Annotated in this window: 52 protein-coding genes (1 of these 52 running past the window's edge); 34 read left to right on the top strand and 18 right to left on the bottom strand. The window is 68.8% G+C overall.

All coding sequences use genetic code 11. From position 1 onward, the window contains the following. Both gatA and gatC read right to left on the bottom strand, forming a co-directional pair. Positions 1-1,029, bottom strand: partial view of an Asp-tRNA(Asn)/Glu-tRNA(Gln) amidotransferase subunit GatA gene (gene gatA / locus N5D62_RS13455; RefSeq protein WP_279758331.1) — the 5' portion only. 462 nt of this gene lie to the left of the window's left edge; 1,029 of the gene's 1,491 nt are visible here — the first part of the coding sequence; the start codon lies at positions 1,027-1,029; the stop codon falls past the left edge of the window. Beyond that, entirely contained in the window at positions 1,026-1,325 is a 300-nt protein-coding gene (gene gatC / locus N5D62_RS13450; protein WP_279758330.1) for an Asp-tRNA(Asn)/Glu-tRNA(Gln) amidotransferase subunit GatC, read from the bottom strand. Before gatC ends, gatA begins: the two co-directional genes overlap by 4 nt. Before the next feature lie 308 nt (positions 1,326-1,633). Between gatC and N5D62_RS13445 the strand changes: the two genes are divergently transcribed. The 5 genes from N5D62_RS13445 to rodA are packed head-to-tail and all read left to right on the top strand — an operon-like array spanning position 1,634 to position 7,530. Beyond that, positions 1,634-2,677, top strand: a complete 1,044-nt coding sequence (locus tag N5D62_RS13445) for a rod shape-determining protein (RefSeq protein WP_067065883.1) — start codon at positions 1,634-1,636, stop codon at positions 2,675-2,677. 54 nt (positions 2,678-2,731) lie between these two features. Further along, positions 2,732-3,709, top strand: a complete 978-nt coding sequence (gene mreC / locus N5D62_RS13440) for a rod shape-determining protein MreC (protein WP_279758329.1) — start codon at positions 2,732-2,734, stop codon at positions 3,707-3,709. Beyond that, entirely contained in the window at positions 3,706-4,227 is a 522-nt protein-coding gene (mreD, locus tag N5D62_RS13435) for a rod shape-determining protein MreD (protein ID WP_279758328.1), read from the top strand. The genes mreC and mreD overlap by 4 nt, the downstream gene beginning before the upstream one ends. Before the next feature lie 22 nt (positions 4,228-4,249). Beyond that, on the top strand, positions 4,250-6,379 hold the full coding sequence (gene mrdA, locus N5D62_RS13430; protein WP_279758327.1) for a penicillin-binding protein 2: 2,130 nt from the start codon (positions 4,250-4,252) through the stop codon (positions 6,377-6,379). Further along, a complete protein-coding gene (rodA, locus tag N5D62_RS13425; protein WP_279758326.1) occupies positions 6,376-7,530 on the top strand; it encodes a rod shape-determining protein RodA in 1,155 nt (384 codons plus the stop codon). The genes mrdA and rodA overlap by 4 nt, the downstream gene beginning before the upstream one ends. Here the strand turns inward: rodA and N5D62_RS13420 are convergent, their stop codons facing one another. The 3 genes from N5D62_RS13420 to N5D62_RS13410 form a co-directional block, all read right to left on the bottom strand. After that, a complete protein-coding gene (locus N5D62_RS13420; protein ID WP_279758325.1) occupies positions 7,531-8,103 on the bottom strand; it encodes a Uma2 family endonuclease in 573 nt (190 codons plus the stop codon). A 136-nt stretch (positions 8,104-8,239) separates the two neighbouring features. Then, positions 8,240-9,742, bottom strand: a complete 1,503-nt coding sequence (locus tag N5D62_RS13415) for a sensor histidine kinase (RefSeq protein ID WP_279758324.1) — start codon at positions 9,740-9,742, stop codon at positions 8,240-8,242. A 47-nt stretch (positions 9,743-9,789) separates the two neighbouring features. Beyond that, positions 9,790-10,461 carry a response regulator transcription factor gene (locus N5D62_RS13410; RefSeq protein WP_099860675.1) on the bottom strand — a complete coding sequence of 224 codons (672 nt, stop codon included), beginning with the start codon at positions 10,459-10,461 and terminating at the stop codon, positions 9,790-9,792. Between the two features lie 316 nt (positions 10,462-10,777). On the opposite strand from N5D62_RS13410, the gene recA reads away from it, so the two are divergent. The 12 genes from recA (at position 10,778) to N5D62_RS13350 (ending at position 22,722) form a co-directional block, all read left to right on the top strand. After that, positions 10,778-11,821 carry a recombinase RecA gene (gene recA, locus N5D62_RS13405; protein WP_279758322.1) on the top strand — a complete coding sequence of 348 codons (1,044 nt, stop codon included), beginning with the start codon at positions 10,778-10,780 and terminating at the stop codon, positions 11,819-11,821. A 40-nt stretch (positions 11,822-11,861) separates the two neighbouring features. Then, a complete protein-coding gene (locus N5D62_RS13400; protein ID WP_279758321.1) occupies positions 11,862-12,335 on the top strand; it encodes a regulatory protein RecX in 474 nt (157 codons plus the stop codon). Between the two features lie 385 nt (positions 12,336-12,720). Beyond that, positions 12,721-13,881: an ADP-forming succinate--CoA ligase subunit beta gene (gene sucC / locus N5D62_RS13395; RefSeq protein ID WP_279758320.1), complete on the top strand. Its 1,161-nt coding sequence runs from the start codon at positions 12,721-12,723 to the stop codon at positions 13,879-13,881. 27 nt (positions 13,882-13,908) lie between these two features. Continuing rightward, positions 13,909-14,802 carry a succinate--CoA ligase subunit alpha gene (gene sucD / locus N5D62_RS13390; RefSeq protein ID WP_091730292.1) on the top strand — a complete coding sequence of 298 codons (894 nt, stop codon included), beginning with the start codon at positions 13,909-13,911 and terminating at the stop codon, positions 14,800-14,802. 193 nt (positions 14,803-14,995) lie between these two features. Further along, positions 14,996-15,727: a TerC family protein gene (locus N5D62_RS13385; RefSeq protein WP_279758319.1), complete on the top strand. Its 732-nt coding sequence runs from the start codon at positions 14,996-14,998 to the stop codon at positions 15,725-15,727. Between the two features lie 18 nt (positions 15,728-15,745). Next, the gene (locus N5D62_RS13380; RefSeq protein ID WP_279758318.1) at positions 15,746-16,816 is read left to right on the top strand and encodes a serine/threonine-protein kinase; all 1,071 of its coding nucleotides are present in this window, start codon (positions 15,746-15,748) and stop codon (positions 16,814-16,816) included. Then, on the top strand, positions 16,813-17,607 hold the full coding sequence (locus N5D62_RS13375; protein WP_279758317.1) for a Stp1/IreP family PP2C-type Ser/Thr phosphatase: 795 nt from the start codon (positions 16,813-16,815) through the stop codon (positions 17,605-17,607). Before N5D62_RS13380 ends, N5D62_RS13375 begins: the two co-directional genes overlap by 4 nt. Before the next feature lie 39 nt (positions 17,608-17,646). After that, positions 17,647-18,303: an FHA domain-containing protein gene (locus N5D62_RS13370; protein ID WP_279758316.1), complete on the top strand. Its 657-nt coding sequence runs from the start codon at positions 17,647-17,649 to the stop codon at positions 18,301-18,303. A gap of 165 nt (positions 18,304-18,468) precedes the next feature. Then, positions 18,469-19,248, top strand: a complete 780-nt coding sequence (locus N5D62_RS13365) for a 3',5'-cyclic-nucleotide phosphodiesterase (RefSeq protein ID WP_279758315.1) — start codon at positions 18,469-18,471, stop codon at positions 19,246-19,248. Between the two features lie 289 nt (positions 19,249-19,537). Beyond that, positions 19,538-19,963 carry a pilin gene (locus tag N5D62_RS13360; RefSeq protein ID WP_279758314.1) on the top strand — a complete coding sequence of 142 codons (426 nt, stop codon included), beginning with the start codon at positions 19,538-19,540 and terminating at the stop codon, positions 19,961-19,963. Positions 19,964-20,054: 91 nt separating this feature from the next. Continuing rightward, positions 20,055-20,816, top strand: coding sequence for a TfpX/TfpZ family type IV pilin accessory protein (gene tfpZ, locus N5D62_RS13355; RefSeq protein WP_279758313.1), 762 nt, complete (start codon positions 20,055-20,057; stop codon positions 20,814-20,816). An 82-nt stretch (positions 20,817-20,898) separates the two neighbouring features. Beyond that, a complete protein-coding gene (locus tag N5D62_RS13350) occupies positions 20,899-22,722 on the top strand; it encodes an O-antigen ligase family protein (RefSeq protein ID WP_279758312.1) in 1,824 nt (607 codons plus the stop codon). Between the two features lie 10 nt (positions 22,723-22,732). Here the strand turns inward: N5D62_RS13350 and N5D62_RS13345 are convergent, their stop codons facing one another. Continuing rightward, positions 22,733-24,313, bottom strand: coding sequence for a sulfatase-like hydrolase/transferase (locus tag N5D62_RS13345; RefSeq protein ID WP_279758311.1), 1,581 nt, complete (start codon positions 24,311-24,313; stop codon positions 22,733-22,735). Positions 24,314-24,358: 45 nt separating this feature from the next. Next, positions 24,359-24,841: a cyclic pyranopterin monophosphate synthase MoaC gene (moaC, locus tag N5D62_RS13340; protein WP_279758310.1), complete on the bottom strand. Its 483-nt coding sequence runs from the start codon at positions 24,839-24,841 to the stop codon at positions 24,359-24,361. A gap of 62 nt (positions 24,842-24,903) precedes the next feature. On the opposite strand from moaC, the gene N5D62_RS13335 reads away from it, so the two are divergent. Further along, positions 24,904-26,472: a M48 family metalloprotease gene (locus N5D62_RS13335; RefSeq protein ID WP_279758309.1), complete on the top strand. Its 1,569-nt coding sequence runs from the start codon at positions 24,904-24,906 to the stop codon at positions 26,470-26,472. A 45-nt stretch (positions 26,473-26,517) separates the two neighbouring features. Here N5D62_RS13335 and N5D62_RS13330 read toward each other — a convergent pair whose 3' ends face one another. Continuing rightward, entirely contained in the window at positions 26,518-26,874 is a 357-nt protein-coding gene (locus N5D62_RS13330) for a phage holin family protein (protein WP_279758308.1), read from the bottom strand. 301 nt (positions 26,875-27,175) lie between these two features. Between N5D62_RS13330 and N5D62_RS13325 the strand changes: the two genes are divergently transcribed. From N5D62_RS13325 to N5D62_RS13285, 9 genes are all read left to right on the top strand, one after another. Beyond that, complete coding sequence (locus N5D62_RS13325) at positions 27,176-28,165, top strand: TerC family protein (protein ID WP_279758307.1); 990 nt, start codon at positions 27,176-27,178, stop codon at positions 28,163-28,165. A gap of 356 nt (positions 28,166-28,521) precedes the next feature. Further along, positions 28,522-30,795: a catecholate siderophore receptor Fiu gene (locus N5D62_RS13320; protein ID WP_279758306.1), complete on the top strand. Its 2,274-nt coding sequence runs from the start codon at positions 28,522-28,524 to the stop codon at positions 30,793-30,795. Between the two features lie 92 nt (positions 30,796-30,887). Then, a complete protein-coding gene (locus tag N5D62_RS13315) occupies positions 30,888-31,568 on the top strand; it encodes a Fe2+-dependent dioxygenase (RefSeq protein WP_279758305.1) in 681 nt (226 codons plus the stop codon). After that, positions 31,565-32,224 (top strand): PepSY-associated TM helix domain-containing protein, encoded by a 660-nt coding sequence (locus N5D62_RS13310; protein ID WP_279758304.1) that lies wholly within the window; start codon positions 31,565-31,567, stop codon positions 32,222-32,224. Before N5D62_RS13315 ends, N5D62_RS13310 begins: the two co-directional genes overlap by 4 nt. Before the next feature lie 116 nt (positions 32,225-32,340). Further along, complete coding sequence (locus N5D62_RS13305) at positions 32,341-32,886, top strand: DUF2271 domain-containing protein (protein ID WP_279758303.1); 546 nt, start codon at positions 32,341-32,343, stop codon at positions 32,884-32,886. Between the two features lie 38 nt (positions 32,887-32,924). Then, positions 32,925-33,773: a DUF4198 domain-containing protein gene (locus N5D62_RS13300; protein ID WP_279758302.1), complete on the top strand. Its 849-nt coding sequence runs from the start codon at positions 32,925-32,927 to the stop codon at positions 33,771-33,773. Next, positions 33,770-34,858, top strand: coding sequence for an FAD:protein FMN transferase (locus N5D62_RS13295; RefSeq protein ID WP_279758301.1), 1,089 nt, complete (start codon positions 33,770-33,772; stop codon positions 34,856-34,858). The genes N5D62_RS13300 and N5D62_RS13295 overlap by 4 nt, the downstream gene beginning before the upstream one ends. Then, the gene (locus tag N5D62_RS13290) at positions 34,855-36,285 is read left to right on the top strand and encodes a sulfite reductase subunit alpha (protein ID WP_279758300.1); all 1,431 of its coding nucleotides are present in this window, start codon (positions 34,855-34,857) and stop codon (positions 36,283-36,285) included. Before N5D62_RS13295 ends, N5D62_RS13290 begins: the two co-directional genes overlap by 4 nt. Before the next feature lie 283 nt (positions 36,286-36,568). Beyond that, entirely contained in the window at positions 36,569-36,988 is a 420-nt protein-coding gene (locus N5D62_RS13285; RefSeq protein WP_279758299.1) for an SWIB/MDM2 domain-containing protein, read from the top strand. Positions 36,989-37,079: 91 nt separating this feature from the next. On the opposite strand, the gene N5D62_RS13280 is transcribed toward N5D62_RS13285, so the two are convergent. Further along, positions 37,080-37,457 carry a response regulator gene (locus N5D62_RS13280; RefSeq protein WP_279758298.1) on the bottom strand — a complete coding sequence of 126 codons (378 nt, stop codon included), beginning with the start codon at positions 37,455-37,457 and terminating at the stop codon, positions 37,080-37,082. 380 nt (positions 37,458-37,837) lie between these two features. Between N5D62_RS13280 and N5D62_RS13275 the strand changes: the two genes are divergently transcribed. Next, positions 37,838-38,614, top strand: coding sequence for an MHFG family PEP-CTERM protein (locus tag N5D62_RS13275; protein ID WP_279758297.1), 777 nt, complete (start codon positions 37,838-37,840; stop codon positions 38,612-38,614). A 162-nt stretch (positions 38,615-38,776) separates the two neighbouring features. Here N5D62_RS13275 and uvrA read toward each other — a convergent pair whose 3' ends face one another. Further along, positions 38,777-41,653, bottom strand: a complete 2,877-nt coding sequence (uvrA, locus tag N5D62_RS13270) for an excinuclease ABC subunit UvrA (protein WP_279758389.1) — start codon at positions 41,651-41,653, stop codon at positions 38,777-38,779. Between the two features lie 303 nt (positions 41,654-41,956). On the opposite strand from uvrA, the gene N5D62_RS13265 reads away from it, so the two are divergent. The 4 genes from N5D62_RS13265 to N5D62_RS13250 all read left to right on the top strand — a co-directional run bounded on the left by N5D62_RS13265 (position 41,957) and on the right by N5D62_RS13250 (position 45,466). Further along, entirely contained in the window at positions 41,957-43,966 is a 2,010-nt protein-coding gene (locus tag N5D62_RS13265) for an EAL domain-containing protein (protein WP_279758296.1), read from the top strand. A gap of 159 nt (positions 43,967-44,125) precedes the next feature. Then, on the top strand, positions 44,126-44,308 hold the full coding sequence (locus tag N5D62_RS13260) for a hypothetical protein (RefSeq protein WP_279758295.1): 183 nt from the start codon (positions 44,126-44,128) through the stop codon (positions 44,306-44,308). A 298-nt stretch (positions 44,309-44,606) separates the two neighbouring features. Further along, on the top strand, positions 44,607-44,852 hold the full coding sequence (locus N5D62_RS13255) for a hypothetical protein (protein WP_279758294.1): 246 nt from the start codon (positions 44,607-44,609) through the stop codon (positions 44,850-44,852). Between the two features lie 323 nt (positions 44,853-45,175). Beyond that, complete coding sequence (locus N5D62_RS13250) at positions 45,176-45,466, top strand: hypothetical protein (RefSeq protein WP_279758293.1); 291 nt, start codon at positions 45,176-45,178, stop codon at positions 45,464-45,466. Positions 45,467-45,614: 148 nt separating this feature from the next. On the opposite strand, the gene recQ is transcribed toward N5D62_RS13250, so the two are convergent. Then, positions 45,615-47,483: a DNA helicase RecQ gene (gene recQ / locus N5D62_RS13245; protein WP_279758292.1), complete on the bottom strand. Its 1,869-nt coding sequence runs from the start codon at positions 47,481-47,483 to the stop codon at positions 45,615-45,617. 108 nt (positions 47,484-47,591) lie between these two features. Between recQ and N5D62_RS13240 the strand changes: the two genes are divergently transcribed. Further along, positions 47,592-48,560: a sensor domain-containing diguanylate cyclase gene (locus N5D62_RS13240; protein ID WP_279758291.1), complete on the top strand. Its 969-nt coding sequence runs from the start codon at positions 47,592-47,594 to the stop codon at positions 48,558-48,560. A gap of 207 nt (positions 48,561-48,767) precedes the next feature. Beyond that, complete coding sequence (locus N5D62_RS13235; RefSeq protein WP_279758290.1) at positions 48,768-49,319, top strand: single-stranded DNA-binding protein; 552 nt, start codon at positions 48,768-48,770, stop codon at positions 49,317-49,319. 136 nt (positions 49,320-49,455) lie between these two features. Here the strand turns inward: N5D62_RS13235 and N5D62_RS13230 are convergent, their stop codons facing one another. The 7 genes from N5D62_RS13230 to N5D62_RS13200 all read right to left on the bottom strand — a co-directional run. After that, on the bottom strand, positions 49,456-50,268 hold the full coding sequence (locus N5D62_RS13230; protein WP_279758289.1) for a retron system putative HNH endonuclease: 813 nt from the start codon (positions 50,266-50,268) through the stop codon (positions 49,456-49,458). After that, positions 50,265-51,647, bottom strand: coding sequence for an AAA family ATPase (locus N5D62_RS13225; RefSeq protein WP_279758288.1), 1,383 nt, complete (start codon positions 51,645-51,647; stop codon positions 50,265-50,267). Before N5D62_RS13225 ends, N5D62_RS13230 begins: the two co-directional genes overlap by 4 nt. 304 nt (positions 51,648-51,951) lie before the next feature. Next, positions 51,952-52,911: a hypothetical protein gene (locus N5D62_RS13220; protein ID WP_279758287.1), complete on the bottom strand. Its 960-nt coding sequence runs from the start codon at positions 52,909-52,911 to the stop codon at positions 51,952-51,954. Between the two features lie 321 nt (positions 52,912-53,232). Next, entirely contained in the window at positions 53,233-53,730 is a 498-nt protein-coding gene (locus tag N5D62_RS13215) for a RidA family protein (protein WP_279758286.1), read from the bottom strand. Positions 53,731-53,779: 49 nt separating this feature from the next. Next, positions 53,780-54,466 carry a YoaK family protein gene (locus tag N5D62_RS13210; protein ID WP_279758285.1) on the bottom strand — a complete coding sequence of 229 codons (687 nt, stop codon included), beginning with the start codon at positions 54,464-54,466 and terminating at the stop codon, positions 53,780-53,782. After that, positions 54,463-54,915, bottom strand: coding sequence for a DoxX family protein (locus N5D62_RS13205; protein WP_279758284.1), 453 nt, complete (start codon positions 54,913-54,915; stop codon positions 54,463-54,465). Before N5D62_RS13205 ends, N5D62_RS13210 begins: the two co-directional genes overlap by 4 nt. A gap of 52 nt (positions 54,916-54,967) precedes the next feature. Further along, positions 54,968-56,783 (bottom strand): amidohydrolase (locus N5D62_RS13200; RefSeq protein WP_279758283.1); only part of this gene is annotated, 1,816 nt, incomplete at its 5' end.

Genomic DNA, 56,783 nt, shown 5'->3' with positions numbered 1-56,783 from the left:
CTTGGCGCGGTGCCCGAACTTCACGCCGTCGAAGCGCGACAGGTTCGAGCTCGCCTCGGCCGGGGCGATGATGTAGTAGACCGGGATCGCCAGCTCGGTGCGCGGCAGCGACACGTCCACCAGCGTCGCGCCGAGCTTCTCCAGCTCCGCCAGGCCGGCGCGCACGGCGCCGTCGACGTCGGCCGACAGCGCGGCCGGGAAGAACTCCCGCGGCAGCCCGATGCGCAGGCCCTGCAGAGGCCGCGCGGCGGTCGCGCCCTCGCGCGGCGCCAGCATCTGCGCGCTGAAGTCCTGCGGCGGCTGCTGCACGCTGGTGGCGTCGCGCTCGTCGAAGCCGCTCATCGTCGACAGCAGCAGCGCGCAGTCCTCGGCCGAGCGCGCGAACACGCCGGCCTGGTCCAGGCTGGAGGCGAACGCGATCATCCCGTAGCGCGAGCACACGCCGTAGGTCGGCTTGATGCCGGTGATGCCGGAGAAGCTGGCCGGCTGGCGGATCGAGCCGCCGGTGTCGGTGCCGGTCGTCGCGGGCACCAGGCCCGCGGCCACCGCCACCGCCGAGCCGCCCGAGGAGCCGCCCGGCACGCGGGTGCGGTCCCAGGGGTTGAGCGCCTTGAAGTAGGCGCTGTTCTCGTTGGCCGAGCCCATCGCGAACTCGTCGCAGTTCAGCTTGCCCAGCGAGACGGTGCCGGCGGCGTTCAGCCGCTCGACGACGGTGGCGTCGAACGGGCTCAGGTAGCCCTCGAGCATCTTCGAGCCGGCCGTGGTCGGCATGTCGCGGGTGACGAAGATGTCCTTGTGCGCGAGCGGCACGCCGATCAGCGCGCCCTCGTCGCCGCGGGCCAGCCGGGCGTCGGCGTCCTGGGCGCGGGCCAGCGCGTAGGCCTCGTCGATGTGCAGGAAGGCGCCAAGGTCCTTCGCGGCGGCAACACGCGCAAGCAGATGTTGCGTCAGTTCGGTGCTGGAGACGGTCTTGGCGCGCAGCGCGCGGCCGAGCTCGGCCACGCCCAGGAGATGCAGGGGCTGGGTCATTCGATGACTTTCGGGACCAGGAACAGGCCGTCCTCGACGGCGGGGGCGCTGCGCTGGTTCAGCGCGCGCTGGTCGCTCTCGGTGACGCGGTCCTCGCGCAGCCGCAGGGCGACTTCCTGGATCGCCGACAGCGGCGTGTACAGGGGATCGACGCCGCTGGTGTCGACCGCCCCCATCTGTTCGACGATCGAGAAGAAGCCGTTGAGCTGCGGCAGCAGCTCGGCCTGCTCGTCGCCGGAAAGTTCCAGCCGGGCCAGTTTGGCGATCCGGCTGACGTCGTCGTGGGTGAGTGCCATGGGGATTGAAACGCTTACGGATGGCTTGCAGACGGGCCAAACCAGAGGGTGATCAGTTATTATCCCCGCTTATCTCCATGGGCCGGGGCTGCATCTGCAGCCTCGTTGCTTATGGCAAGGAATCTCGCTCGCGCGGACGCCGCCGGTCCGCGCGGTTACCCGACCCGAACCGCCTCGAATCGCAGCCGCCCGGACAGAACGCAGACGAACGCCGCCTGATGCCGTCGAATGCCGCCGATTGCGTGTAGTTCGACGTTGACCGGCGGCTCCAGGTGCCGAAGCGTCCTGTCCAGGCCTTGCCCATACACATGCTCGCCTCCCTGCGCCGCTATTTCTCCACCGATCTCGCCATCGACCTGGGCACCGCCAACACGCTGATCTACGTCCGCGGAAAAGGCGTGGTGCTGGATGAACCCTCGGTCGTCGCCATCCGCCACGAAGGCGGTCCCAACGGCAAGAAGACGATCCAGGCCGTCGGCCACGAGGCCAAGGCCATGCTGGGCAAGGTGCCCGGCAACATCGAGGCGATCCGCCCGATGAAGGACGGCGTGATCGCCGACTTCGTGGTCACCGAGCAGATGATCAAGCAGTTCATCAAGATGGTGCACGACACCAAGCTGCTGCGTCCCTCGCCCCGGATCATCATCTGCGTCCCCTGCGGTTCCACGCAGGTCGAGAAGCGCGCGATCCGCGACGCCGCGCTGGGCGCCGGCGCCTCGGAGGTCTACCTGATCGAGGAACCGATGGCCGCGGCGATCGGCGCCGGGCTGCCGGTGTCGGAGGCGTCGGGCTCGATGGTCATCGACATCGGCGGCGGCACCACCGAGGTCGGCGTGATCTCGCTGGGCGGCATGGTCTACAAGGGCTCGGTCCGCGTCGGCGGCGACAAGTTCGACGAGGCCATCATCAACTACATCCGCCGCAACTACGGCATGTTGATCGGCGAGCCGACGGCGGAGTCCATCAAGAAGAACATCGGCTCGGCCTTCCCCGGCTCCGAGGTCAAGGAGATGGAGGTCAAGGGCCGCAACTTGAGCGAAGGCGTGCCGCGCAGCTTCACGATCTCGAGCAACGAGATCCTGGAAGCGCTGACCGACCCGCTCAACCAGATCGTCTCGGCGGTGAAGAACGCGCTGGAGCAGACGCCGCCGGAACTGGGCGCCGACATCGCCGAGCGCGGCATGATGCTGACCGGCGGCGGCGCGCTGCTGCGCGACCTGGACCGGCTGCTGGCCGAGGAAACCGGCCTGCCGGTGCTCGTCGCCGAAGACCCGCTGACCTGCGTGGTGCGCGGCTGCGGCATGGCGCTCGAGCGCATGGAACGCCTCGGCTCCATCTTCACCAACGAGTAAATCGACGCGGCCCCTCGGGCCGCTTCGCGTTGAATCTCCTCTGCTGAGATCGTCATGCCTCTCGGCACACTGGATCGCAACCCGCCGCCGCTGTTCAGGGAAGGCCCGTCCGCGCTGACGAAACTCGCCTTCTGCGCGGCGCTGGCCATCTTCCTCATGGTCGCGGACTCCCGCTTCCAGATCACCGCCCCGGCTCGCGCCGGGCTCGCCCTCGCGCTGCATCCGCTGCAGCGCGCGCTGCTCGCGCCGGTCGACGCCTGGGAACAGGCCGGCGACTACGCCCGCGGCATGGAGAAGGCCACCGAGGCCGAGAACCAGGCGCGCCAGCAACTGGCCTCGCAGGCCGTCATCCTCAGCCGCGCCGCGCAGCTGCAGGCCGAGAACACCCGGCTGCGCGCGCTGCTCGACCTGCGCGAGGCGATGCCGGTGAAGAGCCTGGCCGCCGAGGTGCTCTACGAGGCGCCCGATCCCTTCTCCCGCCGCATCGTCATCGACCGCGGCAGCCATCGCGGCGTGCGCCTGGGCGCCCCCGTGGTCAACGACGCCGGCGTGCTCGGCCAGGTGACGCGCGTCTATCCGCTGTCCGCCGAGGTCACCCTGCTCACCGACCGCGAGGCCACGATCCCGGTGCTCAACACCCGCACCCAGCAGCGCGGCGTCGCCTACGGCGGCGAGCGCGGCGTGATGGAGCTGCGCTTCATCGCCGCTAACGCCGACATCAAGGCCGGCGACGCGCTCGCGACCTCGGGCCTGGACGGCCTGTATCCGCCGGGCCTGCCGGTGGCCAAGGTGATGGAGGTCGAGCGCCGCGGCGACACCAGCTTCGCCCGCGTCGGCCTGGCGCCGGTGGCGCAACCCGACAGCGCGCGCCACGTGCTGGTGCTGGAACCGCTCGAGGGCCAGGAAGCCGCCCGCACCGAGGCCGCGCAGGAGGCGGCCAGCGCCGCCAATGCCGCCGCGTCCGAGGCCGCCGCCCGGCCGCGCCGCGCCGCGTCGGCCGCCGCGTCCGGCCCCAGAGGAGGCAACCGATGATCATGCCCCGCGGCGCGAGCCAGCTGCTGCTGCCCGCCAACCCCCTGTTCATCGCGTTCAGCCTGGTGCTGGGCCTGCTCATCGACATGGTGCCGGTCGGCCGCCAGCCGTGGATGCCGGACGTGCTCGCGCTGGTGCTGGTGTTCTGGAACGTCCATCAGCCGCGCCGCGTCGGCGTGGGCTGGGCCTTCGTGTTCGGGCTGATGATCGACGTCCACCATGGCGCGCTGCTCGGCCAGCACGCGCTGGCCTACAGCCTGCTGGCCTTCGGTGCGGTCGCGCTGCACCGCCGGCTGCTGTGGTTCTCGCTGGGCGCGCAGGCGCTGCACGTGCTGCCGCTGTTCGTCCTCGCGGCGGCGATCGCGGTGATCGTGCGCCTGCTCGTCGGCGGCATGTGGCCGGGCTGGAGCCTGGTGCTGGCGCCGGTGCTGCAGGCCGCGCTGTGGCCGATCGCCGCGGCGCTGCTGCTGGCGCCGCAGCGCCGCGCGCCGGATCCCGACGCGCACCGCCCGCTGTGACCGCGGCGATCCCGGGCCCGCGATGACCGTCATCAAGAACCTCCAGGCGGAGCTGAGCCGATTCCGGCTGCGGCTCGTGGCGGCGGCGGTGTTCGTGCTGTTCTGCTTCGGCCTGCTGGTCGCGCGCCTGACCTACCTGCAGATCACGCAGCACGACGTGCTGCTCGAGCGCGCCGAGACCAACCGCGTCTCCGTCGTGCCCATCGTGCCCAACCGCGGCCTGATCGTGGATCGCAACGGCGTCGTGCTGGCGAGCAACTACTCGGCCTACACGCTGGAGATCACGCCGTCCAAGGTGCCCGACCTGGAGCGCACGATCGACGGCCTGTCCGCCGTCATCGAGATCCAGCCGCGCGACCGCCGCCGCTTCAAGCGGCTGATGGAGGAGAGCAAGAACTTCGAGTCGCTCCCCATCCGCACCAAGCTGACCGACACCGAGGTCGCGCGCTTCGCCGCGCAGCGCTTCCGCTTCCCCGGCGTGGACATCAAGGCGCGGCTGTTCCGCAGCTATCCGCTGGGCGACGTCGGCGCGCACCTGCTGGGCTACATCGGCCGCATCAACCAGGCCGAGAAGAAGGCGATGGACGACTGGTCCGAGGAGGACGTCGCCAACTACCGCGGCACCGAGTACATCGGCAAGCTCGGGCTGGAGCAGGCCTACGAGCGCGAGCTGCACGGCCAGACCGGCTTCGAGGAAATGGAAACCAGCGCCGGCGGCCGCGCGGTGCGCCGGCTGCGCAACCGCCCGCCGACGCCGGGCAACACGCTGCACCTGTCGATCGACATCAAGCTGCAGGCGCTGGTGGAGCGGCTCTTCGGCGAGCGCCGCGGCGCGCTGGTCGCGATCGATCCGCGCAACGGCGAGGTGCTCGCCTTCGTCTCCAAGCCGACCTTCGATCCCAACCTGTTCGTCGACGGCATCGATGCCGACAGCTGGCGCGACCTCAACGAGGACATCGACAAGCCGCTGCTCAACCGCGCGCTGCGCGGCACCTATCCGCCGGGGTCGACCTTCAAGCCCTACATGGCGATGGCCGCGCTGAACACCGGCAAGCGCGCCGCCAACGTGGTGATCCAGGACAACCTGACCTACAGCTTCGGCGGCCGCGTCTTCGGCAGCGCGACCGGCGACCGCGCCGGCGCCAAGGACATGCGGTTGGCGATCGTCACCTCGTCCAACGTCTACTTCTATTCGCTGGCCAACGAGATGGGCGTGGACCTGATCCACGACCAGCTCGAGCCCTTCGGCTTCGGCCGCAAGACCGAGATCGACCTGCTCGGCGAGGTCACCGGCATCCTGCCCAGCACCGAGTGGAAACGGCGCGCCTACAAGCGCCCCGAGCAGCAGAAGTGGTACGCCGGCGAGACCATCTCGCTGGGCATCGGCCAGGGCTACAACAACTTCACGATGCTGCAGCTGGCCACCGCGATGTCGACGCTGGCCAGCGGCGGCGAGCGTTACCGGCCGCGCCTGGTGCGCGAGATCGAGGACGTGGTCAAGCACGCGCAGCGGCGCACCGCCAGCGACGCGCTGGAGCCGCTGGCGCTGCGACGGACCGATGTCGACGTGATCCGCAACGCGATGCACGACGTGACGCTGGAGGGCACGTCGCGGATGGTGTTCGCCGGCGCGCAGTACCAGAGCGCGGGCAAGACCGGCACGGCGCAGGCGGTGGGCCTGCGCGCCGGCCAGACCTACAGCAGCATCAAGGCCGACGAGCGCAAGCGCGACCACTCGCTGTACATCTCGTTCGCGCCGTACCAGTCGCCGACGATCGCGCTGGCGCTGATCGTCGAGAACGCCGGTTTCGGCTCCGAGTCGGCCGCGCCGATCGCGCGCCGGGTGTTCGACTACGTCCTCACCGGCACCTACCCGAGCGAAGAGGACATCGCCAAGGTGCGGCTCGGCCAGGTCGGCGCGCCGATCGGCACGCCGCGCCGCGTCGACGACGTCCCGCTGCCCGGCGCCACCGCGGCGAGCGCGCCGGACGTCGCCGCGTCGGCCACCTCGGCCGCCTCGGCGCCCGCCGGATCGCCGGGGCCGAAGCCCGCGGCGCCGGCCTCGTCCACGCTGGCCGCGATCGCCGGCGCCGCCGCTGAACGCCGCGTGACGCCCGCCGCGCCGCGCCCCAACCCGGGAGCCTCACGATGAGCGCCGTCTTCAGCAAACCCAGCCTGCTTCAGCGCCTGAAGCCGCTGTTCCAGGGCTTCGACCTGCCGCTGCTGCTGGCGATGTTCTGGCTGATGGGCCTGGGGCTGATGTGCATGTACTCGGCCGGCTACGACCACGGCACGCGTTTCGTCGATCACGCCCGCAACATGGTGCTGGCGATGGGCGTGCTGTTCGTGACGGCGCAGGTGCCGCCGCAGCGGTTGATGCAGCTGGCGCTGCCGCTGTACGCGGTGGGCGTGACGCTGCTGGTCGCGGTGGCGCTGTTCGGCATCACGAAGAAGGGCGCGACGCGCTGGCTGTACGTGGGCACGCAGATCCAGCCGTCGGAGCTGCTGAAGATCGCGGTGCCGCTGATGCTGGCGTGGTGGTTCCAGAAGCGCGAGGGGCAACTGCGGTTGCCCGACTTCATCGCCGCCTTCGTGCTGCTGGCGGTGCCGGTGGGCCTGATCGCCAAGCAGCCGGACCTGGGCACGTCGCTGCTGGTGCTGGGCGCGGGCCTGTACGTGATCTTCTTCGCCGGGCTGTCGTGGAAGCTGATCATCCCGGCGCTGGTGCTGGCGGGCGCGGGCATCACCGCGCTGGTGTTCAGCGAGGACCAGATCTGCCAGCCCGACGTGAAGTGGGTGGTGCTGAAGGACTACCAGAAGGACCGCGTCTGCACGCTGCTGGATCCGACGAAGGACCCGCTGGGCAAGGGGTTCCACATCATCCAGGGCGAGATCGCGATCGGCTCGGGCGGCGTGACCGGCAAGGGCTTCATGAAGGGCACGCAGACGCACCTGGAGTTCATCCCGGAGCGGACCACCGACTTCATCTTCGCCGCCTATGGCGAGGAGTTCGGCCTGATCGGGGCGCTCGCGCTGCTGGTCGGGTTCACCGCGCTGATCCTGCGCGGGCTGGCGATCGCGCACGAGGCGCCGACCTTGTTCTCGCGGCTGCTGGCCGGCGCGATCACGCTGAGCTTCTTCACCTACGTGTTCGTCAACATGGGCATGGTGACCGGCATCCTGCCGGTGGTGGGCGTGCCGCTGCCGTTCATCTCGTACGGCGGCACGGCGATGGTGACGCTGGGGCTGTCGCTGGGGATGCTGATGTCGATCGCCAAGAGCCGCGGGGGCACGCAGCGCTGATCAGGCGGCGCGTTCGAGGTTCGCGAAGACGACCTCGCCCGCCACGGCCAGGTCGATCGACGCGAGGTGCACGACGTCCGCGGCCGTGTAGCGGAACACCTCCCAAGCGCCGTCCTCGCAGCGGCGATGGACTTCGGTCGTGAGCTTCTCGACGTCGACCAGCATGTACTCGCGCAATGCCGTCATGCGCCGATAGCGCGCGAACTTCCCCTTCCGGTCGAACGATTGCGTGCTCGGCGACAGGACCTCGACAACAAGCGGCACGTTCGATTTGCCGCGCGGCTTGGCCTGGTCTTCCTTCCCGCAGGTGACGAAGACATCGGGCACGAGGCAGTTCGACTCGTCGACGTGAACCGCCAGACCGAAGTAGGCCGTGCAGGCAGTGCCCTTCAAATGTTGGCGAAACTCGATCCAGAGGTTGCCCGAGACCGTCTGATGCCGATCGATCCCTGTCTCCATCACGACGACGAAGCCATCGATCAACTCGTATCGCTTGTCGTCTTGGGAATCCCACACAAGGAATTCATCGGTCGTCATTCGCATCGTCGTCGTCGTCGAAAGGGGATAGGCCATCGGGCACCTGCTTCAGTCGGAAGAGAAGCGGTGATTCTTCGAAAGCGTTCAGTGGATGTCGCTGACCCGAAGTGACACGTGATGGATCGCCGGGCCCGGGTTCGGGCTGCTGGGTGACTGATGTGTGTGAACCGGTTCAGGAACTGCCATTCGACAACGGATGCGCCGCGAAGCGCACCGTGAATCGCGCGCCCGGGCCGGCGCCCTCGATCTCCGCCTGGCGGCGCGGCCGCGTGTCGTCGACGGCGATCTCGGCGTCGTGCTGCTGGACGATCTCGCGCACGATCGCCAGGCCCAGGCCCGAGCCGTCGACGTTCGTCCCCAGCGCCCGGTAGAACGGCTGGAAGACCTGCTCGCGCTCCGCCTCCGCGATGCCGGGGCCCGAGTCCTCGACCTGCAGCACGCAGACTTGGCCGAACGGGTCCTCGACCACGCGCACCGTCACCGTGCCGCCGCCTGGCGTGTACAGCAGCGCGTTGTCGACCAGGTTGCGGATCAGCTCCCGGATCAGCAGCGGATGGCCGTGGACCCGCAGCCCCGCCTGGCTTGCCTCCGGTCCTTCGTAGCCGAGGTCCAGCCGCTTCTCCATCGCGCGCGGCACGAAGTCGCGCACCGTCTCGATCGCCAGCACCGCCAGGTTCACCTCGCTGCGGCGCGCGGCGTGCTCCTGGTCCTCGGCGCGCGCCATCGCGAGCAACTGGTTGACCATGTGCGCCGCGCGTTGGCTCGACACCGCGATCTGCTTCAGCGAACGCCGCAGTTCGGCCGGGGAGCTGCGGCCCTCGTCGATCTCGCGCTGCGCCAGCTCGGCCTGCGTGCGCAGCCCCGCCAGCGGCGTCTTGAGCTGGTGCGCGGCATCGGCCAGGAAATGCTTCTGCGCGCGGATCGACTGGTCCAGCCGCTCCAGCAGGTCGTTGATCGCGCGCACCAGCGGGGCGACCTCGTCGGGGATGCGCTGCTCGTCGATCGGGCTGAGGTCGGAGCTGTCGCGCGACCGGATGCGGCGCTGCAGGTCGTTCAGCGGCGCGATGCCGCGTGCCAGCGCCAGCCACACCAGCAGCACCGCCAGCGGCAGGATCACGAACTGCGGCAGGATCACGCCCTTGATGATCTCGTTGGTCAGCCGCGAGCGCTTGCCCAGCGTCTCCGCCACCTGCACCAGCATCATCCGGTCGCCGCCCGCCATCCCCTCGGGCACCACCCACAGGTAGGACACCCGCACCGCCTCGTTGTTCACCTCGTCGAAGCGCCGGTTCACCTCCCACGGCACGATCGGCGGCTCGGCCTCCGGCACCGGGAGCTGCGCGTCGCCGCTGAGCAGCTCGCCACGCAGGCCCAGCACCTGGTAGTAGATGGTGTCGGACTCGTCCGCGCGCAGCAGCGCGGCCGCCTCGGGCGCGAGCGCGTACCGCGAGCGCCCCTTCTTCGGCGTCTCGCCGGGCGCGGGTTCGGTCACGACCTGCAGCCCGAGCCGGCGCGCCATCTCATCGAGCTCGCGGTCGTAAGGCTTGTTGGCGATGCCCTGGGCCACCAGCCAGGTCAGCGCGACGCTGATCGGCCAGATGACCAGCAGCGGAGCGAGCATCCAGTCCAGGATCTCGCCGAACAGCGAGCGATGGCCGGAGGGTTCAGCCGCCATGCCGCGCGCCGCCGCTCATCGGGTCGATGCAAAGGCCGGCGGAGCGATCAACCGGGGATCTTTTCAAGGCAGTAACCCAGGCCGCGCACCGTGGCGATGCGGATCGGGCCCTGCTCGATCTTCTTGCGCAGCCGGTGGATGTAGACCTCGATCGCGTTGTTGCTGACTTCCTCGCCCCATTCGCACAGGCGCTCGACCAGCTGGTCCTTGCTGACGAGCCGCCCGGCGCGCTGCAGCAGGACCTCAAGGAGCGACAGCTCGCGCGCCGACAGCTCCACCATCTGGTCGTTGATGTAGGCGACGCGGCCGGTGGCGTCGAAGGTCAGCGGGCCGTGCCGGATCACGCTCGAGGCCGTGCCCAGCCCGCGGCGCGTCAGCGCGCGCACGCGCGCCTCCAGCTCCTGCAGCGAGAACGGCTTGGCCATGTAGTCGTCGGCGCCCAGGTCCAGGCCCTTGACGCGCTCCTCGATGCTGTCGGCCGCGGTGAGGATCAGCACCGGCACCGCCGACCCCCGCGCGCGCAGCCGGCGCAGCACCTCCAGCCCGTGCAACTTGGGCAGGCCCAGGTCCAGGATCAGCAGGTCGAACTCGTGCGAGGCCAGCGCCGCGTCGGCCTCGCTGCCGCTGCCGACCTGGTCCACCGCGCAGCCCGACGCCCGCAACGAGCGCAGCAGGCCGTCGGCCAGGACTTGGTCGTCTTCGGCGATCAGGATGCGCATGTGTCGTCCCCTCTGGTTATGAAGACATTCTAGGGAGCGGGTCGCCGGCCTTCCCTAGGCGTTTCCGAGCCATGCGGAAGGGGGCGTGGCGCCGCGTCGGGTCAGGCCCGCGACAGGTTCGCGTGGGGTGGCGTCCCACCGATGGTGGAAAAAGGTGGGATTCGCGCGGCTGGCTCATCCAGTGAGCCACCGGCTGCCTAAGATGGCTGCATCGACCGTCACCGGCGCCGCGCAGCGGGCCGGGGCGTTCGACAAAGTACTGTACAGATATACAGATTGCGCCATAATCCGCCGCAGCCCAACAGGAGAAGATTGCATGGACGCCCCCGTGAAGAACGCCAACACCGAAAAAGCCAAGGCCCTGCAGGCCGCCCTCGCCCAGATCGAAAAGCAGTTCGGCAAGGGCTCGATCATGCGGCTGGCCGAAGGCGAGAAGATCGAGGACATCCAGGTCGTCTCCACCGGCTCGCTGGGGCTGGACATCGCGCTGGGCGTCGGCGGCCTGCCCCGCGGCCGCGTCATCGAGATCTACGGCCCCGAGTCGTCGGGCAAGACGACGCTGACGCTGCAGGTCATCGCCCAGATGCAGAAGCTGGACGGCGTCTGCGCCTTCATCGACGCGGAGCACGCGCTGGACGTCCAGTACGCGCAGAAGCTGGGCGTCAACCTGCAGGACCTGCTGATCAGCCAGCCCGACACCGGCGAGCAGGCGCTGGAGATCGTGGACTCGCTGGTGCGCTCGGGCTCGGTGGACCTGATCGTGATCGACTCGGTCGCCGCGCTGACGCCGAAGGCGGAACTCGAAGGCGAGATGGGCGACGCGCTGCCCGGCCTGCAGGCCCGCCTGATGAGCCAGGCGCTGCGCAAGCTGACCGCCACCATCAAGAAGACCAACTGCACCGTTGTCTTCATCAACCAGATCCGAATGAAGATCGGCGTGATGTTCGGTTCGCCCGAGACGACCACCGGCGGCAACGCGCTGAAGTTCTACGCCTCGGTCCGCCTGGACATCCGCCGCATCGGCTCGATCAAGAAGGGCGAGGAAGTCATCGGTTCCGAGACCAAGGTCAAGGTCGTCAAGAACAAGGTCGCGCCCCCGTTCAAGACGGCGGAGTTCGACATCCTTTACGGCGAGGGCATCAGCCGCGAGGGCGAGATCATCGACATGGGCGTGACCGCCAAGATCGTCGACAAGTCCGGCGCCTGGTACGCCTACAGCGGCGAGAAGATCGGCCAGGGCAAGGACAACGCCCGCGAGTTCCTGCGCGAGAACGCGGACCTGGCCGTCGAGATCGAGAACAAGATCCGCGATTCGCTGGGCATCCCGCTGCTGGGCGCCGCGCCCGGCGATGCCGAGTAAACGCGACATCGCCCAGCCGCTGTCGTTGAAGGCGCGGGCGGTGGCCCTGCTCGCGCAACGGGAGCACAGCGCGATGGAGCTGCGGCGCAAGCTGCAGCGCATCGCGCGTGACCGGCGCCTCGCCGAGGCGGACCCGGCGAACGAGCCGTCGATCGACGAGGCGGCCGACGCCGGTGGCCTCGAGGAAGAAGTCGACGCGGTGCTCGTCTGGCTGAAGGCCAACGGCTACCTGGACGAATCACGCTTCGTCGAGTCCCGCATTCATGTGCGCTCGCAGCGCTTCGGCCAGCGGCGCATCGAGCAGGAGCTGGCGCAGCATGGGCTGTCGATGGACGCCGAACAGCGCGCGACGCTCGCCGCCGGGGAGTTGGATCGGGCTTGCGAGCTGCTGAGACGCAAGTTCGGCGAGGAGCCGCCGGCCGACGCGGCCGCCGAAGCGAAGCGGCTGCGCTTCCTCATGGGCCGGGGCTTCGGATCCGAGCTCGCCCGCAAGGCGGTGCGGCAAGTGCGCTGAAACCGTCCGAAACTTCGTGCGCCACGGGCACCTTTCGACCCGCTGACAAGCCCACGCCGGTGCGCGTCTCAACCGCGCCAAGGGCTTGATGCAACGCAGCATGCTACATTTTCGGCTTCGCAAATCTGCCCGCCGGCGTTCGTCCGCGGGCGTGTTTTTGCGTGTTTGCATCGGTTTTTCATGTCTTCCACCGCCTCCCCCGAGCGCCATCCGCCGCATCGTCGTCGACCTGTCGACGCGCGGTCCTATGGCCGCGACGACAGGGTCCTTGTCGCGGCATCCCGGCTGAATCCGGCCCTGCAAACCTCATCTCCACGCCGGCATCGCGGATCGACCGCGGCGTCGGCGGCCTCTTCCTGATTCATCCATCAAGCGAGACCTCCCTATGAAGATTCACGAGTACCAGGGCAAGGAAATCCTGCGCCAGTTCGGCGTGCCGGTGCCGCGCGGCATTCCCGCGTTCACGGTGCAAGAAGCGGTCGAAGCCGCGCAGAAGCTGGGCGGCCCGGTCTGGGTGGTCAAGGCGCAGATCCATGCCGGCGGTCGCGGCAAGGGCGGCGGCGTCAAGCTCGGCAAGAGCCTGGACGACGTGAAGGCGCTGTCCGAGCAGATCCTGGGCATGCAGCTGGTCACGCACCAGACCGGCCCGGCCGGCCAGAAGGTCCGCCGCCTGTACATCGAGGAAGGCGCGGACATCAAGAACGAGCTGTACGTCTCGCTGGTGACCGACCGCGGCACGCAGAAGGTGGCCTTCATCGCCTCCAGCGAAGGCGGCATGGACATCGAGGAAGTCGCCCACTCGACCCCCGAGAAGATCATCACCGAGTACATCGACCCGCTGACCGGCATCACGACCGAGCAGTCGAAGAAGATCGCCGCGGCCATCGGCCTGACCGGCGCCTCGGTGGACCAGGCCGTCGACCTGTTCGCCAAGCTCTACAAGTGCTACATGGACACCGACGCGTCGCTGGTGGAGATCAACCCGCTGAACTGCGACTCCAAGGGCAACCTGATCGCGCTGGACGCCAAGTTCAACTTCGACGCCAACGCGCTGTTCCGTCACCCGGAAATCGTCGCCTACCGCGACCTGGACGAGGAAGACGCGGCTGAGATCGAGGCCTCCAAGTTCGACCTGGCCTACATCTCGCTGGACGGCAACATCGGCTGCCTGGTCAACGGCGCCGGCCTGGCCATGGCCACGATGGACACCATCAAGCTGTTCGGCGGCGAGCCGGCCAACTTCCTGGACGTCGGCGGCGGCGCCACCGCCGAGAAGGTCACCGAGGCCTTCAAGATCATGCTGAAGAACCCCGAGGTGAAGGGCATCCTCGTGAACATCTTCGGCGGCATCATGAAGTGCGACACCATCGCCGAAGGCGTGATCACCGCCTGCAAGGCCGTGAACCTGAGCGTGCCGCTGGTCGTCCGCATGAAGGGCACCAACGAGGAGCTGGGCAAGAAGATGCTGGCCGAGTCCGGCCTGCCCATCATCGCCGCCGACACCATGGCCGAAGCCGCGACCAAGATCGTCGCCGCCGTCAAGTAAGCCGCAGACCCAGCCAAGGAATACGACATGAGCATCTACATCAACAAGGACACCAAGGTCATCACCCAGGGCATCACGGGCAAGACCGGTCAGTTCCACACCCTGGGCTGCCAGGCCTACGCCAACGGCAAGAACGCGTTCGTCGCCGGCGTGAACCCCAAGAAGGCGGGCGAGAAGTTCTCGGACATCCCCATCTACGGCACCGTGAAGGAAGCCGCCGCCCAGACCGGCGCGACCGTGTCGGTGATCTACGTGCCGCCCGCAGGCGCCGCCGCCGCGATCTGGGAAGCCGTCGAGGCCGACCTGGACCTGGCGATCTGCATCACCGAAGGCATCCCGGTCCGGGACATGCTGGAAGTGCGCAACAAGATGAAGGCCAAGGAACTGGCCGGCGGCAAGAAGACGCTGCTGCTGGGCCCGAACTGCCCCGGCCTGATCACGCCCGACGAGATCAAGATCGGCATCATGCCCGGCCACATCCACCGCAAGGGCCGCATCGGCGTGGTCTCGCGCTCCGGCACGCTGACCTATGAAGCGGTGGCGCAGCTGACCGAGATCGGCCTGGGCCAGTCCTCGGCTGTCGGCATCGGTGGCGACCCGATCAACGGCCTGAAGCACATCGACGTGATGAAGGCCTTCAACGACGATCCGGACACCGACGCCGTCATCATGATCGGCGAGATCGGCGGCCCGGACGAGGCCGAAGCGGCCCGCTGGTGCAAGGCCAACATGAAGAAGCCGGTCGTCGGTTTCATCGCGGGCGTCACCGCCCCTCCCGGAAAGCGCATGGGCCACGCCGGCGCGCTGATCTCGGGCGGCGCGGACACCGCCGATGCCAAGCTCGCCATCATGGAAGAGTGCGGCTTCACGGTCACCCGCAACCCGTCGGAAATGGGCAAGCTGCTGAAGGGCCTGCTGTAAGTAGCAGGAAAAACCTGATGCTGGAGACCGTCGCTGCGTAATTTCACGCAAGCGGAACGGCGGGGGCGACGCGGACAATCCGCCGTCACCCCCTCGAACGGATGAAGGGGCCCTCGGGCCCCTTCGCTCGTTCATCCCTCCAACGCTTTAGACTGGGCCTTCCGCGCGAGGCGCCCGGCGCGGGTTCCCTTCCATGGACATGCTCACCAGCCCCGAGTTCTGGCTCGCCGTCGGCCAGATCATCCTGATCGACATCCTGCTGGGTGGCGACAATGCCGTCGTCATCGCGCTCGCCTGCCGCAAGCTGCCGCCGGCCCTTCGCACGAAGGGCATCCTGTGGGGCACCGCCGGCGCGATCGTGCTGCGGGTCGTGCTGATCTTCTTCGCGCTGACGCTGCTCAAGCTGCCGTTCCTGAAGCTGGTCGGCGGCGCGCTGCTGCTGTGGATCGGCATCAAGCTGCTGCTGCCCGAGGCGGACGACGACCATTCCAAGATGGAAGCGAGCGACAAGCTCTGGGGCGCGGTGAAGACCGTCATCATCGCGGACTTCGTGATGAGCCTGGACAACGTCATCGCGATCGCCGGCGCCGCCGAAGGCGCGGGTGGCAGCCACCAGATGCCGCTGGTGATCTTCGGCCTGCTGGTGTCGATTCCCATCATCGTCTGGGGCAGCCAGCTGGTCATCAAGCTGATGGACAAGTTCCCGATCGTGATCACGCTGGGCGCGATGCTGCTGGGCTGGATCGCCGGGACGATGCTGGTCACCGATCCGGCGCTGAACGCCTGGGTGCCGATGCAGCCGGGCGACAAGCCGGGCACGTCCGAAGTCCTGCCGCAGGTCTATTACGCCCTGGGCGTGGGCGGCGCGCTGTTCGTGCTGATCGTCGGCAAGCTGCTGGCCGGCCGCCGGCCGGCCGAGGCCTGACGAAAGGCCCGCCATGTCATGAGCGCCTCCGGCTTCCTGAAACGGCTGCTGGGCCGGGGCGCGTCCGAAGGCGATGGACATGGCTCGCCGGACACCCTGCCGACGACGCAGCCGATGCCGCGTTCGGCGGGTGTCGCGCTCGATGACTACGAGATCGGCGAGGAAGTCGGCCGCGGCGCGATGGCCGTCGTCCATCGCGCCGTCGACCGCCGCAACGGCCAGACCGTGGCGATCAAGCGCCTGGCGCTGCAGCGCGAGTTCGCGCCCGAGGACCTGATCGACGTCCGCGACCGCTTCATGCGCGAGGCCAGCGCGGCACGGCATCTCGATCATCCCGACATCCTGCGGGTGCTCGACGCCGGCGAAAGCGCCGGCGACACCTGGATCGCGATGGAGTACGTCGTCGGCCAGGACCTCAGCCACCACACCCGTCCCGGACAACTGCTTCCGCTGCGGGAGGTGCTGCTGCTCGGCGCGCGTCTGGCGCGGGCGCTGCATTACGCGCATGGCCACGGCGTGGTCCACCGCGATATCAAGCCGGCCAACGTGATGCTGGAGCGCGAGTCCGGCAGCGTGAAGATCATGGATTTCGGCATCGCGCGGGTGGCCGACGGCAGCCGGACGCGGACCGGGCTGGTGCTGGGCACGCCGTCCTACATGTCGCCGGAGCAGCTCGCCGGGCTGCAGGTGGACGGCCGCACCGACCTCTACTCGCTGGGCGCGATGCTGTTCCAGCTGCTGACCGGCCATCTGCCGCATCAGTCCGAGTCGATGGCCACGCTGATGCACCAGATCATGAACCAGCCGGCCCCGGACGTTCGCCGGCTGCGGCCAGAACTCCCCGAATCGCTGGCGATGGTGGTCGCGCTCGCGCTGGAGAAGCGCCCCGAATTGCGTTACCAGCGCGGGGACCCGCTGGCCCAGGATCTGGAGGCCGTGCTGGCCCAGATTCCGGTGGAATTGGCCAATAGCACCGGCGCCACACCCCCCCCACCGGCGGGACAGGCGTTCGAGCAGACTTTGCGGCTACAGTCCCAGGGCGCAGTGCACAATCCTCTTCCCCCAGCCGATCCCGCCAGCAAGACATGACCCTGGAGTTCTTCAGCGCCACCGACACCGGACGCGTGCGCGACAACAATGAAGACTCGGTCGCCCTGGAGCCGGGCGTCGGGCTGGCGGTCCTCGCGGATGGCATGGGCGGCTACAACGCCGGCGAAGTCGCCAGCCAGATGCTGACGGCGTTCATCAAGTCCGAGCTGGGACGCTGGCTGGCCGAGGCCGGCCAGCACGCCACCGACATCGATGTCCGTCGCGCGATGGACATCTGCGTGGACAACGCCAACCGGGCGATCTTCAACGCCGCCAACACGAACCCGCGTTATGCCGGCATGGGGACGACGCTGGTGCTGGCGGTGTTCCGGGAGCAGAGCCTGCTCCTGGGACATGTCGGCGACTCGCGCGCCTACCGCTACCGGGACGGCCAACTGGTGCAGCTCACCCGGGACCATTCGCTGCTGCAGGAACAGATCGACGCCGGCTTGCTGACGCCGGAAGAGGCGGTCTTCAGCAGCAACAAGAACCTCGTGACCCGGGCCGTGGGGGTGGAAGACACGGTGATGCTGGAAGTCCATCAGCACGAGCTGCTGCCCGGCGACCAAGTCCTGCTTTGCAGTGACGGACTGTCCGACATGGTCGATGACGTCAGCGTGGCACAGGTGTTGCAAAGCCACAGTGACCTGCCCGAAGCGGCGCAGGCACTGGTGGACGCGGCCAATGACATGGGCGGCAAGGATAATATTGCGATCGTTCTGGTTCGCGCGGAAAGTCGCACCAAGCCATGGGCGTGGTGGCCATTCAGTCGTAACAATGGGCGCCGCTGAGGCGGCCCGCTACAAATAAGACAGGACTCGAGGTCAAGCATGGGCAAGCTGGTGGTGTCGCTCGACGGCGTGGTGATCAAGGAAGTGCAGATCACCAAGGACAAGACCACGCTCGGTCGTCGGCCGTACAACGACATCGTCATCGACAACCTCGCCGTCAGCGGCGAGCACGCGGTGTTGCAGATGGTCGGTGCGGATGTGTTCATCGAGGACTTGAACTCGACCAACGGCACGTACATCAACGGCAAGGCGATCAAGAAGCAGCTACTCTCGCACAGCGACGTGATCGAGGTCGGCAAGTACAAGATCAAGTACCTGGTCGAGGACAACGCCGACTACGAAAAGACGATGATCCTGCGCCCCGGCACCGCGCCGAGCAGCGGATTCGGGCTGCCGTCGTCGTTCGGCGGCCTGGGCCCGGCGCCGGTGTCGACCGCGCCGGCCGCGATCAAGGTGCTGAACGGCCCGGCGGCTGGCCGCGAGGTCACGCTGACCAAGGTCGTGACGACCGTCGGCAAGCCCGGCGTGCAGGTCGCTTCGATCACCAAGCGTCCCAGCGGCTACGTGTTCGCGCACGTCGAGGGCGGCGCCCGACCGGTGGTCAATGGCGCGCCGCTGACCGCCGAATCCGTCCCGCTGAAGAACGGCGACGTGATCGAGCTGGCGGGCACGCAGATGCAGTTCGTGCAGGCCTGACAGGCCGATTCCTGTATCGAGATGCTTCCGCGCTGTCGGGCGATCACCTACGCGCGTGCAGGTTTTCACGGCATCCCGGCGGGGTCGCGTAAGCGACGGCAATAAGTCGGCGAATCGAGGATTCGGCGCTTAGCGGCGGGCGAGGGTGGCTCTACAGTTCCTCGCATGAAGATTCGCGTGCTCGGTTGCGCCGGCGCCCTGGCGGCCGGCTACAGGACCACCTCCTTCCTGCTGGACGACGATGTGCTCATCGACGCCGGCAGCGGCGTGGCCGAGCTCACCGTCGAGGCGATGGCCAAGGTCGATCACATCCTGGTCACGCATTCCCATCTCGATCATGTGCTGGCCATCGGCCTGCTGGCCGACACCGTGCAGCGCCGCCGCGCGCAAGCGGGCCGGCCGCCGGTTCGCGTCCACGCGCTGCCCGAGACGCTGCAGGCGCTGCGCGCCCATGTCTTCAACGGCGTGATCTGGCCCGATTTCACCCGGCTGCCCTCGCCGGAACGTCCCGCGCTGACCTTCCACGAGTTCGCCGTCGGCGACCGGCTGGACCTCGGCGGCCGCCGGATCGAGGTGCTCAGCGCCGCCCACACGGTGCCGGCGGTCGGATTCGCCGTCGACGCCGGCGAGTCGGGCCACTGGGTCTTCACCGGCGACACCGGCCCCAATCCCGCGCTCTGGCAGCGCCTGTCGGAGATCAAGGTCGCTCACCTGATCATCGAATGCGCGTTCGGCGACGACGAATGCGGCCTGGCCGGCATCAGCAAGCACCTGTGCCCGACGACGCTGCGCGAGGAGCTCGCCAAGCTCGGCGGCGCGATCGACGTGCACATCACCCACATCAAGCCGGGCGAGCGCGCGGCGGTGATGGATGCGGTGATGGGCTTGCAGACCACGCACCGGCTGTCCGCGTTGGAGAACTTCCAGGAGTTCGCGCTGGGTTGACGCTGTTACAAATACCCCTGACACCGCCCGCGCCGGACCCCGCCGCGGGCGGTGTCGCTTCTGCGGGCCGGCACGGAAAGAGGACGGTTGGAAGTGGGGCGACAAACCTTGTCAGCGACAACGCGGGTGACAAATTTCGGCAGGTCGACTGACAAAAAGCGTCACTCGGTGTTGGCCGTCGGGCGGCCGGACGTGAAGTCATTCACGGATCCGGGAAGGAAAGTGGCTGGCACGGCCCCTGCGTTCAATGGGTCGTCTCTACCCCACTTCCTCTCTCAGGAGTTTTTTCATGAAGCGCGTTCAACAAGGTTTCACCCTGATCGAACTGATGATCGTCGTGGCGATCATCGGCATCCTGGCTGCCGTGGCCCTGCCGGCCTACTCGGACTACATCAAGAAGACGAAGGTCGCTGAAGTGATGGCCGCCGCCACCCAGCCGAAGGCCCAGATCCAGGAGTACTACACGGTCAAGGCCGCGATCCCGGACGTGAGCCAGATCAAGGTCGACATCCTGAAGAGCCAGTACGTCTCGAAGGTTGAATACGCCGGCGGCGCCACCGCTGTCGTGACCTCGACCGCCAAGGGCATCGGCGACTCGCTGATCGACGGCAAGACGATCATCCTGACCGGCACCCCGACCGCCGGTGGCGAATCGCTGGACTGGGTCTGCACGGCCACCGTCGACAAGAAGTTTGTCGCCGCCAGCTGCAAGTAATCGATCCTTCCAAGGATGAACAACGGGGCTTCGGCCCCGTTTGTCATTTCCGGCGCGCCACAATCGATTCTTCATCATCCCCGTCCAGCCCATGACGCCCACGCTTCGCGGACGCCTCAAGGCGTCCCTGCTCCACTTCACGTTCACGCTGGTCGTGGCCGCCTCCGTGGCGGCCATCGTGTTCCTGCTCTGGTACCCGTGGCCGTACAGCGAGGTGTCCGGCGGCGCGACGTTGTTCCTGCTGATCGTCGGCGTCGACGTCGTGCTGGGACCGCTGATCACGCTGGTGGTCTTCGACGTCACCAAGCGCAAGGCCGAACTGTGGCGGGACATGGTCGTCGTGGTCGCGCTGCAGCTGGCAGGCCTGGCCTACGGCACGCACACGATGTTCGTCGCGCGGCCCGTGGTGCTCGCGCTCGAGGGCGAACGCTTCCGCGTCGCGATCGCGGCGGATGTCGTCGAGGCGGAGCTTCCGAAGGCGCCCGAAGGCTTGCGAAGTCTCTCCCTCACCGGCCCCAAGCTGGTCGGGACCCGCGACGCGCGGGGCGACGAGACCTTCGATGCCGTCATGGCCGCCATGGGCGGCGCCGACCTGGGACAGCGGCCGAGCTTCTGGCGCCTCTGGGATGAGCCGTCCCGCGCCGCGGCGCGCAAGGCCGGCAAGCCGGTGGCCGAGTTGCTGGCGAAACACCCGGCGCAGGCGGACGATCTCCGCGCCGCCGTCGCCAAGACCGGCAAGCCGATCGAGCAACTGATCTATATCCCCATGCTCGCCAAGCGCAACGACTGGTCGGTGCTGCTCGACAAGACGAGCGGCGACCCGGCCGGCTTCGCGCCGGTGGACGGCTTCTGATCCTCACCCGCGAGCGGTCGCTCGCGGCGCGCGGTCCGGCGGGCGTTAGAGTCACGCCCTGTCCTCACGACCCGGACCGTTCATGACGCTCGCCGCGACGGCGCCCGCCGCCGAATTCCCCGACACGTTCCCCGCGCCGCATCGCCAGTGGCTCACGCTGGCCGGCCTGCTGATCGGCGTGACGCTCGCGCCGCTGATCGCCTACAACCAGACGCCGTCGGCCACCCTCTACAACCAGCTGGCCGCATTCGCCGGTTTGGGTCTCCTCGTCGCCGGCCTGGCCTGGAGCCGCACGCTGCGCGTCGTGTCGCTCGCCGACCGCCTGGATGGCGTCTCGCTGGCGCTGCTGCTGATGACGGCCGTCGCGCTCATGGCGCCGACGCTGAACGGCCTGCCCTGGTCGATGGCGCTGACCAGCGCGGCGATGCTGCTCGGCGCGCTGCTCGCGGTGCAGGTCGGACGCGCGGTCACCCCGGCGCAGCGCGACGACCTGATCACGGTCTTCTGCGTCGCGCTGACCGCCGCCGGCGCGCTGAGCGTGATCGTCTGCTTCGTGCAGATGTTCTTCCCCTCGCTGGCCGACGGCACCTTCATCGCGCGATCGGGTGTGGTCGGCAGCGCCGTGGGCAACATGCGCCAGCCCAATCACCTGGCCAGCCTGCTGATGTGGGCCTGCGTCGCCTCGGTCTGGCTCGCCCAAGGCGGATGGCTGGCCCGGCGGCTGGGCGGCGAGCGCCGCGGCCTCGTCGCGCTGTACGTGCTGCTGTTCCTCTTCGTGTTCTGCGTGCTGCTCAGCGGCTCGCGCACCGGCTGGATCGGCGTCGCGCTGCTGGTGGTCTGGGGCGTCGTCGATCGGCGGCTCGCGCCGCGCGTACGCTTCGCGCTGGTGTCGACGGCGGTGATGTTCGCGGTCGGCTGGGGGCTTCTCGACCTGTACAGCGCGCTCGGCCAGCATGCGTTCCGCGCGCAATCGCGCATTTCCGACGAAGGCGCGGGATCGCCGTCCCGCTGGGCCATCCTCCGGAATGCCGCCGCGCTGCTGACGCAGTACCCGCTGACGGGATCGGGATGGGGAGACTTCAACCTCGCCTGGACGCTGACGCCGTTTCCGGACCGCCCGGTCGCCTTCTTCGATCACACCCACAACATGGAGATGCAGCTGCTCGTCGAGATGGGCCTGCCGCTGGGGTTGCTGACGCTGGGGCTGCTCGCGCGGGGGCTGTGGCAGGGACTCGCGCGCGCGGTCCGCTGCGGCCCTGCCGCGCATTGCGCCGGCATGCTCGTCGTGATGATCGGCTTGCACAGCCAGCTCGAGTACCCGCTTTGGTATGCCTACTTCCTGCTGCCCGCGGCGTTGGCGTTCGGCCTGTGCCTCGCGGAGGCGGCACCCGCCGCGACATCGAGCGCGGCCTCCGGCCCCGCTGACGCGATGCCGGCCGGCCAGCGTCGTCCGCTGGTGGCGGCACTCGGCCTGGCGGTCGCGGCGGCCGTGCCGCTGGTGATCGTCGACTACCTGCGCATCGTGCACATCTATGCGCCGCCGGCTGGCGCGGTCTCGCTGGACGACCGCATCGCCGCGGGACAGCGGTCGCCGTTGTTCGCGCTGCAGGCCGACTACGCCGAAGCGACCGTGCAGCCGCCCGGTCCCGTGGCGCTGGAGGCCGCGCGCCGCACCGGCCATCACCTGATCGACACCCGGCTGCTGATGGCCTGGGCGAAGTCGCTCCACGCGGTCGGCGAGACCGACAAGGCGCGCTACCTGGTCGAGCGGCTGCGCGAGTTCCACAACGCCGCCAGCGAGGAGTGGCTGGCGGAATGCGACGAGGTCGCCGAACTCGGCGCCGCGGCCAAGCCGTTCCAGTGCGAGCCGCCGCAGCGCGCGTACAGCTTCCGGGAGCTGCGCTGACGGCCGGCGGCTAGCGGGCGTCGTCGACCAGCTGCTGCCAGCTGATGGTCCGGCCGATGTTGCGCTGGATCAACCGATCCCGATGCATCGGCGCCAGGACGGCGGTGAGGTCGTAGACATCGCTGCGCTCCTCCTGATATCCGATGCTCGCGGCGCCCAACAGCGTGGGCACGAGGTCGGCGTGCATCAACGGGGCTTCCCGATTCGCCGCCAGCCGGCGCCAGGCCCGTGCATTCGCCTGGCGCCAGGCATCGTTGGCCCAGAAGACCGCCGGCACGTGGACATCCCATCGCGTCGGCTCGCGCATCGCATGGCCGAAGAGCTCGCGATGATCGTCGAGCAGCGCCTCCGCATGGTCCGAGGTGTAGATCAGGAAGACCCGCCCCGGGAGGCGGTTCAGCTTGTCGATCAGGCCGTCCAGGAAGCCCATCGTGTCGGCGACCGCGTTGCCATACGCATGCTTCCAGTCCTGCAGGTTCGCCGGCGTAGGCAGGTCGTTGAGGCGGTCGCAGGTGTCGGGGAACGGATGCGGCGCCTGGCGCGAGAACCGCGTGCAGTAGGGCGAATGCACGTCGTACGAATGCAGCACGATGGCGCGCCGCTCCTGGCCGTCGGCCAGGATGGCGTCGACGCGACCGTCGAGCATCTGGCCGTTGCGGCCGGCCGCGCCGACATAGGCCTGCTCCTGGGCATCGGGCCAGCCCAGCGTCGGATTGTGCATGCTGAGCCAGTAGGTGCGGAACCCCAGTTCCTGGAACGCCTTCTGGAAGGTGGCATCGGACGGCACGCGCTGCGTCACGCCGGGCATCTCGCGCGAGATCAGCAATGGCACCGACGTGTGCGTGCCGTCGGAGCCGGAGGTCACGTCGCACGCGACCAGGACGTTCGCGCGCAGGCGCGGCATCGGTGCCGGGGCGCCGCATTCCCGCAGGCCATCGGCGCGCACGCTCTCGCCGATCACGAAGACGTAGGTCTCAGGGCCCGTCGGCGCGCCGATGCGGAACGGCTGCCACGAGGCGTCCGGCGGTCGTGGATTGCTCAGCGAATTGTTGGGGAACAGCAGGTTGTCGATCGTGCGCGATCCGGCGCTGCTGGCGATGGTCACGGCCACCGCGTTCAACGGCCAGGCGCGCAGCCAGAGCAGCCCCGGCACCCACAGGCCCAGGGCGAGGCCGCCGGCCACGAGCAGTCCCATCGCCTGGCGCCGGGGCATGACCGAGTGGTCCACGCGCACGCACTGGCGAGCCCATAGCGCGAGTCCGACCGCCAGCGCCACCGCGCCGATCAGGTACGGTCCCAGCGCGTTGTCCATCTGCCCAAAGTTGTAGATGCGGATCATCAGCGCCAACTCGAGCACGTCCACCCGGCGCAGCGAGGCGGCGGCGATGGCGACGATGCCGAACCACTGGAACGGCAGGCTGCCCCAGTAGTAGGCGCGTGCCGGCAGCACCAGCCGGGCACCGAGGATCAGCCAGGTGGAGACGGCGACCAGGGTGAAGGGCGCGAAGTCCCATTCATTGATCGCGCTGAAGACGGTGAGGGCCGGCGCCGCGAGCAGCAGCATCCAGCCCAAGGGCAGGAGACGTTTCATCAGGAAGGAAGCACAAGGAACTGATATCGCGAGCCCAGCCCGCGATCACAGCTCCGCGACCCACTCGCCCGATTTCCCGCCGCGTTTATCCAACACTCTGATCTGTTCGAGGACCATTCCCCGATCAGCGGCCTTGCACATGTCGTAGACGGTGAGCAGGCCGATCTGCACGGCGGTCAGCGCCTCCATCTCGACGCCGGTGCGGCCATGCGTCTCGACCTGCGCGGTGCAGACCACCGCGTTCGCGGCTTCGTCGATCGCGAACTCCACCGCGACGCGCGTGATCGGCAGCGGATGGCACAGCGGGATCAGGTCCGCGGTCCGCTTCGCGCCCTGGATCGCGGCGATGCGCGCCACGCCGATGACATCGCCCTTCTTCGCGTGTCCATCCCGGATCAGCGCGAGGGTCTCCGGTTTCATCCGGATACGTCCCGCCGCGCGCGCCACGCGGTGCGTGACATCCTTGCCGGAGACGTCCACCATGTGGGCTTGTCCGTCGGCGTCAAAATGGGTCAGAGGCGAGCTCATGGGCGCGGCAACAATCGCGAAACCGTAGAGGCGTCATCATAGTTCTGGTCCCCGGAGATCCCTTGAAGCGACTGAACCCCCCTTCCCTGAGCAAGCGCTGCCTGGCCGCGCTGCTCAGCACCGCGTTGATCGGCCAGGGCGCCCTCGCACAGGTGAACCTGCCCGCGCTGGGCGACTCGGTGTCGGCCGAGGTCAGCATCGGCGCCGAGAAGAAGCTCGGCGACCAGGTCATGCGGCAGATCCGCGTCGATCCGGACTACATCGACGACCCGCTGCTGCTCGAGTACGTGCAGAACACCTGGCAGCCGCTGGTCGACGCGGCGCGCCGCCTGGGCAACATCAGCGACGACACCAACGACCGCTTCGCCTGGGAAGCCTTCCTGGTGCGCGACAAGTCGGTCAACGCGTTCGCGCTGCCGGGCGGCTATGTCGGCGTGCACCTGGGCCTGGTCGCGATGACGGGCGCGCGCGACGAGCTCGCCTCGGTGCTCGGGCACGAGCTCTCGCACGTCACGCAGCGGCACATCGCGCGCAGCATCGTCGGCGACGCCCGCACCAGCCTGCTGGCCACGGCGGGCCTGCTGATCGGCATCCTGGCCGCGGCCAAGAGCCGCAGCATGGATGGCGCGCAGGCGGCGATCGTCGGCAGCCAGGCCGCGGCCGCGCAGGCGCAGCTGAACTTCTCGCGCGACATGGAACGCGAGGCCGACCGCGTCGGCTTCCAGGTCATGACGCAGGCCGGCTACCAAGGCGCCGGCATGGCCAGCATGTTCGAGCGCATGGAGCAGGCCTATCACCTGATGGATTCGGGCGCCTACCCCTACCTGCGCAGCCACCCGCTGACCAGCGAGCGGATCGGCGAGGCCCGCGCCCGGCTGGGCACCGCCGGCGCGGGCAAGCTGGTCGGCACCTCGGAGCATGTGTTGATGGCCGCGCGCTCGCGGGTGCTGATGGACCAGCGCACCGATCCGTGGCGCGTGCTGCAGGGCCTGGACGCGGGCTCGCGCCAGACGCAGAACATCGACCAGCTCGCGGCGCGCTACACGAGCGCACTGGCCTCGATCAAGCTGCGCGATTTCTCGCGCGCCGAGGCCTCGCTCAAGACGGCCGATGCGTTGGCCGGGCTGCTCGGCGCGGACGCCGGCGCCAAGCGGCTGCTGGTCTACGCGCGCGCGGAACTGGAGCTCGCCCGCGCGAAGCCGGAAGCCGGCTTCGCGGCGCTGGACGCGCTCAAGGACGAGCGCTCGCGCCCGATGCTGATGATCCGCGCCGACCTGGCGCAGGTGGACCCGCGTCCGGAGGTGAAGCGCGAGGCCGCGGAGGCCTTGCAGACCCACCTCGCCCTGCATGCGCAGGACGCGCTGGCCTGGCAGGAAAGCGGGACGCTGTGGCAGCAGCTGGGCCAGCCGCTGCGTTCGCTGCGGGCGCAAGGCGAGGCGCGCGCGGCGCTGGGCGACATCACCGGGGCGATCGACCGGCTCGCGTCGGCCGAGCGCCAGGGCCGGGCCAAGACGGCCGACCAGTTCGAGGCGTCCGTGATCGACGCGCGCCTGCGCGAATTGCGCTACGAGCGCCGGCAGCTGCTCGCGGAGATGTACCCGCGCGGCGTGCCGCCGGGCGCGGAGCCATGAACGCGTGACGGCAGCAGAAAGGCCGCTCCTCGGAGCGGCCTTTTCTTATTCGGCGTCGGGGAAGAGGCGCTCGATCAGCACGTCGATGGCCATGCCGCACAGCGAATAGATCAGCGAGCCGATCAGCGCGGCGCCGAAGCCCGCGACGGTGAAGCCATCCAGCACCGTGGCCGTCGCCCAGAACAGCAGCGCGTTGATGACGAAGAGGAACAGGCCCAGCGTCAGCAGCGTCACCGGCAGCGTCAGCAGCACCAGCACCGGCCGCAGGATGGTGTTGAACAGGCCCAGCACGAAGGCCGCGATGAGCGCGGTGACGAAGCCCTTCACCTGGACGCCGGGGTAGAGGTGCGCCACCAGCAGCAGGGCCGCGGCCAGCAGCATCCAACGGGTCAGCGTTTTCATCCGCTCAGCATAGCGGCACTCGTCATCAGAAAAATTCGAACTTGAAGTCGGCGAACTGAAAGATAATCCGAAGCTTCCGAAAGGGGAGTAGCCGCGCGGCGCCGCCGCGGCAGAAGCCCGTCAAGACGTTGCCCCACAGGCAGCCGGGCCCTGCACCTGACTCCGGACTTGCGAGGTCCCCCCGACCCCGCCCGCCGTGTCAGCCTTGCAAGACCTTTCGTTCGCACCGCGCCGTCCGGCGCGTTGTCGTTGAACCCCGGGATGGCGCAAGCTGGCCGTCCGACTCTTGCAAGGAGCGCAAATGAGCACGATCGTGCCCACCTGGTTGTGGGTGGTTTTCGTCGGCATCGTCGTGGTGTCGCTGATCCTGGACTTCGTCGTCCTGCGCAAGCAGGGCGCGCACGATGTCGGCGTCAAGGAGGCGATCAACTGGTCGCTGGTCTGGGTGGCGCTGAGCGTGGCCTTCATGGGCCTGCTGTGGTGGGCCGTCAAGGACGGCACCGGCAGCACCGACCTGGCCAACACCAAGGCGCTCGAGTTCATCACCGGCTATCTCATCGAGAAATCGCTGGCGGTCGACAACATCTTTGTCTTCCTGATGATCTTCACCTACTTCGCGGTGCCCTCGGCCTACCAGAAGCGGGTGCTGATGATGGGCATCATCGGCGCCATCGTGCTGCGCACGGTGATGATCCTGGTGGGCGGCTGGCTGATCGCGCAGTTCCACTGGATCCTCTACCTGTTCGGCGCCTTCCTGCTGATCACCGGCATCAAGATGTGGTGGGCGGCCGGCCAGGAGCCCGACCTCGAGGACAACCCCGCGCTGAAGCTGCTGCGCAAGGTGCTGCCGGTCAGCAAGAACTTCGACGGCGAACGCTTCTTCACGATGGAGAACGGCAAGCGCATCGCCACGCCGATGTTGCTGGTGATCGCGCTGGTGGGCATGACCGACGTGATCTTCGCGGTGGACTCGATCCCGGCGATCTTCGCGATCACCAGCGACCCGTTCATCGTGCTGAGCTCCAACATCTTCGCGATCCTGGGCCTGCGCGCGATGTACTTCCTGCTGGCGGCGATGGCGTCCAAGTTCCACCTGCTCAGCTACGGCCTGGCGGTGGTGCTGGTGTTCATCGGCGCCAAGATGATGCTGATCGACGTGATCAAGATCCCGGTGCTGCTGTCGCTGGGCGTGGTGGTGGCGATCCTGGCCATCACGATGGTCTGGAGCCTCAAGACCGCGCCCAAGCTGCCGGAACGCCGCTCGGACGAGCCGCCCAAGACGGTCGGCTGACGGCCGGCTGACCCGCCCGGGCCGGCCGGCCCGGCGCGCGGTCCCCATTCCCCCAAACCCGCGTGACGCGTGAGCGTCCCGCGGGTTTTTGCTTTACCGGGCGGAAACATGGGCGTCGCGCGTTCGCCACGCGGAATGCCCTGCGGTGCAGCATTTCTTTGACACATATAAATGAGAATGCTTAGCATTTGCGGCCTTTGAGTCCTACCGGCCTCAATCACCCACCACCGCCAGCCAGTCGCGAATCCAGGGAGGGGGCCCGTCACCGTGCGCCGTGAAGCGTCGGGACGACGCCGCCACGCGCAGCCAGCCGAGCCAGAACCCTCAGAAGAACTTCCCCCTCGGAGCTCGATTCCATGTCCCGCTACATCAAGAGCCGCAAGCATGCGGTGGCCCCGCTGGCTGCCCTGGCCGCCTCCCTGACCCTGCCGCTGGCGCACGCCGCCGAAGCCCCCGCCCCGGCCGACGCGTCCACGTCGGCCGCGTCCGCCTCCGGCGCGCCCTACCTGCCGCAGGTCAAGATCGACGGCACCGCGCAGGCCCCCTACAAGGCCGACAAGAGCGCCTCGTCCAAGCTGACCCAGCCGCTGCTGGAAACGCCCAAGACGATCTCGGTGATCAAGAAGGAAGTGCTGCGCGAGCAGGGCGCGGTCTCGCTGATCGAGGCGCTGCAGAACACCCCGGGCATCACGATGCAGCTGGGCGAGAACGGCAACACCTCCGCCGGCGACACCTTCCAGATGCGCGGCTTCAGCGCCAGCACCTCGACCTTCGTCGACGGCATCCGCGACCTGGGCGCGGTCACGCGCGACGTGTTCAACATCGAGCAGATCGAAGTGGTGAAGGGCCCGGCGGGCGCCGACACCGGCCGCGCCGCCAGCGCCGGCTACATCAACCTGATCACCAAGCTGCCGCAGCTGGACAACTCGATCGACGGCACCGTCACCGTCGGCACCGCGAGCCGCAAGCGCGCCTCGGTCGACGTCAACCAGCGCATCCTCGACAACAGCGCCGTGCGCCTGAACGCGGTGTGGCAGGACTACGGCGTCCCGGGCCGCGACGAGGTCAAGCGCAAGAACTACGGCATCGCGCCGTCGATCGCATTCGGCCTGAACACGCCGACCCGCTTCTTCCTGTACTCGCAGCACCTGCGCCAGAACAACCGCCCGGACGGCGGCATCCCGACGATCGGCTGGCCCGGCTACACGGCCGTGACCTCGGCCACCGTCACGCCGGCGCAGGCCGCCGCGCTGATGGCCGCGCCCAAGATCGACAGCAAGAATTTCTACGGCAGCGTCCACGACTACGAGGACGTGAAGGCGGACATGGTCTCCGCCAAGCTCGAGATGGACATCGGCAACCAGATGACGGTGCGCAACATCTCCCGCTACGGCCGCACCTACATGGACCGCATGGTCACCGGCATCAACGCGATCGTCGCGGTGAACCCGGCCGACCAGAACACGTGGACCATCAGCCGCTCGCGCCAGCGCGTCAACCAGACCAACGAGATCCTGGCCAACCAGACCAGCGTCAACGCCACGCTGGCCACCGGCGGCATCAAGCATGACCTGTCCACCGGCATCGAGCTGATGTACGAGAGCCAGGACAACCGCGGCTACACCGCCGTGATCCCGGCCGGCACCAACGTCGCCAACCTGTACCACCCGAACCCCAACGTCGACCTGGGCGGCTCCACCCGCAACCCGGCCGCCGACACCTCGGGCAGCACGACCACCGCCGCGATCTACGCGCTGGACACGATCTCCGTGACCGATGCGCTGAAGCTCACCGCCGGCCTGCGCACCGAGCACTACAAGGTCAAGTACAGCAGCGCCACCACCGGCGCGCTGGACACCGCCAAGTGGGTCACCAGCTGGAACCTCGCCGCGCTGTACAAGCTCGCCGACAACGCCACCGTCTACGCCGCCGCCGCGAACTCGCTGACCCCGCCGGGCGGCGCGAACTCGACGCTGGCCGCCTCGGGCCAGAACGGCACCTCCGCCGAAGCGCAGGAGACCAAGAACTACGAGATCGGCACGAAGTGGGACCTGCTCAACAAGAAGCTGAACCTGACCGCCGCGCTGTACCGCAGCGAGAACGACGGCCAGGTCTCGGTGGACGCGGTGACCAACGTCGCCACGCAGAGCGGCAAGACCCGCGTGCAGGGCATCGAGCTGGCGGCCGTGGGCCAGATCACCAACTTCTGGCAGATCACCGCCGGCTTCCAGACGATGGACGCCAAGGCGCTGAGCCAGCGCAGCGTCAACGCGACGACCGGCGTGCAGACCGTCACGGACGGCGTGCGCTGGACGCCGAAGTGGTCCGCCACGCTGTGGAACTCGTACCAGTGGGGTGACTTCACCATCGGCGGCGGCGTGCGCCACACCGCCGAGCAGAAGCGCGTGATCACCGTGGCCGCCACGCCGTCCAACGGCCTGTCGACGCTGCCGTCGTACACCGTGGTCGACGTGATGGGCGCCTACCGCGTCAACAAGAACCTCACGCTGCAGCTCAACGTCACCAACCTGTTCGACAAGGAATACATGTCCTCGCTGAACAACGGCGGCAGCCGCCTGGTGCTGGGCGCTCCGCGTGCCGCGACCCTGATGGCCAACATCGGTTTCTGACCGGTTTGAGGTAGCGTACGGCCGGCCCGTCCCCGTCCTAGCGGGGACGGGCCGTCGTCCGTCCCGGCCTCCTGAACTGATTCGATCCGGACATGCTTCTTCACATCCCCGAAGTGCTTTCCAAGCAGGACGTGCGCGAGATGCGCCGCCTGCTCGACGCCGCCGACTGGACCGACGGCCGCGCCACCGTGGGCGAGCAGGGCGCGAAGGTCAAGCACAACCGCCAGCTGCCGGTGGACCATCCGGCGGCGCTGGAGATTGGCGCGCACATCCGCCAGGTGCTGGCGCGCCATCCGCTGTTCATCAGCGCCGCGCTGCCGCTGCGCACGCTGGCGCCGCTGTTCAACCGCTACGAGGGCGGCGAGCAGTACGGCTTCCACGTCGACGGCGCGATCATGCGCCAGCACGGCAGCGACCAGCCGCTGCGCAGCGACGTGTCCTCGACGCTGTTCCTGTGCGAGCCCGACGAGTACGACGGCGGCGAGCTCGAGGTCGTCGACACCTACGGCACCCACGAGGTCAAGCTGCCGGCCGGCGACCTGATCGTCTACGCCAGCACCAGCCTGCATCGCGTGATGCCGGTGACGCGCGGCGCGCGGGTGTGCTCGTTCTTCTGGACGCAGAGCCTGATCCGACAGGACGCGCAACGCGCGATGCTGTTCGAGCTCGACCAGACCATCCAGAAGCTGCGCGGCCGGCTCGGCGACGACGCCGAGACCACCGCCCTCACCGGCCACTATCACAACCTGCTGCGGCTCTGGGCCGAGACATGAGCGCGGCGCCCCACACCGGCGGCGACGCCGCCAGGAAGCCGGCGCAGCGCGCGGCCTGGCTCAAGCAGCTGCACCAGTGGCACTGGATCAGCTCGGCGATCTGCCTGATCGGGATGATCCTGTTCGCCGTCACCGGCATCACGCTGAACCACGCGGCCAGCATCGAGGCCACGCCCGCGATCGTCAGCAAGACCGCGCAGCTGCCCGAGGCGCTCGCCGCATCGCTGAAGCCGGCCGCCGGCAGCGAGGCCGACCGCAAGGCGGCCGTGCCCGCGCCGGTGCGCGCGTGGCTGGCCCAGGCGCTCGATCGCCCGGTCGACGGCCGCGACGCCGAATGGACCCGCGACGAGATCTACCTGGCGCTGCCGCGCCCGGGCGGCGACGCCTGGATCCGCATCGCCCGCGACAGCGGCGAGGTCGAGTACGAGGACACCGACCGCGGCTGGATCTCCTACCTGAACGACCTGCACAAGGGCCGCAACGCCGGCACGGCCTGGAGCTGGTTCATCGACGTCTTCGCCGCGGCCTGCCTGGTGTTCTCGATCACCGGGCTGCTGATCCTGAAGTTCCATGCCGTCGCCCGGCCCAGCACCTGGCCGCTGGTCGGGCTGGGCCTGGTGATCCCCGCGCTGCTGGCGCTGCTGCTGATCCATTGACCCGCACCGGAGGCCGGCGCCGCGACGGCGCGCCCGGCCGCCTCGTTTCCTTGCCGTCCCCTTCGCGTTCCGAGCCGCCGCCAGGATCCTCCCGACCCCCAACCGAGACTTCGTCCATGAATCGCTCCGCAAGTCGTCCCCTTCTCCAGCTCGGTGCCCTGGGCACGCTGGGTCTCCTGGCCACGGGTTCGTCCGCCTGGGCCGCTTCCGTGCAGCTCAAGCTCGAACTGCCGCGCCTGAACGTGGCCGAGTACCACCGCCCCTACGTCGCCGTCTGGGTCGAGAAGACCGGCGAATCCGGTCCCGCCGTCGCGCAGCTGGCGGTCTGGTACGACATCAAGAAGCAGAACAACGCCGGCACCAAGTGGGTGAAGGACATGCGCCAGTGGTGGCGCCAGGGCGGCCGCGCGATGACGCTGCCGGCCGACGGCGTGAGCGCCGCGACGCGCGCCCCCGGCGAGCACGCGATCGCGCTGGACACCAGCGCCGCGCTGGCCGCGCTGCCCCCGGGCCAGTACGACATCGTCGTCGAGTCCAGCCGCGAGGCCGGCGGCCGCGAGGTGCAGCGCCTGCCGCTGACCTGGCCGGTCAAGGCGAGCGCCACCGTCAAGGCGCAGGGCGAGCACGAGCTCGGCGCGCTGGAACTGAGCGTCAAGCCCTGAGCGGCGCGACCCCCCGACAGAACACGGAGGACCTCACCATGATGAAGACTTCGATCGGCGCCCGCCTGGCCGCGCGCATCGCCCCGGTCGCGCTGGCCGTCGCCACGCTCGTCCCGCTGAGCGCGCACGCGCACATGACCTGGCTGCTGCCCAACAAGGCGGCCTTCGACGGCAAGGAGCCGGTGGCCTCGTTCGACGCGGCCGTCTCGGAAGACCTGTTCAACTTCGAGCGCGCGCTGAAGCTCGAGACCCTGCGCATCACCGCGCCCGACGGCAAGAGCGTCGAGGCGGAGAACCGCGGCGCCGCGCGCCACCGCGAGAGCTTCGACGTGAAGCTGACGCAGGACGGCACCTGGCGCGTCAGCAACGTCAGCCAGTCGGTGATGGGCAGCTACAAGCAGGGCGGCGAGACCAAGCGCTTCCGCGGCACGCCGGCGACGCTGGCCAAGGACCTGCCGGCCGATGCCGAGGTCACCGCGATGACGGTGATGACCAACCGCCAGCAGACCTTCGTCAGCAAGGAAGAGCCGGGCAAGATCGCGTTCAAGCCCGAGGGCGACGGCCTGGAGCTGCTGCCGCTGGGCCCGGTCACCGACCTGAGCCATGGCGACAAGACGAAGTTCCGCCTGGTGCTGGACGGCAAGCCGGCCGCGGACGTGCAGCTCAAGCTGATCCGCGAGGGCAACCGCTACCGCTACAAGTTCGGCGAGGTCGAGCTCCGCACCGATGCCAAGGGCGAGTTCACCGTCGAGTGGACCGAGCCCGGCCGCTACTTCCTCGGCGCGAGCACCGGTCCGGCGCGCGGCCCGAACGCGCCCACCGGCACCCGCGAGGCGCCGGTGCAGCGCGCCAGCGTCAGCGCCACCTTCGAGGTGCTGCCCAAGTGAGCCCCGCGCGCGGGACGACGGCGACGCACGGCGCGGGCAGGTCGCTCGAGCCGCGCGTCCTCGTCCCGCTGCGCATCGACGGCGAGCCGCCGTCGCTGGGCCAGGTGACGCACGCGCTCGCCGGCGAGACGATGGGCACGACCTGGTCGCTGCGCTTCATCGGTCCGGCCGGGCTGCGCCTCGCCGCGATCGAGGAGGCGGTGCGCCATGTCTGCGACGAGGTGATCGCGCAGATGAGCCACTGGGCGGCGGACTCGGACCTGAGCCGCTTCAACCGCGCGCCGGGTCCCAGCGCGCAGGCGCTGCCCGACGGCTTCGCCCTCGTCGTCGATGCCGCGCTGCGGATCGCCGCGGCCAGCGACGGCGCCTACGACCCGACCGCCGGCGCGCTCGTCGCGCTGTGGGGCTTCGGGCCGTCGGGCGAGACGGCGCTCGCGCCGCGACACGACGCGCCGGACTTCCGCCCGCCGTCCGACGAGGCCTGCGCCCGCGTCCGGCCGGATTGGGCCGGCCTGCCATGGGATGCCGCGCGGCGCGTGCTGACGCAGACCGGCGGCGTGACGCTGGACCTGTCGGCGATCGCCAAGGGCCATGCGGTCGACCGCGTGTCGGCGCTGATGACGCGGCTCGGGGTGCCCGATCACCTCGTCGAGATCGGCGGCGAGCTGCGCGGCGCCGGCTTGAAGCCGGGCGGCCAGCCGTGGTGGGTGGACCTGGAGCCGCCGTCGGCCGATTGCGGCCTGGCGCCGGTGCGCATCGCGCTGCACGGCCTGTCGGTCGCGACCTCCGGCGACTACCGCAAGGTCTTCGTCGACGGCGACGGGCGGCGGCGCTCCCACACGATCGATCCGCGCTCGTGCCGGCCGGTGGAACACGGGCTGGCGTCGGTGACCGTCGTGCATGACAGCGCGATGTGGGCCGACGGCTGGTCGACGGCGCTGATGGTGCTCGGACCGGACGAAGGCCTCGCGTTGGCCGATCGGCTGGGCCTGGCCGCGCTGCTGGTGCGGCGCCGGACGCCGGACGAGGGCGGCGGCTTCGAGGAACGCTTCTCCGCCGCCATGCGGCAACTGATGGGCGAATGAGCGTGGTCCTGTCCCGTCCCGCGACGGCGCTGCTGCTGGTCGCGCTCTACCTGCTGATGTGCGCCGCCGTCGCGTGGCGCCATCGCCGGCGGCTGCGCCAGGCGGCCGAGGAATCCGCCGCGCTGCTGCCCGCCGCCGATGCCGGCCCGCCGGTGCTCGTGCTGCATGCGAGCCAGACCGGCCTGGCCGAGGAACTCGCCTGGCAGACCGCGAAGGCGCTGCACCTGGCCGGCATGCCGGTGCGCGTCGCGGCGCTCGGCGAGGTCGACCGCGACGCGCTGCTCGGCGCGCGACATGCGTTGATCATCGCCAGCACCTACGGCGAAGGCGACGCGCCCGACAGCGCCGCGCCGTTCGCGCGCGACCTGATGGCCGCCGCGGAGGGCGAGGCCCTCGACCTGTCGTCGCTGCAGGTCGGCGTGCTCGCGCTGGGCGACGCGACCTACACGCACTTCTGCGGCTTCGGTCGCGCGCTCGACGCCTGGCTGCGCGAGCGCGGCGCGCGACCGATGTTCGATCGCATCGAGGCCGATCGCGCCGATGCCCAGGCGCTCGCGCAATGGCGGCAGCGGCTGAGCCACTTCGCCGGCACCGCCGACCTGGCCGAATGGGAAGCGCCCGTCTTCGCGCCATGGCGGTTGCGCGCGCGCCGCCATCTGAATCCGGGCAGCCAGGGCGGACCGGTGTTCCACCTCGAGCTGGTGCCGGCGGACGGATCGCCGCTGCCGGCGTGGGAAGCGGGCGACCTGGTGCAGGTCAGCCTGGCGGGCGATGAAGGCGGCGACGACGCGCATCGGCCGCGCGAGTACACGATCGCCTCGCTGCCGGCGGACGGCAGCGTCGCGCTGATGGTGCGCCGCACGGCGCGCGAGGACGGCAGCCCGGGACTCGCCTCGGGACTGCTGACCGAACGGCTGCCGCTGGACGGCACCGTCGCGCTGCGGCTGCGGCCGCATGCGAGCTTCCGCATCGGCGCGAACGCCGATCGCAAGCTGATCCTCGTGGGCAACGGCACCGGGCTGGCCGGATTGCGCGCGCACCTGAAGGCGCGCGCGGCCGCCCACGTCGCCGCTCATGCCGCCGTGACGGGCGGCGCCGCGCCGGCCTGGTTGCTGTTCGGTGAACGCCAGTCGGCCCACGACGCGCACTACCGCGACGAGATCGAGGCCTGGCAGCGCGACGGCGTGATCGCGCAGGCGGACTGGGCCTTCTCGCGCGACCAGGCGGAACGCGTGCACGTGCAGCACCTGCTCGCGCGACACGCGACCCGGCTGCGCGCGTGGATCGCCGACGGCGCCGCGCTCTACGTCTGCGGCAGCCTGCAGGGGATGGCCGGCGCGGTCGACGAGGTGCTGCGCGAGACGCTCGGCGATGCCGATGTCGACGCGCTCATCCGCGACGGCCGCTACCGGCGCGACGTCTACTGAGCGATCGCGCGCGGTGGCTCGCGACCCTCGGCGAAGGCCGATGACCACGGGGAACCCCGTAGGTGGTGACGCGAGGGCCGCGTAGGACACGCGGCGTTTGATGCGCAAGCGCGACAAACACGGGGGACGGCGTTGACTCCAAGGCCGTTTCTCCCCTCTCAAAGCCTTCTCAATGACAGAGGCGCGCAGTACCATTGCCCGCGCAGGGTGCCAACGAGTACCGAAGGCGTCAGACCTTCACCAGGGCCCGGCACATCAACAACCCTTGATGGAGAGAATCGAAATGGCAACTGCGAAGAAGGCCGCGCCCGCCAAGAAGGCGGCACCGGCCAAGAAGGCGGCACCTGCGAAGAAGGCCGCTGCTCCCGCGAAGAAGGCGGCACCTGCGAAGAAGGCCGCGCCCACGAAGACGGCCGCCCCCGCGAAGAAGGCTGCCGCTCCCGCCAAGAAGCGCACCCCCAACGCCGCCTTCATGAAGGCCCTGACCCCCAGCCCCGCGCTGGCCGCGATCGTCGGCGACAAGCCGCTGCCGCGCACCGACGTGGTGAAGAAGGTCTGGGAATACATCAAGAAGCACAACCTGCAGGACGCCGCGCAGAAGCGCGTCATCAACGCCGACGCCAAGCTGAAGGAAATCTTCGGCAAGGCCAAGGCCGACATGTTCGAGATGACCCGCCTGATCAACAGCCACCTGAAGGATTGAACGCGGAGGCCGCGAGGCCTCTTCGTCGTTCAGGACAAGGCCCGCTTCGCGCGGGCTTTTTTGCGTCCCTGGCGTCCGTGCTGGACGGCGCTCAGAGACGCTCGAGCGCGGCGCGCAGCTGGCGCACGTCGATCGGCTTGAGCCAGTAATCCTGGAAGCCCGCCGCGCGGGCGCGCTGGCGTTGGTCGTCCATCACGTCGGCGGACAGCGCGATGCAGCGCAGCGACGCCAGGCGCGCGTCCGCGCGCACCAGCGCCATCAACTCCAGGCCGTTCATGTCGGGCAGGTTCATGTCCATCAGCACCAGCGACGGCATCACCCGCGGCAGCATCTCCATCGCCTGCGCGCCGGTCTCGGCGACGTCCAGCGTCCAGCCGGGCATGAGGCGGAAGACCTCCTCCATCAGCACGATGTTGATGCGGTCGTCCTCGACGTAGAGGACGTGGCGGGCGGCGGGGGAGGACGACATGGCGGCGGCGGGCGGGAGAGTGCGCACGATACCAGCGAAAGCCGGCCCTGCCAGCGTTGTCCATGCCACCGACGTCACTCGCCCGACGGGGCCGCGGAACCGCCCCTCGACCCGCCCGTTCAGGCGTTGACGCGGGTCCGTGTCGGTGATCGATTCCCGCTTCCGTGCGAACTGTGAAATCGATGTGACAAAAACCACGGCTGACGACACCCCCGGCTGAGGGGGCCGGCCCCAAGCGGCGCGGCTTCGCTCCCTAAACTGCCGGCCAGTTCCCGTGACATCTGGTGATCCAAAGCCACCGATGGACACGGGCGGATACCGGCAAGCCTTGACCCCACGATTCACGTCGCGGAGGCGGGCGCCGAAACAAGAGAAAAGTCATGTCGTTGGTGGCCGCAATCGCGATGGCCGCGTCCACGGTGACGCTGCCCAACTGTTCCTGGGACAAGCCCGGCGTGAACCCGTTCATGGGCGACCTGGTCGCGGCCGTGGACCGCTACAAGGACATCCCCGCCGCCACGCGCGCCAAGCTCAAGGCACGCATGCAAGCGCGCCAGTACGACGAGATCGTCGACATCCATCGCGACAGCATCGTCGGCCGCTACGAGTACGGCAGCGACATCCGCGACATGCACTTCGGCGCCGGCTCGGTCTGCAAGACCGTCACGCGCGCGAAGTGGACCGACCAGTCGCTGGAACGCGGACTCGTGTACTGCGAGGACGGCCAGTGCATCCTCGTGCCGACGGTTTGCCGCAACGTGAGCCGCATCAACCGCGGCAACCTCAAGCCCGCGGCAGGTGGCCCGACGGCGAAGAACGAGGAAGAACCGCTGATGTTCGACCCGCCGGCAGCCGGCGGCGCCGAAGGCGGTGGTGGCGACCCGGGCAGCTTCTCGCGCACGGCCGGCCTGCCACCGACCGCGACCTCCGATACCAGCCTCGTCGTGCCGCCCGGCGGCAGCGCGGGTGGCGGCGGTGGCAGCATCCCGTCGGTCGGAGGACCCGGGGTCATCACGTTGCCCCAACTGCCGCAAGGCGGTGGGAACAATGGTGGCAATCCGCCGATCCCTGGTGTGCCGGAACCGCAAACCTGGTTGCTGTTCGCACTGGGGCTGGGGGCGCTCGCGTTCACCGCCAAGCGTCGGTCGGTGCGCTGACGCCTGCCTCCGTTGGCGCGCGATCGAGCCAACCGGCCCCCCTTTTCTCCATGTCCCCCTTTGGCACCCTCCCGGGTGCCAAATTCCTCCTAATACTTCCGAAAAGGGGGACCGGTCGGCTCGATTCAGTACGACCGAGTAGGTCGTCGATTCAGGCCCGGGTCAGCCGCGGGCGAGCAGAGGCTTCAGGTAGCGGCCGGTGTGGCTCGCGTCGCAGGCCGCCACTTCCTCCGGGGTGCCTGCCACCAGCAGTCGGCCGCCGCCCGATCCGCCCTCGGGACCCATGTCGATCAGCCAGTCCGCCGTTTTGATGACGTCCAGGTTGTGCTCGATGATCACGATCGTGTTGCCCGCGTCGCGCAGTTGATGCACGACCTTCAGCAGCAAGGCGATGTCCGCGAAATGCAGGCCCGTCGTCGGCTCGTCCAGGATGTACAGCGTGCGGCCGGTGTCGCGCTTGGACAGCTCCAGCGCCAGCTTCACCCGCTGCGCCTCGCCGCCCGACAAGGTCGTCGCGCTCTGGCCCAGCTTCACGTAGCCCAGGCCCACGTCCATCAGCGTCTGCAGCTTGCGCGCCAGCGTCGGCACCGCGCTGAAGAACGCCAACGCATCCTCCACCGTCAGCCCCAGCACCTCCGAGATGTTCTTGCCCTTGTAGAGCACCTCCAGCGTCTCGCGGTTGTAGCGCTTGCCCCCGCAGGTGTCGCAAGGCACGTAGACGTCCGGCAGGAAGTGCATCTCCACCTTCAGCACGCCATCGCCCTGGCAGGACTCGCAACGCCCCCCCGCGACGTTGAAGCTGAACCGGCCCGCGCCGTAACCGCGCTCGCGCGCCGTCGGCATCTCGGCGAACAACTCCCGGATCGGCGTGAACAGCCCGGTGTAGGTCGCCGGGTTGGAACGCGGCGTGCGCCCGATCGGTGACTGGTCGACGTTGATGACCTTGTCGAAGGCATCCATGCCCTCGATCTCGTCATGCGCCGCCGGCTCCAGGTGACTCTGATAGAGCTTGCGCGCGACCGCGGCGTACAGCGTGTCGTTGACCAGCGTGCTCTTGCCCGAGCCCGACACCCCCGTCACGCAGGTCAGCAGCCCGACCGGGAACTCGACCGTCACGCCCTTGAGGTTGTTGCCCCGCGCGTTGACGATCTTCAAGGTGCGCGGGTCCGCGCTGTCCTTCAACGAATGCCGCTGCTTCGGCACCTCGATGCGCTCGACGCCGCTGAGGTAACGGCCCGTCGAGGACTCGAGGTTCGCCGCCACTTCCTCCGGCGTGCCCTGCGCCATGATCCGCCCGCCATGCACGCCGGCGCCGGGTCCGAGGTCCAGCACATGGTCCGCGGCGCGGATCGCGTCCTCGTCATGCTCGACCACCAGCACCGAGTTGCCCAGGTCGCGCAGCCGACGCAGCGTCGCGATCAGCCGGTCGTTGTCGCGCTGGTGCAGCCCGATGCTGGGCTCGTCCAGCACGTACATCACGCCGGTCAGGCCCGAGCCGATCTGCGACGCCAGCCGGATCCGCTGCGCCTCGCCGCCCGACAAGGTGTCGGCGCTGCGGTCCAGGCTCAGGTAGTTCAGCCCGACGTCGTTGAGGAAATGCAGCCGTGACGCGATCTCGCGGATCACCTTGTCGGCGATCTCGGCCTTCGCGCCCTTGAGCCGGAGCGTCTCGAAATAGGCCAGCGCCTCGCGCAGCGTCGCGTGCTCGACCTCGTAGATCGGCTTGCCGCGTTCGCCCTCGACCGCGTCCGCCGGCTGGAGCAGGACGTTGCGCGCCTCGCGCCGCAGCCGCGAGCCCTCGCAGTGCGGGCAGGGCTTGGCGCTCTGGTAACGCGCGAGCTCCTCGCGCACCGCCGCCGAATCCGTCTCCCGGAAGCGGCGCGTCAGCGTCGGCAGGATGCCCTCGAACGGGTGGGAGCGCTTGACGCTGCGCTTGCGCCCGTTGGCGCCTTCCGCCTGATAGGTGAAGCTGATCTCGTCCTCGCCGGAACCCTGCAGCAGCACCTGGCGCGCCTGCTCGGGCAGTTCCTCGAAGGGCAGCTCGATGTCGAAGTCGTAATGCTTGGCCACCGACTCGAGCATCGAGAAGGTGTAGGCGTTGCGCCGGTCCCAGCCCTTGACCGCGCCGCTGGCCATGCTCAGCGTCGGGAAGGCGACGACGCGTTCCGGATCGAACACCGTGACCTGGCCCAGGCCCTCGCAGGAGGGGCAGGCGCCGACCGGCGAGTTGAACGAGAACAGCCGCGGCTCCAGCTCCGGCAGCGAGTAGCTGCAGATCGGGCACGCGAACTTGCTGGAATAGATGGCCTCGGCGCCGCTGTCCATGTTCAGCACCAGCGCGCGGCCGTCGGCCAGGCGCAGCGCGGCCTCGAAGCTCTCGGCCAGCCGCTGGCGCAGCTGGTCGGCGCTGTCGTGGCGCAGCTTGACGCGGTCGACGACGACGTCGATGTCGTGCTTCTCCGCCTTCTTCAGCGCCGGCAGGTCAGGCACCTCGACGGTCTGGCCGTCGACCCGGAACCGCACGTAGCCCTGCGCCTGCAGGTCCTGGAACAGCTCGATGAACTCGCCCTTGCGGTCGCGCACGACCGGCGCCAGCACCATCAGCCGCGACTCGTCAGGCATCGCCAGCACCGCGTCCACCATCTGGCCGACGCTGGACGCCTCCAGCGGCAGGTGGTGGTCGGGGCAGAACGGCGTGCCGGCGCGCGCGTACAGCAGGCGCAGGTAGTCATGGATCTCGGTGACCGTGCCCACCGTCGAGCGGGGGTTGTGGCTGGTGGCCTTCTGCTCGATCGAGATCGCCGGCGACAGGCCCTCGATCACGTCGACCTCGGGCTTGTCCATCAGCTGCAGGAACTGCCGCGCGTAGGCCGACAGGCTCTCGACGTAACGGCGCTGGCCCTCGGCGTACAGCGTGTCGAACGCCAGCGAGGACTTGCCCGACCCCGACAGCCCGGTGATGACGACCAGCTGGTTGCGCGGCAGGTCGACGTCGATGTTCTTGAGGTTGTGGGTCCGCGCGCCGCGCACCCGGATCATCGGCCGCTCATCCCCCGGCCGGCCGAGCGCCTGGCCCAGGTACCGGCCCGGTTGCGACTCGGCGCTGGGCTCGGACGGGGCAGGAACGACGGGCGGGACATTCGTGGACATGGGGCCGGGGCATGGGGAGGCGAACTCGCCATGATAGGGCCAGCCCCGTTCCCGCGCCGCTGCCTGCTGACACCGCATGGCAGCGGGAGGAATGCCGAAATCCTTCTCGGCGTCCCCGCCTTTGCGGGATGGGCTCACGCTTTCGGGGGTGCAGAATCGCCGGATCCCCCGCCCTGCCACCCCTCCGCCTTGATGAAGCTCAAAGCCCCGTCACTGTCGCTGCGCAGTGTGATCCTGCTCGCGGTGGTGATCGGGATCGCGGCGCCGGCGCTGGCGCTGGTGGCCTTCAGCGACGCCTTCATCCGCCGCAGCCTGGAGCCGGTGCTGGAAGGCCAGCGCGCCGCCGTGCTGACGCTGGCGGCCAACGGCCTGGCCGAGCCGCTGTGGACCGTCGACGGCCGGGCGGTGCAGCGCGCGCTGGACCAGCTGCTGTCGGACGTGAACGTCTGCGCGGTGGAGCTCAGCGAGGAGCGCGCCGACACGCCCGATGTCGTGCGCGCCAAGTGCAGCCCCGGCTGGCCGACGGTCACGCTGGCCGCGACGATCCAGCGCGAGGGCCAGGTCCTGGGCAGCCTGCGGGTGCAGTTCGACGACGCCGCCCAGGATCGCATGCTGGCCGAGGGCCGGCGCCAGACGGCCCTGATCGTGGCGGCCCAGGTCGCCGTCGGCGTGGCCATCGTGCTGATGGTCTTCTACGTGCGCATGGTCCGGCCGATCGACCGCCTCAAGCGCCTGGCCAACGCGATCGCCGAGCGCCAGCCGGTGCCGCGCCTGCGCTGGAACCGCAACGACGAACTGGGCCAGCTCGGCGTCCACCTGGACCAGATGGGGCAGCAGATCTCCGGGCTGCTGGCCGACATGGAAAGCAAGAACGCGCAGCTGCACCAGCTGGCGATGTACGACCACCTGACCGGGCTGCCGAACCGGACGCTGTTCCGCGAGGTGTTCCTGCACGAGGCCGCCGTCGCCCGGCGCGACCAGACGCATCTGGCGCTGCTGTTCGTCGACCTGGACCGGTTCAAGGCGATCAACGACTCGCTGGGCCACGCCGCCGGCGACCGGATGCTGCTGCAGGCCAGCGAGCGGCTGCGCCAGGCGGTGCGGGAATCGGACCTGGCCTGCCGGGTCAGCGGCGACGAGTTCCTGCTGCTGATGCGCGACTCCAGCGAGCACGTCGCCCACGCGGCCCAGCGGCTGATCGAGGCGCTGAACGCGCCGCTGCAGCTCGAGGGTGGCGTGGCCAGCGTCTCGGCGAGCGTGGGCATCGCGCTGTTCCCCCGCGACGGCGAGGACTTCGACACGCTGGTCCGCCACGCCGACCTGGCGATGTACCGGGCCAAGCAGCTCGGCCGCTCGCGCTACAGCTTCTTCCAGCAGGACATGGACGCCGCCGCGGTGGCGCGCATGGAGCTCGAGCGCGAGCTCAAGCTGGCGCTGGAGCGCGACGAACTGCTGCTGCATTACCAGGCGGTCGTCGACGCCCGCACCGGCGCCTGGTCGGGGCTGGAGGCGCTGATGCGCTGGCAGCACCCGCAGCGCGGGCTGGTGATGCCCGGGCAGTTCATCGAGCTGGCGGAGGAGACCGGACAGATCCTGGCGCTCGGCTGGAGCACGATCGACCAGGCCTGCGCGCAGCTGGCGCGCTGGAAGGCGTCGGGGCGGCACCCCGGGCCGATCTCGATCAACCTGTCGGCGCTGCAGTTCCGCGAACCCGGGCTGGCGGAACGGATCGCCGAGGCGATGCGCCGCCACGCCGTCGAACCCGGCGAGCTGGCGATCGAGCTCACCGAGAGCTCGCTGCTGACCGATACCGACACGGTGCTGCAGACGCTGGCGCGGCTGTCGGAGCTGGGCTTGAGCCTGTCGGTGGACGATTTCGGGACGGGGTATTCCTCGCTCGCCTATCTGAAGCTGCTGCGCCCGGCGCGGCTGAAGATCGACCGGGCCTTCGTCCGGGACCTGCCGAGCAGCGCCGACGACCGCGCGCTGGTGCGGGCGATGATGGGCATGGCCGAGGCGCTGGGCATCGAGGTGGTGGCCGAAGGCGTCGAGACCGAGGCCCAGCGCGACGCGCTGCTGGCGCTGGGCTGCTGGCGGCAGCAGGGTTATCTGTATTGCCGGCCGCAGCCGGCCGCGGTCCTGGCCGGGCGCCTGTCGCCGTGGCCGCCCCAAATCGGGGCATCCCACGCGGCGCGTGGTTGAAACCACCCCATCGGTTCACCCCATTCAGCGGTCCGTCCGGCATTTCGGCGCGCGATAGCGGCAATTCGTCGCGTCGCGGTGGCCCCGCCCAGGGGGCGAGGCGCACAGTGCAACCTCGTTGATTTTCCAGGACAGGAAACACCACCGCAGGGGACCACCATGAACGACGCCGCAAAGACCTTCCTCACCGCCCTGGCCGCCGTGGCCAGCGCCGCCGTCATCGCCTTGTGCCTGGCGGACGCGAACGAAGCCATGCGTCCGTCGCCCATCGGTCCCCAGCACTGGGCCGAGCAGACCATGCCGGGACCTCAGGCCGAACAGGCCAGCAAGCCGCGCGGATGACCACCGCGCGGCCTGTGCTCCGATAGACGCCACGCTTCCCCCCGGCATTTCGAAGCCCGCCTGACCAGCGGGCTTCTTTTTTTCCCGGGTCGCGCGAGCCGGTGGCGGGCCACGGTGGCTTCGGCGGATGCGGCGGATGCGGCGGACGAAGCGGGTCATCGTCGAAGGCTGACGTTCGTCAGGCGCGGATGCAGTTCACGCCGCCGCGATGCAGCTTCATCGCTTCCACCTCGAAAGGTAGGGAACCAATGACGACACTGACTCCATCGACACAGCCAACCCCTTCAAGGAGATCGACATGAGCCACCTGAACATCACGTCCGCCACCGCCACCACCATCAAGGCCGTCGCCTTCGGCACCATCGCCTCGCTGGCCCTGGCCTTCGGCATCGCCCACGCCCAGGGTCAACGCGAGCTGCGCGCCTCGGTCGTCACGCTGGATCCGGTGGTCGTCACCGTCAAGCGCGAGCAGCTCCCCACCGTCGTCGTCACCGGCCGCCGCGCCACGACGGACGACGCCGGCCAGGTCGCCTCGGCCTTCTGAGCTCCGATGGTTGTGCTGTCTCGGCGGAGGGGATCCGCGGTCTGAACAGCCCTCGGTCCCTTCACGCAAAACGCCCGGCAATCGCCGGGCGTTTTGCTTTGTCCAAGCCTGTCCGGAGTGTCCGCGGACACCACCCTCGAATCGCCGGGAATACCGATGGAATGGGACGTGTGAGCGATCGACGGGTTTTGGTTCATCCATTCGTCGCGAGCCTGAGCAGTTCACTCCGCCGCCGCGCGCATTCGTCGCTTGTGCCTCGCGAAGCGGACCGGCAATGACGACACTGACTTCACTGACACACGCAACCCCTTCAGGAGATCGACTTGAGCACCACCACTTCCAAGACCACCCGCCGCACCAGCACCCGCCTGGGCGCGAGCTTCAAGGCCTTCGCCTTCGGCATCGGCGCGACGCTGGCCATCGCCGTCAGCCTGCTGCACGTGCAGGAACAGCGCGACCTGCGCGCCGCCGTGATCACGCTGGACCCGGTGGTCATCACCGCCAAGCGCGAGCAACTGCCCACCGTCTACATCACCGGCCGCCGCGACACGTCGGCCGACGGCCAGCAACTCGCCTCGGCCGCCCAGGTCGGCTGCACGACCCAGCTCTGCTGAGCTCCAGCGGTTGCGCTGTCGGTGGACGGCGACCGCGACGGATCCAGCTGTAGCGATCGCCAATGAAAAACGCCCGGCACTGCCGGGCGTTTTTCTTTGCGCGTGTCGATCGCGTGACGGAACGCCACGATGCGATCGGGCCGGGGGGTCAGTCCTCGCCGAGCACCTTCAGCAGCGCCTCGCCATAGGCCTCGAGCTTCTTCGCGCCGATGCCGCTGATGCCCGCCATCTCGTCGAGCGAGGACGGCTGCAGCCGCGCCAACTCCGCGAGGGTGACGTTCTGGAAGATCACGTAGGCAGGCAGCCCGTGCTCGCGCGCCACCTCGGCGCGCCAGGCCTTGAGCGCGTCGAAGCGCGCCTGCGCCACCGCGTCCAGGTCGGCCTCCGCCTCCGAGCGCCGCGAACCCGACGCGCCCGAGCGGCTCGACTTGCTGCGCTTCGTCGGTGCCGCCGGCTGGCGCAGCAGCATCTGCACCTCGCCGCGCAGCACGGCCTTCGCGCCGGCGCCGAGCGACATCGTGTTGTATTCGCCCTCCGTCACCGCGTATCCCAGCGCGATCAGCTGGCGGATCACGGCGCGCCATTGCTGCTCGCTCAGCGCGGCGCCGACGCCCCAGGTGCTCAGCGACTGATGGCGGTACTGGCTGACCTTGTCGGTCTCCTTGCCGCGAAGCACGTCGATCAGGTGGCCCGAGCCGAAACCGAAGCCCGTCACCTGATGGAAGCGATAGATGCACGACAGCGCCATGCGGGCCGCCTCGGTCGCGTCCCAGGTCGCGGGCGGGTTCAGGCAGTTGTCGCAGTTGCCGCAGGGCTCGCTGGTCTCGCCGAAGTAGGCGAGCAGCCGCACCCGGCGGCAGTCGATCGCCTCGGCCAGCGCCAGCAGCGCGTCGAGCTTGCCGCGCTGCACCTGCTTGAATTCCTCGGTCGACGGGCTCTCGTCGATCATGCGGCGCTGCTGCACGACGTCGGCCAGGCCATAGGCCATCCACGCCTGGGCGGGTTCCCCGTCGCGGCCGGCGCGGCCGGTCTCCTGGTAGTAGCCCTCGATGTTCTTGGGCAGGTCCAGGTGGGCGACGAAGCGCACGTCGGGCTTGTCGATGCCCATGCCGAAGGCGATGGTCGCGACCATCACGATGCCGTCCTCGCGCAGGAAGCGGTCCTGGTGGCGCCGGCGCTGGTCCTGCTCCATGCCGGCGTGGTACGCCAGCGCGTTGATGCCCTTGGCGCGCAGCCAGTCCGCGGTCTCGTCGACCTTCTTGCGGCTCTGGCAGTAGACGACGCCGGCCTCGTCCCCGTGCTCGTCCTGGATGAAGCGCAGCAGCTGCTCGCGCGGGCTGTCCTTCTCGACGATCAGGTAGCGGATGTTGGGCCGGTCGAACGAGGCGACGAACACCTGCGCCGCGTCGAGCTGCAGCCGCTCGATGATGTCGGCGCGGGTGATGTCGTCGGCGGTCGCGGTCAGCGCGATGCGCGGGATGTCGGGGAAGCGCTCGTGCAGCAGGCTCAGCGACAGGTACTCGCTGCGGAAGTCGTGGCCCCACTGGCTGACGCAATGCGCCTCGTCGATCGCGAACAGCGCCAGCAGCCCGCGCTCGTACAGCGACTGCATCTGCGCGATGAAGCGCGGCGTGTTGACGCGTTCCGGCGCCGCGTAGAGCAGCGTCAGCCGGCCGGCGAGCATCTCGCGCTCGATGCGCTGCGTCTCCTCCAGCGTCTGGGTGGAATTGAGGAAGGCGGCCTCGACGCCGGCTTCCTCGAGCGCGCCGACCTGGTCGTGCATCAGGGCGATCAGCGGACTGACGACCACGGTGACGCCATGGCCGGCGCGCTGCCGGGCGATGGCGGGGACCTGGTAGCACAGCGACTTGCCGCCGCCGGTGGGCATCAGCACCAGCGCGTCGCCGCCGGCGGTCACGTGGTCGACGATCGCCGCCTGCTGGCCGCGAAAGGCGCTGTAACCGAACACCTCTTGCAGGATGTCGAGCGGGACGGGATGATGCTTGGACGAACTCATGGAGCCCTCGATTGTCCCGCACATCGGCGGGCCCGCCGTTCACCCGGCCCGACCCGCCACGCGGCGCGGCATGAGCGCCTCCTCTCCCAGCACGCCAGAGACGAACCGATGATCGCTGCGCCGTTGCCCGACGACGAGAACGCCCGCCTGGCCACCTTGCGTGTGCTGCAGGTGCTGGACACCGATCCGGAGGAGCGCTTCGACCGGCTGACGCGGATGGCGCGGCGGCTGTTCCAGGTGCCGATCGCGCTGGTGAGCCTGATCGACGCGGACCGGCAGTGGTTCAAGTCGGCGCAGGGCCTGGACGTGCTCGAGACGCCGCGCGACATCAGCTTCTGCGGCCACGCGATCCTGTCGGACGACATCCTCCTCATTCCCGACACGCACGCCGATCCGCGTTTCGTGGACAACCCGCTGGTGACGGGGGCGCCGCACATCCGCTTCTATGCCGGCTGCCCGGTGCGGGCGCCCAGCGGCCACCGGCTCGGCACGCTGTGCCTGATCGACCGGGTGCCGCGCGGGTTCGACGAGGACGACCAGGCGACGCTGCGCGACCTGGCCTTCATGGTCGAGCAGCAGTTCGCCGCGATGTACATGGCGATGGTCGACGAACTGACCGGCCTGGCGAACCGGCGCGGCTTCGAATCGCAGGCGGGGCATGTGCTCGCGCTCTGCAGACGCAAGCAGTGGCCGGCGACGATGCTGTATTTCGATCTCGACCACTTCAAGCGGGTCAACGATCGCTACGGCCATGCCGAGGGCGACTGGGTGCTGAAGTCCTTCGCGGACATCCTGCGCTTCTGCCTGCGGGCGTCGGACGTGATCGCGCGCACCGGCGGGGACGAGTTCGTGGTGCTGCTCAGCGGCACGGCGACCGAGCAGATGGCACCGGCGCTGGAGCGGGTGCGCGCGCAGGTCACCGCGCTGAACCTGCGGGCGCAGCGCGGGTACGAGCTCGATTTCAGCGTCGGCGACGCCGCGATGTCCGGCGACCGGCCGCTGACGCTGGAGGAGCTGATGCAGCAGGCCGACGCGGCGATGTACGCGCACAAGCAGTCGCGGCGGCGCATGGGCTGAGGCGGCGCCCCTCGAGGCGGTGGTCCACCGACCTGGATCGGGCAGGAGATCGGCGTTTCCCAGGAAGTGCCTCGTGAAGGGGCTGGCGGCATAATCCGCCCCCTGCGCCGCGTTTCCGACGACGGCATCCGCCCGGAAAAGGGCGATTGGCGGCGCACGGATCCCCCTTTCGAACATTCAACGACACGCAAGCGAAGGCAACCCACCATGGCCTCGGTCAACAAAGTCATCATCCTCGGCAACCTGGGCCGTGATCCCGAACTGCGCTACACGCCGAGCGGCAGCGCGGTGTGTAACGTGAGCATCGCGACGACGCGCAACTGGAAGAGCCGTGAAGGCGGCGAGCGCCAGGAAGAGACCGAATGGCACCGCGTGGTGTTCTACGACCGCCTGGCCGAGATCGCCGGCGAGTACCTGAAGAAGGGCCGCCCGGTGTACGTCGAAGGCCGCCTGAAGACCCGCAAGTGGCAGGACAAGGAAGGCAAGGACAACTACACGACCGAGATCATCGCCGAGCAGATGCAGCTGCTGGGCGGCCGTGAAGGCGGCGGCGATGACATGGGTGGTGGCGGCGGCGGTGGCGGCTACAGCCGCGAGCGCTCGTCCGAGCGCAGCGGCGGTGGCGGCAGCGGCCGCGACAGCGGCGACTTCGACGCGCCGCGCGCGCCGGCCCCGCGTGCCGCGGCGCCTCGCGCCCCGGCACCCGCGCCGAAGCCGGCGACCGGCTTCGACGACATGGATGACGACATTCCGTTCTGATCGGGTTTGCGCTCCTTGGAGCGCCCCCCTGGCAGTAAGAATGAGCCCGCCAACTGGCGGGCTTTTCATTTCCGGATGAGCTTACCGGTTGGACTCTCGATGACCTGAGACCTTAGCCCGTAGCGCGTTTCACAAACTAGCCTGTGTAGCCGTCGCGAACAAGACGCGCGTCAAATGCGTCTCGCATGCAAAGGCGAATCGTCGTGAAGAACGCGGGCCACCTCACTCGAAGATATCGATCGGTGAGGTTCGCCATCCCCTGCTGGGGCGTGAACCCTTGGTCTCGTTGCTGCTTCTTCGCGTGTTCAATGCTGCGACTGACCATCAGGCGTGCTTGGCACAGGCGGTCGCAATTGAGATTGAGGATGTCGATCGTCTGCTCCACGAGGTCGGCTAGCGACTCCATCTCGTGCTGAATCTGAGCCTCGAACTTCATGCACTCGTTGACGTCAGCTTCCAAGCGACCGGTACTACGCTGAAGCTTGAGGAGGCAGGCGTCGGCAGGGATCTGCTCTGGGCGAAGGATCCGTCCCTCACATTGCATTAAACGGTCATCGCGTTGAACACGACGATCCTTTGCGGCGTCACAGCTCAGGTTTTGATGCAGTGGCTCCAAGGTGTGAGGTGCCGCACCATAGCGATACGAACCGCCAGCGCAGACGCCCAGAAGATTGAGCCAATCCAAAGCCCAGTTTTTCTCTGGTGTGATGTCTGATTTCGGATGGAAGTGCTCGACGCGGCACGTCAGCGGATTGCCGTCCCTGACGTCGATTTCGCAATAGGCGCAAAGACCACCCTGGGATTCGAACAGCTCTGTCCGGCAGTCCTTGTAAGGATCATTCTCTTGGCCAGCAGCAGCGTCTCTGAACGCGTCCCACGTGCCTTCTGGATGCTCATCGCGAAACCTCCTCAGCCCTACGGGCTCGCTCCCGCGCAGCGTCCGCTTCATTCGCCCAATTCCCAGCGACGGTTATCGATCCGAAGATCGGCATCGATCAGATCGGGCTCATGGCCTTTGAAGTTGTCATCAAGGATTCGCCGCAATTCGAGCGCTCGTGGCGTGGCCCATTTGTCCTCGTCCACCAATGCGAGGTACTCCTTCAGGTCGCGCGTGATCGCCAGGTCCGGCCTGAGTTCGGGAACTCCGAGCACTTGCTTCAGCAGCCGTGCTGGCTCGGCGCCTTGGGTACCGGGCGGCGCTGAGAACAATTGACCACCGTCGATGACTCGGATGCATTCATCGGGCACGGTGGTGAGGATCTGCGGGCTATGCGTCGTGACAATGAATTGTGTATTCGGAAACGCCGCCATTAAGTCGCCGAGCACGCGTTGTTGCCAAGTGGGATGAAGGTGGAGGTCCAGCTCATCCACCAGCATGATGGCCGGCGCCAGCAGGGCTGGGAGTACGTTCGCCGCGCCTGCCAGCGGAGCGATCGGCTCGGAATTCGCCGGTGCCAGATGCTCACGATCGGCCTCTGTCAGATGCGGGTTGCCCAAGGACAGCCGTCGCGCGAAGTCCATTGCGAGTGCCAGCATGCTCTGATAGCCCTGACTGAGTTGCATGACTTGCATGGGCGCATTCGTTTCCGTTTTCTCAACAACGAAACGATGGTCGCTATTGAAGTACGGATTCTTGTATTGGTCGCCAAGCAGTCGAACGATGGTTTGCCGGACTGCCTCAAGCGCTGGTGAACGCGCGAAATCGGTCTCTGGACGCCCCTTGTTGGTTCGTAGCTCCGAGGTCTCGGCGAGGTCGAACCACTTGAGCATCTCCTTGAAGTCGCTCAAGGAGTCCAGAGCGCCCACCAAGGCTGACGTAGGGTGGTCGTACTTCTCCTTGGTTTGCCGAAGTCGCTCAGGCACAACGATGCGCCCGCGTTGAGCTCCGTAGTAAGCAAAGACCGGCATCAGCCTTGGGGTGCTGCCACTCTTGCTCTCGCTGATTTCCTTCATCACGGCGGCGAGCTTTCCACCTTCCGGACGTAGCTCCGGAACCTTTCCGGAAGAGGCTGCCCGCCAATAGTCCCATTCAAGGTCGTCATCGGTTTTGACAATGACCTGTGCGTAGTCCGCTACGGTCCAACGGTCATTGCCTCGATTGACAAGCTTGAAGTCGGAGTCCTTCAGACCGGCGCCCTCGGTGCTTAAGCGCTGATTCGCTGAAGATAGATGCCGGAGCACCGGTGTCAATCCGGCGGCAATGGCGTCAAGCAATGCAGTCTTGCCAGCGCCATTGATGCCAACAAACACCGTCAATCGGGAATGGAAGTTGACTTCCAGTCGGTCAAAGCAGCGAAAGTTGGACAGAGTGACTGATTTCAGTCGCATGGCGAAGTGCGCGCAATGGATTCAATGCTGGAGACTCGATGGCCGCTGCGCAATCGCAATCGCCTCGAATCAATCTTGAGAAGCGACTGTAGTGGATCTGGGAGGCCCAGCTCCCGAACCGGATTGAATGGCGTGCAAAGCACCTCGTGCGCAGATGACTCGTATTGCCAATGCGATCTTTTCAATGCTCCGCGGCTTTGGTCGAGTAGTGAGAAGTCTCGTGAAGTGACGAGCCAGAGCCGGCATCCGGCTTGATGTACCCAAGGCCCGCCGCGCTCCCGCGCCGCGGGCCTTTCTCATGGCGTCAATTGAAGAAGCAATACGGCTGCACGCGGGTGTTGGGGCAGAACACCTCGTCGACGTAGGTCCGGTTGTCCCACAGCGAGAAGCTGTACCCGTTGAAGTTCAACGAGAACACCTGGTCGTTGGACGTCGCGATGTGGGCATACCCCGTCGGGCCCTTGATGTAGTGCTTCGGGTCGCCGATGGTCATCGTCAGGTCCGCCGACCAGAACGCGTTGGCCAGGTCCGTCTTGAAGCTCGGCCACAGGTCGACGCCGTTCACCAGGAACAGGTTGTTGGGCAGGCTGTTCAGCCCCATCAGCTGCACTGGCGCGAGGTTGCTGAGGTCGCCCAGCGCGTTGTAGGCCGTGCGCACGCCGTTGGCGATCGCCTGGTCGACGTAGTGGTCCACCACCGCGTCCACCACGATGTTCACGAACGGCACCCAGTCCAGGCTGGTGTCGCAGGTGTAGGTCGGCGTCACCGCGAAGTTCTCGATGTTGGCGAACGTGAACACGCCGGTGTACGGGTCCAGCGTGCCGTTGATCCGCGTCGCGGAGCTGACCGTCGCCTGGATCTGGCAGCTGACGGTGATGCCGAACTTCTGCTGCTGGACCCGGACCGACCCGGTCGCCTGCAGGCCCCAGAACGACGCGACGCCGTTCTTGAGCTGCAGGTAGATCGGTCCGCTGACCGTGGCCGCGGCGCTGTTGGCGACGGCGCCGTTCACGGACTGCAGCGCGTCCTTGATCTTGGGCTGGATCTCCGACTTGATGCGCGACATCACCGCCTGCTGGGCAACCGCGATCGGGCGGTAGACGCTGTTGCCGTTCTGGGCCTGGTCGAGGCGCGCGCCGCGGCCATCGGGCATCGCCAGCGTGCCCGAGTAGGTGGAGGTGATGGTCGCGGAAGCCGGCAGCGCGGCCAGGCCGGCGAGTGCGACGAGGCCGGTCATGCCGAGCCGATGCAGGAACTTGTTCATGACGTTGAAACTCCCTGGTTGAGATGCCCCAGCGACGTCCACGAGGGACGGGTCAGAGGACGCTTCCAGGCAGGCCCCACCGGGTCGCGGACATGCGGCGGCCAGCGATGGCGGCGTCGCTCGTGTCGTGGATCGGGGGGCCCTCCCTTGGGCGTGTCCGCGCTTGTTCTCGCGCTTTGGACAGCATCGGCGCGGGGCGCCAATGCTGGGGGCATGCTAGCGAAGGGAGGTCTGGCGCCGCGCAGTGCAAACCCTGCCGGACGTCATGGCGTGCGACACGCCGCCGTCATCTTGACGACATCTTGAAGTTGGTCGGCGGTGTCAGGCCTTGCCGGTCGGAGCGGCTCCGCCCGCGACGGCCACGGTGAGATCCAGCTCCACGCTCGCGTTCTTGGGCAACGCGTAGACGCCGACCGAGGTCCGCGCGTGCGTGCCCGCCGGGCCGAGGATCCGGACCAGCAGGTCCGACGCGGCGTCCGCGACCTCGCTGTGCTGGGTGAAGGTGTCGGCGCATTGGACGAAGACATTCATCCGCAGGACCTGCTTCACGCCGTCGAGCGAGCCCAGCGAGCGCTGCAGCAGCGCCAGTGCCCGCATCGCGCAGATCTTCGCGGCCAACTGGGCGCCCGCCAGGTCGACCTCGGCGCCCACCCGTCCGGTCACCACGATCGTGCTGCCCACGCGCGGCACCTGACCGCTCAGGTAGACGGTGTCGCCCTCGCGGGTCAGCGGGAGGTAGTTGCCGCCGGCCTTGATCTCGCCGTCGAAGGAATGGCCCAGCTCCCGGGCGGCGTCTTGAAAGGCGTTGTCTCGGCTCATGGCGTCCTCGCGCATCGTGGAGGCGCCATTCTGACCAGATCGCCTCGCCTCAGGCCTTCTTCTCCGGCCTCACATCCATCACGACCAGGCCGACGAGCATCACCAGCGGTAATACCAGCGCCCAGAACTTCCACCCGACGTAGGCGAACGCCCCCGCCATCGCGCCGGCGCCGAACGCCACCACCGGCCAGATGAAGCGCTTGAGCCGGTCCCGCACCTCCGGTCCCGCCGCGCCGCGCAGCAGGTCCACGCCGTCGATCACCACCTGCGTGACGTTGCCCGTCATCACCGTCGTCGGCGTCAGCGCCGGCCACGCCAGCCGGCCCGCCGCGTTCTGCACGCCCATCGCCGCCGTCATGAACAGCCCCGTGGCCATGGCCCACGGCGCGTCCGGCGCCAGCACCGCGCCCGCCGGCACGCTGCATGCGAGCGCCACCGCCAGGAACACCGCCTCCATCACCAGCAGCGGCCGGCTCGCCACCGTCCCGGTGCGCTCGCAGCGCAGCGCCGTCATCCGCGACAGCGCCACCGCCGCCACGAAGGTCGGGAACACCAGCAGCTTCAGCAGCACGCTGCTCGCGCTCGAGCGGCTCAGCTCCGCGCCGATCAGCACGAAGTTGCCCGTCACGTGCGCGGTGAACAGCCCGAACAGCGCGACGAAACCCACCGTGTCCACGTACCCGGCGATGAAACCCAGCATCAGGCTCGCCACCAGCAGCCGCCTCGCGCCGGTCATGCCGCCTCCTTGCGTTCGAGCACCGAGATCCGCGCCGCCATCGCCAGCGCGCAGATCAGCCCCAGGTGCTCGAAGAACGCGTTCTTGGCCATGAAGCGCGCCTGCCCGCTCAGGTCCCAGAAGTTGTTGGCGACCAGCATCGCCACCAGCGTCAGCACGCCCAGCGCGCCCGCCGCCAGCCACACCCAGCGGTTGACGATCAGCAGCACCGACGCGACCAGCTCGACCGCGACCGCCAGCACCGCCCACAGCACCGCCGGCTGCAGGCCGAAGTGCGCCTGCTCGGCCACCGCGCCGGGAAAGTCCATCGCCTTGTCGATGCCCCCGATCAGGTAGGCCGAGGCCAACCCCACCCGGAGCAGGAGCCCGAAGGTCGGCCATTGCAGCAGGCCCTCCACCCACCGGGGGGCGGCGGGGGACAGCGTGCGCATCGGACGGAACGCGCTCATCGGGTGACCTCCGGCCGTCGCGCCGGCCCCGCGTGTGTCGTGTCGCGCCGCATCACACCGCCCAGCAGGCGCAACCCAGCGCGCCCCAGAAGCCGCGCAGGTCGGACGCCGGGATCTCCGACGCCCACGCGTTCGCATGCGCATGGCCGTGGACGCCGCAGGCGGTGTCGCAACACGCCACGCGCCGCATCGCCGCCTGCATCGGCTGGCCTTCAGCGCCCCAGGCGCCGTAGCCGCCGTAGCGCCGCACCGGCGACCAGTCCGGCATCGCCGGCGGCGGCGGCGCCTCGTCGAGGTCGGCGAACTCTCCCGCGCCCCACACGACCTTGCCGCCGACCATCGTCAGCAGCGCGCTCATGTCGGCGATCTCCGATTCCGGGCAGCCGAAGAAATCGCGGTCCGGCACGATCAGGTCGGCCAGCTGCCCGGCGGCGATCTGGCCCTTGTTGCCCTGCTCGTTCGAGAACCAGGTGACGTTCTCCGTCCACATCCGCAGCGCCGTCTCGCGGTCCAGGCAGTTGCGCTGCGGCGTGACCTGCAGCCCGCCGACGGTCCGGCCCGTGATCATCCAGGACAGCGACACCCACGGGTTGTAGGACGCCACCCGCGTCGCGTCGGTGCCGGCCGAGACCTTCATGCCCCGGCGCAGCATCTCCGCCACCGGCGGCGTCGCCTCGGCGGCGCGCGCGCCGTAGCGCTCGACGAAGTACTCGCCCTGGTAGGCCATCCGGTGCTGCACCGCCACGCCGCCGCCCAGCGCGGCGATCCGGTCCATCGAGCGCGTCGAGATCGTCTCCGCGTGGTCGAAGAACCAGTTCAGCCCGTCCAGCGGCGTCTCGCGATGGACCTTCTCGAAGACGTCCAGCGCCCGCGAGATCGTCTCGTCGTAGGTCGCGTGCATGCGCCACGGCCAGCGGTTCTGCGCCAGGATGCGCACCACCTCCTCGAGCTCGCCTTCCATCCGGTCCGGCATGTCGGGGCGCGGCTGGCGGAAGTCCTCGAAGTCCGCCGCCGAGAACACCAGCATCTCCCCCGCGCCGTTGTGGCGGAAGTAGTCGTCGCCCTGCTTGTAGGTGACCGACTTCGCCCAGTTGAGGAAGTCCTCCTTCTCCTGCCCCGCCTTTTGGGTGAACAGGTTGTAGGCCAGCCGGATCGTCAGCTGGCCGGCGTCGGACAGCTGCTGGATGACCTGGTAGTCCTCGGGATAGTTCTGGAACCCGCCGCCCGCGTCGATCGCGCCGGTGACGCCGAGCCGGTTGAGCTCGCGCATGAAGTGGCGCGTGCTGTTCACCTGGTACTCGGGCGGCAACTTCGGGCCCTTGGCCAGCGTCGCGTACAGGATCGCCGCGTTGGGCTTGGCCAGCAGCAGGCCGGTCGGGTTGCCGGCGCCGTCGCGCAGGATCTGGCCGCCGGGGGGCTCCGGCGTCTCGCGCGTGTAGCCGACCGCCCGCAGCGCCGCCCCGTTGAGCAGCGCGCGGTCGTAGAGGTGGAGGATGAACACCGGCGTGTCCGGCGCGACGGCATTGAGCTCGTCGATCGTCGGCAGGCGCTTCTCGGCGAACTGGTGCTCGGTGAAGCCGCCGACCACGCGCACCCATTGCGGCGCCGGCGTGATCGCGACCTGCGCCTGGAGCATCGCCATCGCGTCGGCCAGGCTGCGCACGCCGTCCCAGCGCAGCTCCATGTTGAAGTTCAACCCGCCGCGGATGATGTGCAGGTGGTTGTCGATCAGGCCCGGCAGCACGCCGCGGCCCTTCAGGTCGATGCGGCGCGTGGCCGCGCCCGCCAGCGCCAGGATCTCCTGGTTGCCGCCGACGCCCAGGAAGCGGCCGTCCTTGATCGCGACCGCCTCGGCCCGCGGCCGCGCG

The sequence above is a fragment of the Mitsuaria sp. GD03876 genome, assembly GCF_029840635.1.
GTDB lineage: Bacteria > Pseudomonadota > Gammaproteobacteria > Burkholderiales > Burkholderiaceae_C > Roseateles.
The sequence above is the reverse complement of the archived record's forward strand: the minus strand, read 5'-3'. Positions and strand labels throughout refer to the sequence as shown.

Coding starts and splice junctions, on each gene's coding strand:
- gatC (WP_279758330.1), bottom strand. CDS start 1,325: ATGGCACTCACCCACGACGACGTCAGCCGGATCGCCAAACTGGCCCGG.
- N5D62_RS13445 (WP_067065883.1), top strand. CDS start 1,634: ATGCTCGCCTCCCTGCGCCGCTATTTCTCCACCGATCTCGCCATCGAC.
- mreC (WP_279758329.1), top strand. CDS start 2,732: ATGCCTCTCGGCACACTGGATCGCAACCCGCCGCCGCTGTTCAGGGAA.
- mreD (WP_279758328.1), top strand. CDS start 3,706: ATGATCATGCCCCGCGGCGCGAGCCAGCTGCTGCTGCCCGCCAACCCC.
- mrdA (WP_279758327.1), top strand. CDS start 4,250: ATGACCGTCATCAAGAACCTCCAGGCGGAGCTGAGCCGATTCCGGCTG.
- rodA (WP_279758326.1), top strand. CDS start 6,376: ATGAGCGCCGTCTTCAGCAAACCCAGCCTGCTTCAGCGCCTGAAGCCG.
- N5D62_RS13420 (WP_279758325.1), bottom strand. CDS start 8,103: ATGGCCTATCCCCTTTCGACGACGACGACGATGCGAATGACGACCGAT.
- N5D62_RS13415 (WP_279758324.1), bottom strand. CDS start 9,742: ATGGCGGCTGAACCCTCCGGCCATCGCTCGCTGTTCGGCGAGATCCTG.
- N5D62_RS13410 (WP_099860675.1), bottom strand. CDS start 10,461: ATGCGCATCCTGATCGCCGAAGACGACCAAGTCCTGGCCGACGGCCTG.
- recA (WP_279758322.1), top strand. CDS start 10,778: ATGGACGCCCCCGTGAAGAACGCCAACACCGAAAAAGCCAAGGCCCTG.
- sucC (WP_279758320.1), top strand. CDS start 12,721: ATGAAGATTCACGAGTACCAGGGCAAGGAAATCCTGCGCCAGTTCGGC.
- sucD (WP_091730292.1), top strand. CDS start 13,909: ATGAGCATCTACATCAACAAGGACACCAAGGTCATCACCCAGGGCATC.
- N5D62_RS13385 (WP_279758319.1), top strand. CDS start 14,996: ATGGACATGCTCACCAGCCCCGAGTTCTGGCTCGCCGTCGGCCAGATC.
- N5D62_RS13380 (WP_279758318.1), top strand. CDS start 15,746: ATGAGCGCCTCCGGCTTCCTGAAACGGCTGCTGGGCCGGGGCGCGTCC.
- N5D62_RS13375 (WP_279758317.1), top strand. CDS start 16,813: ATGACCCTGGAGTTCTTCAGCGCCACCGACACCGGACGCGTGCGCGAC.
- N5D62_RS13370 (WP_279758316.1), top strand. CDS start 17,647: ATGGGCAAGCTGGTGGTGTCGCTCGACGGCGTGGTGATCAAGGAAGTG.
- N5D62_RS13365 (WP_279758315.1), top strand. CDS start 18,469: ATGAAGATTCGCGTGCTCGGTTGCGCCGGCGCCCTGGCGGCCGGCTAC.
- N5D62_RS13360 (WP_279758314.1), top strand. CDS start 19,538: ATGAAGCGCGTTCAACAAGGTTTCACCCTGATCGAACTGATGATCGTC.
- tfpZ (WP_279758313.1), top strand. CDS start 20,055: ATGACGCCCACGCTTCGCGGACGCCTCAAGGCGTCCCTGCTCCACTTC.
- N5D62_RS13350 (WP_279758312.1), top strand. CDS start 20,899: ATGACGCTCGCCGCGACGGCGCCCGCCGCCGAATTCCCCGACACGTTC.
- N5D62_RS13345 (WP_279758311.1), bottom strand. CDS start 24,313: ATGAAACGTCTCCTGCCCTTGGGCTGGATGCTGCTGCTCGCGGCGCCG.
- moaC (WP_279758310.1), bottom strand. CDS start 24,841: ATGAGCTCGCCTCTGACCCATTTTGACGCCGACGGACAAGCCCACATG.
- N5D62_RS13330 (WP_279758308.1), bottom strand. CDS start 26,874: ATGAAAACGCTGACCCGTTGGATGCTGCTGGCCGCGGCCCTGCTGCTG.
- N5D62_RS13325 (WP_279758307.1), top strand. CDS start 27,176: ATGAGCACGATCGTGCCCACCTGGTTGTGGGTGGTTTTCGTCGGCATC.
- N5D62_RS13320 (WP_279758306.1), top strand. CDS start 28,522: ATGTCCCGCTACATCAAGAGCCGCAAGCATGCGGTGGCCCCGCTGGCT.
- N5D62_RS13315 (WP_279758305.1), top strand. CDS start 30,888: ATGCTTCTTCACATCCCCGAAGTGCTTTCCAAGCAGGACGTGCGCGAG.
- N5D62_RS13310 (WP_279758304.1), top strand. CDS start 31,565: ATGAGCGCGGCGCCCCACACCGGCGGCGACGCCGCCAGGAAGCCGGCG.
- N5D62_RS13305 (WP_279758303.1), top strand. CDS start 32,341: ATGAATCGCTCCGCAAGTCGTCCCCTTCTCCAGCTCGGTGCCCTGGGC.
- N5D62_RS13300 (WP_279758302.1), top strand. CDS start 32,925: ATGATGAAGACTTCGATCGGCGCCCGCCTGGCCGCGCGCATCGCCCCG.
- N5D62_RS13290 (WP_279758300.1), top strand. CDS start 34,855: ATGAGCGTGGTCCTGTCCCGTCCCGCGACGGCGCTGCTGCTGGTCGCG.
- N5D62_RS13285 (WP_279758299.1), top strand. CDS start 36,569: ATGGCAACTGCGAAGAAGGCCGCGCCCGCCAAGAAGGCGGCACCGGCC.
- N5D62_RS13280 (WP_279758298.1), bottom strand. CDS start 37,457: ATGTCGTCCTCCCCCGCCGCCCGCCACGTCCTCTACGTCGAGGACGAC.
- N5D62_RS13275 (WP_279758297.1), top strand. CDS start 37,838: ATGTCGTTGGTGGCCGCAATCGCGATGGCCGCGTCCACGGTGACGCTG.
- uvrA (WP_279758389.1), bottom strand. CDS start 41,653: ATGATCCGGGTGCGCGGCGCGCGGACCCACAACCTCAAGAACATCGAC.
- N5D62_RS13265 (WP_279758296.1), top strand. CDS start 41,957: ATGAAGCTCAAAGCCCCGTCACTGTCGCTGCGCAGTGTGATCCTGCTC.
- N5D62_RS13260 (WP_279758295.1), top strand. CDS start 44,126: ATGAACGACGCCGCAAAGACCTTCCTCACCGCCCTGGCCGCCGTGGCC.
- N5D62_RS13255 (WP_279758294.1), top strand. CDS start 44,607: ATGAGCCACCTGAACATCACGTCCGCCACCGCCACCACCATCAAGGCC.
- recQ (WP_279758292.1), bottom strand. CDS start 47,483: ATGAGTTCGTCCAAGCATCATCCCGTCCCGCTCGACATCCTGCAAGAG.
- N5D62_RS13240 (WP_279758291.1), top strand. CDS start 47,592: ATGATCGCTGCGCCGTTGCCCGACGACGAGAACGCCCGCCTGGCCACC.
- N5D62_RS13235 (WP_279758290.1), top strand. CDS start 48,768: ATGGCCTCGGTCAACAAAGTCATCATCCTCGGCAACCTGGGCCGTGAT.
- N5D62_RS13230 (WP_279758289.1), bottom strand. CDS start 50,268: ATGAAGCGGACGCTGCGCGGGAGCGAGCCCGTAGGGCTGAGGAGGTTT.
- N5D62_RS13225 (WP_279758288.1), bottom strand. CDS start 51,647: ATGCGACTGAAATCAGTCACTCTGTCCAACTTTCGCTGCTTTGACCGA.
- N5D62_RS13220 (WP_279758287.1), bottom strand. CDS start 52,911: ATGAACAAGTTCCTGCATCGGCTCGGCATGACCGGCCTCGTCGCACTC.
- N5D62_RS13215 (WP_279758286.1), bottom strand. CDS start 53,730: ATGAGCCGAGACAACGCCTTTCAAGACGCCGCCCGGGAGCTGGGCCAT.
- N5D62_RS13210 (WP_279758285.1), bottom strand. CDS start 54,466: ATGACCGGCGCGAGGCGGCTGCTGGTGGCGAGCCTGATGCTGGGTTTC.
- N5D62_RS13205 (WP_279758284.1), bottom strand. CDS start 54,915: ATGAGCGCGTTCCGTCCGATGCGCACGCTGTCCCCCGCCGCCCCCCGG.